The sequence below is a fragment of the Pantoea sp. BJ2 genome, from assembly GCF_040255075.1.
GTDB lineage: Bacteria > Pseudomonadota > Gammaproteobacteria > Enterobacterales > Enterobacteriaceae > Pantoea > Pantoea leporis.
In genome coordinates this window covers 2,244,249-2,301,695 of sequence record NZ_CP158292.1, presented here as the reverse complement: position 1 = coordinate 2,301,695, position 57,447 = coordinate 2,244,249, and the positions used below count along the sequence as shown (strand labels likewise).

Annotated in this window: 54 protein-coding genes and 2 tRNA genes (2 of these 56 running past the window's edge); 27 read left to right on the top strand and 29 right to left on the bottom strand. The window is 53.4% G+C overall.

From position 1 onward, the window contains the following. On the bottom strand, positions 1 to 653 hold the 5' portion of the coding sequence (locus AAF463_RS10600; protein ID WP_064738889.1) for a PTS mannose/fructose/sorbose transporter subunit IIC. The gene continues 148 nt to the left of window position 1, outside the view; 653 of the gene's 801 nt are visible here — the first part of the coding sequence; the start codon lies at positions 651 to 653; its stop codon lies beyond the left edge, outside the window. Between the two features lie 58 nt (positions 654 to 711). Continuing rightward, positions 712 to 1,683: a PTS mannose transporter subunit IIAB gene (gene manX / locus AAF463_RS10595; protein WP_222182319.1), complete on the bottom strand. Its 972-nt coding sequence runs from the start codon at positions 1,681 to 1,683 to the stop codon at positions 712 to 714. A 511-nt stretch (positions 1,684 to 2,194) separates the two neighbouring features. On the opposite strand from manX, the gene AAF463_RS10590 reads away from it, so the two are divergent. Further along, the gene (locus AAF463_RS10590; RefSeq protein ID WP_101764189.1) at positions 2,195 to 3,760 is read left to right on the top strand and encodes a TerC family protein; all 1,566 of its coding nucleotides are present in this window, start codon (positions 2,195 to 2,197) and stop codon (positions 3,758 to 3,760) included. 54 nt (positions 3,761 to 3,814) lie between these two features. Here AAF463_RS10590 and AAF463_RS10585 read toward each other — a convergent pair whose 3' ends face one another. From AAF463_RS10585 to pabB, 4 genes are all read right to left on the bottom strand, one after another. Then, positions 3,815 to 5,377, bottom strand: coding sequence for an EAL domain-containing protein (locus AAF463_RS10585; protein WP_192234061.1), 1,563 nt, complete (start codon positions 5,375 to 5,377; stop codon positions 3,815 to 3,817). 219 nt (positions 5,378 to 5,596) lie between these two features. Continuing rightward, positions 5,597 to 6,961 (bottom strand): L-serine ammonia-lyase, encoded by a 1,365-nt coding sequence (locus AAF463_RS10580; RefSeq protein ID WP_101764191.1) that lies wholly within the window; start codon positions 6,959 to 6,961, stop codon positions 5,597 to 5,599. A 736-nt stretch (positions 6,962 to 7,697) separates the two neighbouring features. Further along, entirely contained in the window at positions 7,698 to 8,267 is a 570-nt protein-coding gene (locus tag AAF463_RS10575) for a CoA pyrophosphatase (RefSeq protein WP_350260701.1), read from the bottom strand. 1 nt (position 8,268) lies between these two features. Then, positions 8,269 to 9,627, bottom strand: a complete 1,359-nt coding sequence (pabB, locus tag AAF463_RS10570) for an aminodeoxychorismate synthase component 1 (RefSeq protein ID WP_350260700.1) — start codon at positions 9,625 to 9,627, stop codon at positions 8,269 to 8,271. Positions 9,628 to 9,737: 110 nt separating this feature from the next. Between pabB and AAF463_RS10565 the strand changes: the two genes are divergently transcribed. Continuing rightward, the gene (locus tag AAF463_RS10565; RefSeq protein ID WP_350260699.1) at positions 9,738 to 9,935 is read left to right on the top strand and encodes a YoaH family protein; all 198 of its coding nucleotides are present in this window, start codon (positions 9,738 to 9,740) and stop codon (positions 9,933 to 9,935) included. A gap of 14 nt (positions 9,936 to 9,949) precedes the next feature. Here the strand turns inward: AAF463_RS10565 and AAF463_RS10560 are convergent, their stop codons facing one another. Beyond that, positions 9,950 to 10,294 (bottom strand): RidA family protein, encoded by a 345-nt coding sequence (locus AAF463_RS10560; RefSeq protein WP_061718729.1) that lies wholly within the window; start codon positions 10,292 to 10,294, stop codon positions 9,950 to 9,952. Positions 10,295 to 10,418: 124 nt separating this feature from the next. Between AAF463_RS10560 and AAF463_RS10555 the strand changes: the two genes are divergently transcribed. From AAF463_RS10555 to rnd, 5 genes are all read left to right on the top strand, one after another. Then, complete coding sequence (locus AAF463_RS10555; protein WP_176970030.1) at positions 10,419 to 12,329, top strand: ATP-dependent DNA helicase; 1,911 nt, start codon at positions 10,419 to 10,421, stop codon at positions 12,327 to 12,329. 51 nt (positions 12,330 to 12,380) lie between these two features. After that, the gene (gene tsaB / locus AAF463_RS10550; RefSeq protein WP_350260698.1) at positions 12,381 to 13,079 is read left to right on the top strand and encodes a tRNA (adenosine(37)-N6)-threonylcarbamoyltransferase complex dimerization subunit type 1 TsaB; all 699 of its coding nucleotides are present in this window, start codon (positions 12,381 to 12,383) and stop codon (positions 13,077 to 13,079) included. Positions 13,080 to 13,139: 60 nt separating this feature from the next. After that, complete coding sequence (locus AAF463_RS10545) at positions 13,140 to 13,733, top strand: Slp family lipoprotein (RefSeq protein WP_101764197.1); 594 nt, start codon at positions 13,140 to 13,142, stop codon at positions 13,731 to 13,733. Between the two features lie 209 nt (positions 13,734 to 13,942). Continuing rightward, entirely contained in the window at positions 13,943 to 15,619 is a 1,677-nt protein-coding gene (gene fadD / locus AAF463_RS10540) for a long-chain-fatty-acid--CoA ligase FadD (protein ID WP_146001316.1), read from the top strand. A gap of 98 nt (positions 15,620 to 15,717) precedes the next feature. Continuing rightward, complete coding sequence (gene rnd / locus AAF463_RS10535) at positions 15,718 to 16,839, top strand: ribonuclease D (protein ID WP_350260697.1); 1,122 nt, start codon at positions 15,718 to 15,720, stop codon at positions 16,837 to 16,839. A gap of 55 nt (positions 16,840 to 16,894) precedes the next feature. Here the strand turns inward: rnd and minE are convergent, their stop codons facing one another. Genes minE through minC form a run of 3 tightly spaced genes read right to left on the bottom strand, consistent with a single transcriptional unit; the run spans position 16,895 to position 18,724 of the window. Beyond that, entirely contained in the window at positions 16,895 to 17,164 is a 270-nt protein-coding gene (minE, locus tag AAF463_RS10530; protein WP_007889661.1) for a cell division topological specificity factor MinE, read from the bottom strand. Between the two features lie 3 nt (positions 17,165 to 17,167). Further along, positions 17,168 to 17,980 carry a septum site-determining protein MinD gene (minD, locus tag AAF463_RS10525; protein WP_007889662.1) on the bottom strand — a complete coding sequence of 271 codons (813 nt, stop codon included), beginning with the start codon at positions 17,978 to 17,980 and terminating at the stop codon, positions 17,168 to 17,170. Between the two features lie 33 nt (positions 17,981 to 18,013). Continuing rightward, positions 18,014 to 18,724, bottom strand: a complete 711-nt coding sequence (gene minC, locus AAF463_RS10520; protein WP_350260696.1) for a septum site-determining protein MinC — start codon at positions 18,722 to 18,724, stop codon at positions 18,014 to 18,016. A gap of 153 nt (positions 18,725 to 18,877) precedes the next feature. On the opposite strand from minC, the gene AAF463_RS10515 reads away from it, so the two are divergent. The 3 genes from AAF463_RS10515 (at position 18,878) to AAF463_RS10505 (ending at position 20,591) form a co-directional block, all read left to right on the top strand. Beyond that, entirely contained in the window at positions 18,878 to 19,153 is a 276-nt protein-coding gene (locus tag AAF463_RS10515) for a YcgL domain-containing protein (RefSeq protein ID WP_176970024.1), read from the top strand. Between the two features lie 267 nt (positions 19,154 to 19,420). Further along, a complete protein-coding gene (locus AAF463_RS10510) occupies positions 19,421 to 20,080 on the top strand; it encodes a fumarylacetoacetate hydrolase family protein (RefSeq protein ID WP_176970023.1) in 660 nt (219 codons plus the stop codon). A gap of 64 nt (positions 20,081 to 20,144) precedes the next feature. Next, positions 20,145 to 20,591: a YcgN family cysteine cluster protein gene (locus tag AAF463_RS10505; protein ID WP_008110381.1), complete on the top strand. Its 447-nt coding sequence runs from the start codon at positions 20,145 to 20,147 to the stop codon at positions 20,589 to 20,591. A gap of 39 nt (positions 20,592 to 20,630) precedes the next feature. Here AAF463_RS10505 and dsbB read toward each other — a convergent pair whose 3' ends face one another. Further along, positions 20,631 to 21,161, bottom strand: a complete 531-nt coding sequence (gene dsbB / locus AAF463_RS10500) for a disulfide bond formation protein DsbB (protein ID WP_176970022.1) — start codon at positions 21,159 to 21,161, stop codon at positions 20,631 to 20,633. A 320-nt stretch (positions 21,162 to 21,481) separates the two neighbouring features. Between dsbB and fadR the strand changes: the two genes are divergently transcribed. Then, entirely contained in the window at positions 21,482 to 22,201 is a 720-nt protein-coding gene (gene fadR, locus AAF463_RS10495; protein ID WP_101764204.1) for a fatty acid metabolism transcriptional regulator FadR, read from the top strand. Positions 22,202 to 22,238: 37 nt separating this feature from the next. Here the strand turns inward: fadR and AAF463_RS10490 are convergent, their stop codons facing one another. Further along, positions 22,239 to 23,774 carry a SpoVR family protein gene (locus tag AAF463_RS10490; RefSeq protein WP_101764205.1) on the bottom strand — a complete coding sequence of 512 codons (1,536 nt, stop codon included), beginning with the start codon at positions 23,772 to 23,774 and terminating at the stop codon, positions 22,239 to 22,241. 493 nt (positions 23,775 to 24,267) lie between these two features. Between AAF463_RS10490 and AAF463_RS10485 the strand changes: the two genes are divergently transcribed. Both AAF463_RS10485 and dadX read left to right on the top strand, forming a co-directional pair. Beyond that, a complete protein-coding gene (locus tag AAF463_RS10485; protein ID WP_350260695.1) occupies positions 24,268 to 25,569 on the top strand; it encodes a D-amino acid dehydrogenase in 1,302 nt (433 codons plus the stop codon). Between the two features lie 21 nt (positions 25,570 to 25,590). Next, positions 25,591 to 26,661 (top strand): catabolic alanine racemase DadX, encoded by a 1,071-nt coding sequence (gene dadX, locus AAF463_RS10480; RefSeq protein WP_350260694.1) that lies wholly within the window; start codon positions 25,591 to 25,593, stop codon positions 26,659 to 26,661. Here the strand turns inward: dadX and AAF463_RS10475 are convergent. From AAF463_RS10475 to yeaG, 6 genes are all read right to left on the bottom strand, one after another. Then, a complete protein-coding gene (locus AAF463_RS10475) occupies positions 26,654 to 27,847 on the bottom strand; it encodes a multidrug effflux MFS transporter (protein WP_350260693.1) in 1,194 nt (397 codons plus the stop codon). The genes dadX and AAF463_RS10475 overlap by 8 nt on opposite strands. A gap of 113 nt (positions 27,848 to 27,960) precedes the next feature. Beyond that, complete coding sequence (wbaP, locus tag AAF463_RS10470) at positions 27,961 to 29,427, bottom strand: undecaprenyl-phosphate galactose phosphotransferase WbaP (RefSeq protein ID WP_008110368.1); 1,467 nt, start codon at positions 29,425 to 29,427, stop codon at positions 27,961 to 27,963. A 377-nt stretch (positions 29,428 to 29,804) separates the two neighbouring features. Further along, positions 29,805 to 30,038 (bottom strand): DUF1480 family protein, encoded by a 234-nt coding sequence (locus AAF463_RS10465; RefSeq protein ID WP_110866277.1) that lies wholly within the window; start codon positions 30,036 to 30,038, stop codon positions 29,805 to 29,807. A gap of 77 nt (positions 30,039 to 30,115) precedes the next feature. Then, the gene (locus AAF463_RS10460; RefSeq protein WP_101764211.1) at positions 30,116 to 31,843 is read right to left on the bottom strand and encodes a potassium/proton antiporter; all 1,728 of its coding nucleotides are present in this window, start codon (positions 31,841 to 31,843) and stop codon (positions 30,116 to 30,118) included. 230 nt (positions 31,844 to 32,073) lie between these two features. Next, a complete protein-coding gene (locus AAF463_RS10455; protein ID WP_101764212.1) occupies positions 32,074 to 33,351 on the bottom strand; it encodes a YeaH/YhbH family protein in 1,278 nt (425 codons plus the stop codon). Between the two features lie 91 nt (positions 33,352 to 33,442). Next, a complete protein-coding gene (gene yeaG / locus AAF463_RS10450; protein ID WP_008110364.1) occupies positions 33,443 to 35,377 on the bottom strand; it encodes a protein kinase YeaG in 1,935 nt (644 codons plus the stop codon). A 408-nt stretch (positions 35,378 to 35,785) separates the two neighbouring features. On the opposite strand from yeaG, the gene AAF463_RS10445 reads away from it, so the two are divergent. Both AAF463_RS10445 and AAF463_RS10440 read left to right on the top strand, forming a co-directional pair. Beyond that, the gene (locus AAF463_RS10445; protein WP_110866275.1) at positions 35,786 to 36,535 is read left to right on the top strand and encodes a MipA/OmpV family protein; all 750 of its coding nucleotides are present in this window, start codon (positions 35,786 to 35,788) and stop codon (positions 36,533 to 36,535) included. A gap of 80 nt (positions 36,536 to 36,615) precedes the next feature. Next, positions 36,616 to 37,467, top strand: a complete 852-nt coding sequence (locus tag AAF463_RS10440; RefSeq protein WP_350260692.1) for an aldo/keto reductase — start codon at positions 36,616 to 36,618, stop codon at positions 37,465 to 37,467. Between the two features lie 23 nt (positions 37,468 to 37,490). On the opposite strand, the gene AAF463_RS10435 is transcribed toward AAF463_RS10440, so the two are convergent. Together AAF463_RS10435 and gapA are read right to left on the bottom strand one after the other, a co-directional pair. Next, positions 37,491 to 38,363: a D-hexose-6-phosphate mutarotase gene (locus tag AAF463_RS10435; RefSeq protein ID WP_350260691.1), complete on the bottom strand. Its 873-nt coding sequence runs from the start codon at positions 38,361 to 38,363 to the stop codon at positions 37,491 to 37,493. 75 nt (positions 38,364 to 38,438) lie between these two features. Next, positions 38,439 to 39,437 (bottom strand): glyceraldehyde-3-phosphate dehydrogenase, encoded by a 999-nt coding sequence (gene gapA, locus AAF463_RS10430; protein ID WP_007889697.1) that lies wholly within the window; start codon positions 39,435 to 39,437, stop codon positions 38,439 to 38,441. A gap of 338 nt (positions 39,438 to 39,775) precedes the next feature. On the opposite strand from gapA, the gene msrB reads away from it, so the two are divergent. Beyond that, positions 39,776 to 40,186, top strand: coding sequence for a peptide-methionine (R)-S-oxide reductase MsrB (msrB, locus tag AAF463_RS10425; RefSeq protein WP_101764216.1), 411 nt, complete (start codon positions 39,776 to 39,778; stop codon positions 40,184 to 40,186). 2 nt (positions 40,187 to 40,188) lie between these two features. Further along, positions 40,189 to 40,470, top strand: coding sequence for a DUF1315 family protein (locus tag AAF463_RS10420; protein WP_101764217.1), 282 nt, complete (start codon positions 40,189 to 40,191; stop codon positions 40,468 to 40,470). Between the two features lie 36 nt (positions 40,471 to 40,506). On the opposite strand, the gene pncA is transcribed toward AAF463_RS10420, so the two are convergent. The 3 genes from pncA to sppA all read right to left on the bottom strand — a co-directional run bounded on the left by pncA (position 40,507) and on the right by sppA (position 44,089). Next, complete coding sequence (gene pncA / locus AAF463_RS10415) at positions 40,507 to 41,115, bottom strand: bifunctional nicotinamidase/pyrazinamidase (protein WP_101764218.1); 609 nt, start codon at positions 41,113 to 41,115, stop codon at positions 40,507 to 40,509. Positions 41,116 to 41,130: 15 nt separating this feature from the next. Further along, positions 41,131 to 42,144 (bottom strand): asparaginase, encoded by a 1,014-nt coding sequence (gene ansA, locus AAF463_RS10410; protein ID WP_101764219.1) that lies wholly within the window; start codon positions 42,142 to 42,144, stop codon positions 41,131 to 41,133. Positions 42,145 to 42,229: 85 nt separating this feature from the next. After that, positions 42,230 to 44,089: a signal peptide peptidase SppA gene (gene sppA, locus AAF463_RS10405; protein WP_350260690.1), complete on the bottom strand. Its 1,860-nt coding sequence runs from the start codon at positions 44,087 to 44,089 to the stop codon at positions 42,230 to 42,232. A gap of 169 nt (positions 44,090 to 44,258) precedes the next feature. Between sppA and AAF463_RS10400 the strand changes: the two genes are divergently transcribed. From AAF463_RS10400 to AAF463_RS10385, 4 genes are all read left to right on the top strand, one after another. Then, on the top strand, positions 44,259 to 44,810 hold the full coding sequence (locus AAF463_RS10400; RefSeq protein WP_110866269.1) for an NAD(P)H nitroreductase: 552 nt from the start codon (positions 44,259 to 44,261) through the stop codon (positions 44,808 to 44,810). A gap of 153 nt (positions 44,811 to 44,963) precedes the next feature. Further along, the gene (gene selD, locus AAF463_RS10395) at positions 44,964 to 46,007 is read left to right on the top strand and encodes a selenide, water dikinase SelD (RefSeq protein ID WP_350260689.1); all 1,044 of its coding nucleotides are present in this window, start codon (positions 44,964 to 44,966) and stop codon (positions 46,005 to 46,007) included. Positions 46,008 to 46,028: 21 nt separating this feature from the next. Beyond that, the gene (locus AAF463_RS10390) at positions 46,029 to 47,951 is read left to right on the top strand and encodes a DNA topoisomerase III (RefSeq protein WP_137385899.1); all 1,923 of its coding nucleotides are present in this window, start codon (positions 46,029 to 46,031) and stop codon (positions 47,949 to 47,951) included. Beyond that, a complete protein-coding gene (locus AAF463_RS10385; RefSeq protein ID WP_008110345.1) occupies positions 47,951 to 48,247 on the top strand; it encodes a YnjH family protein in 297 nt (98 codons plus the stop codon). The genes AAF463_RS10390 and AAF463_RS10385 overlap by 1 nt, the downstream gene beginning before the upstream one ends. Before the next feature lie 32 nt (positions 48,248 to 48,279). Here AAF463_RS10385 and xthA read toward each other — a convergent pair whose 3' ends face one another. The 5 genes from xthA to AAF463_RS10360 form a co-directional block, all read right to left on the bottom strand. After that, on the bottom strand, positions 48,280 to 49,086 hold the full coding sequence (gene xthA / locus AAF463_RS10380; RefSeq protein ID WP_110866265.1) for an exodeoxyribonuclease III: 807 nt from the start codon (positions 49,084 to 49,086) through the stop codon (positions 48,280 to 48,282). Between the two features lie 125 nt (positions 49,087 to 49,211). Further along, positions 49,212 to 49,296: transfer RNA gene (locus tag AAF463_RS10375), tRNA-Tyr, on the bottom strand. Positions 49,297 to 49,338: 42 nt separating this feature from the next. Continuing rightward, a tRNA-Tyr gene (locus tag AAF463_RS10370) sits at positions 49,339 to 49,423 on the bottom strand. Between the two features lie 144 nt (positions 49,424 to 49,567). Next, on the bottom strand, positions 49,568 to 50,416 hold the full coding sequence (purU, locus tag AAF463_RS10365; protein ID WP_101764236.1) for a formyltetrahydrofolate deformylase: 849 nt from the start codon (positions 50,414 to 50,416) through the stop codon (positions 49,568 to 49,570). 57 nt (positions 50,417 to 50,473) lie between these two features. After that, positions 50,474 to 50,929 (bottom strand): YchJ family metal-binding protein, encoded by a 456-nt coding sequence (locus AAF463_RS10360; RefSeq protein WP_101764237.1) that lies wholly within the window; start codon positions 50,927 to 50,929, stop codon positions 50,474 to 50,476. Positions 50,930 to 51,025: 96 nt separating this feature from the next. Here AAF463_RS10360 and rssA point away from each other — a divergent pair, with 96 nt between their 5' ends. The 5 genes from rssA to AAF463_RS10335 all read left to right on the top strand — a co-directional run bounded on the left by rssA (position 51,026) and on the right by AAF463_RS10335 (position 56,538). Continuing rightward, entirely contained in the window at positions 51,026 to 51,931 is a 906-nt protein-coding gene (gene rssA, locus AAF463_RS10355) for a patatin-like phospholipase RssA (protein ID WP_350260688.1), read from the top strand. Between the two features lie 102 nt (positions 51,932 to 52,033). Then, a complete protein-coding gene (rssB, locus tag AAF463_RS10350) occupies positions 52,034 to 53,050 on the top strand; it encodes a two-component system response regulator RssB (protein ID WP_101764239.1) in 1,017 nt (338 codons plus the stop codon). Between the two features lie 194 nt (positions 53,051 to 53,244). Further along, entirely contained in the window at positions 53,245 to 54,153 is a 909-nt protein-coding gene (galU, locus tag AAF463_RS10345; protein ID WP_101764240.1) for a UTP--glucose-1-phosphate uridylyltransferase GalU, read from the top strand. Between the two features lie 23 nt (positions 54,154 to 54,176). Further along, positions 54,177 to 55,520, top strand: a complete 1,344-nt coding sequence (locus AAF463_RS10340) for a UDP-glucose/GDP-mannose dehydrogenase family protein (RefSeq protein ID WP_101764241.1) — start codon at positions 54,177 to 54,179, stop codon at positions 55,518 to 55,520. 10 nt (positions 55,521 to 55,530) lie between these two features. Continuing rightward, positions 55,531 to 56,538 (top strand): NAD-dependent epimerase, encoded by a 1,008-nt coding sequence (locus AAF463_RS10335; RefSeq protein ID WP_101764242.1) that lies wholly within the window; start codon positions 55,531 to 55,533, stop codon positions 56,536 to 56,538. 95 nt (positions 56,539 to 56,633) lie between these two features. On the opposite strand, the gene hns is transcribed toward AAF463_RS10335, so the two are convergent. Then, a complete protein-coding gene (gene hns / locus AAF463_RS10330; RefSeq protein WP_101764243.1) occupies positions 56,634 to 57,041 on the bottom strand; it encodes a histone-like nucleoid-structuring protein H-NS in 408 nt (135 codons plus the stop codon). Between the two features lie 402 nt (positions 57,042 to 57,443). Here hns and tdk point away from each other — a divergent pair, with 402 nt between their 5' ends. Next, positions 57,444 to 57,447, top strand: partial view of a thymidine kinase gene (tdk, locus tag AAF463_RS10325; protein ID WP_101764244.1) — the beginning only. It continues 617 nt past the right edge of the window; 4 of the gene's 621 nt are visible here — the first part of the coding sequence; it begins with the start codon at positions 57,444 to 57,446; its stop codon lies beyond the right edge, outside the window.

Sequence of the window (57,447 nt, the reverse complement as noted above, 5' to 3'; positions counted from 1 at the left end):
GCTGCAGTAACGAAGCCAAGGTAGAAGAACGGCATCAGGTAGCCTGCGCGCATCATGTTGATGACCATCGCGTAACCCACCACCACGATCATGCCGCCGGCGATGTTCAGGCCGTTGGTGACCACGTCTGGAATCGAGTTCAGCAGTTCCTGAACCACGTGAGTACCGACAGAAATCGCCACGATCAGTGCTGGGATGGCAATACGCATCGCCTGCAATACCAGCGCGGATACGTGGATCCAGCTGATCGCCGTCAGGTTGCCTTTCTCGGCTGCCTTATCGGCGGCGTGTTGGAAGGCCACGGTGATGGTACGCACGATGATGGTCAGAACCTGACCGGCTGCAGCCAGCGGAATCGCCAGTGCGATACCGGCGCCCACGCTTTGACCACCGGCAATAACCAGAATGGTTGAGATAATCGAAGCCAGCGCCGCATCCGGTGCAACGGCCGCACCGATGTTCATCCAGCCCAGTGCAATCATCTCCAGCGTACCGCCGATGATGATACCGGTTTTCATATCACCGAGGACCGCACCGATTAAGGTACAAGCCACCAGCGGACGGTGGAACTGGAACTCATCAAGAATCGATCCCATCCCGGCAATACAGGCCACAATAAATATCAAAATGATTTGTAGCGTGGTTATCTCCATTGCATTTCTCCTCTGCAAGGTCTCTAAAATTCGCCCACGTATGCAGGCAAAGGGCGAACTACGGATTGACCTTGGCGATCAGGTCCATCATTTTCAGTCGCTGATCGCTGGACACTTTACGTACTTCCAGTTCGATACCGCGCTCATTAAGTTTGCGGAACGCCGTGATATCTTTTTCATCCACCGATACCGCGTTGTTCACCTGCGTTTTGCCCTGACGGAACGCCATGCCGCCAATATTGACCGACTTAATGTCCACGCCTTGCTCGACAATCCTCACCACATCGGTGGGATTGGTGAACAGCAGCATCACCTTGTCATTGCCATATTTCGGGTTGTTCCACACGCGAACCATCTTATCGATATCCACCACGTGCGCGGTAACGCCTGGCGGGGCCACCTGCGTCAGCAGCGTTTTGCGCACATGGTCGTTCGCCACTTCATCAGATACCACGATGATGCGGGTAACGTTGGTCTCTTTGGTCCAGCGCGTGGCCACTTGCCCGTGAATCAAGCGGTCATCAATACGCGCCAGGCCGATTTTCATGTGATCGCCTGCAGCCATTGGTTTTTGCGGCTGAGCAGGCGCTTTCGCTGCAACCGGAGCAGGCGCAGCTGCGGCTTGCGCTGGCGTTTCAGTTTTGAGGGCTTTAACGCCTTCACGACCGGCCTCTACCGCGATGTGAATCAGTTCTTCCAGCGATGGGTTGTCATCACGTCCCATCAAGGTTTCCACCAGCATCGGGATGTTGACGCCAGCGATGACATCATAGCCATCCTTATCCACCACAATGCGGCTGGCCGCATTAAATGGACTGCCACCCCAGGTATCGACCAGGAACAACACGCCCTTTGACGTGTCGAGATCGGCCAGCCGTGCCTGATACTTTTCGATTAGCGTTTCTGCATTTTCGCCGGGAACGAAATCAATCCATCCGACATTTTCCTGCTCACCCAACAGCATCTCTGCTGTTTTAAGCAACTGTTCTGCCGCCCAGCCATGTGTACCAATTACAATAGCAATGGTCACTTGCTACCTCCGTTCGCGTGAGAGATTCTCTGGCATTGCCGGGAATCATTGAATATTACCGTTAGTGTTTCAGGTGGATCGTTGATGATGTGATAGAGAAAAAGCATCAATAAATAAAACGCAACAATCCGCTGCACAGCGATAAGGTCGCGATTTATTTTAGTGATCGAAAAAATAAATTATGTGATGTTTGTCAGCTATTTCGCGCGTAACGGCGCTAATGTGCACTTTTGTTCGATATTCCCGCGTTAACGTAGATATTTGTAAATGTAATAAATTTTTTTGACGTCGTTGATGTAACTGATACATTAGCGTTCTGTTTTTTATTCAGGAGTACCGGGCTTCAGCTCACCTTTATGGACCGTCACCGACGTCGCTCAACATGTTCTCAGCGCTTTATCGCGCCCGCTTCCACGCTCTTCAGCGTTATCACCGCCTGTAACGATCTCTCGTCTCGCCCTCTGGTGCAGACTCAATTTCGTGCGCCTTCACGTCCGGTAAGGAGTCATTGATGGAATTTCTCTTCGACCCCTCAATTTGGGCGGGTTTGCTCACGCTGATCGTGCTGGAAATTGTTCTCGGCATTGATAACCTGGTGTTTATCGCCATCCTCGCGGACAAATTGCCGCCGAAGCAGCGCGATAAAGCCCGTCTAATTGGTTTGTCGCTCGCCCTGGTGATGCGTCTTGGCTTGCTGTCGCTGATCTCCTGGATCGTGACGCTGACGCGGCCCCTATTCAGCGTAGGCGATTTCAGCTTTTCCGGACGAGATTTAATTCTGTTGTTTGGTGGTTTGTTCCTGTTATTCAAGGGAACCATGGAACTGCATGAGCGGCTCGAGAACCGCGGGCTCGAACATCAGGGCAATAAGAGCTACGCCAGTTTCTGGGCGGTGGTGATTCAGATTGTGGTGCTGGATGCGGTGTTCTCACTCGACGCGGTGATTACCGCGGTCGGTATGGTGAACCATCTGCCGGTGATGATGACCGCCGTGGTGATCGCCATGGGCGTCATGCTGCTGGCCTCGAAACCGCTGACGCGTTTTGTGAATGAACACCCAACGGTGGTGGTGCTGTGTCTGAGCTTCCTGCTGATGATTGGTTTGTCGCTGGTGGCCGAAGGTTTTGGTTTCCACATTCCCAAAGGTTACCTGTACGCCGCGATCGGCTTCTCGATCATCATCGAGCTGTTTAACCAGATTGCGCGCCGTAACTTTATTAAGCATCAGGAACATCGCCCGATGCGGGAACGCACCGCCGAAGCGATTCTGCGTTTGATGGGTGGACGCCAGCGTAAGCAAGCGACGACAACTGAAGAAACCTCATTGACCGAAGCGATGCCGCAGGAAGCGTTTAAGGACGAAGAGCGCTACATGATCAACGGCGTATTGACGTTATCGCAGCGTTCAATCCGTAGCATCATGACGCCGCGCGGTAACATTTCGTGGGTGGATGTTTCGCGTCCGCTGGATGAAATTCGTATTCAGCTGCTGGATACGCCACACAGCTTGTTCCCGGTATGTCGCGGTGAGCTGGATGAAATCATCGGCGTGGTGCGTGCCAAAGAGCTGCTGGTGGCGCTGGAACACGGCATGGATGTGGCGACCTTTGCGGCTAACACGCCGGCGATAGTGGTTCCGGAAACCCTGGACCCAATCAATCTGCTGGGCGTGCTGCGCCGTGCTAAAGGTAGCTTTGTAATTGTCACCAACGAATTTGGTGTGGTGCAGGGCTTAATCACGCCGCTGGACGTGCTGGAAGCGATTGCCGGTGAGTTCCCGGATGAAGACGAAACGCCAGATATCATTGCCGATGGTGACGGTTGGTTAGTGAAGGGCGGGACCGATTTACACTCGCTGCAACAGCTGCTGGATCATCACGAGTTGGTGAAAGCCGATGAAGATCACGCCTCGCTAGCCGGTTTGTTGATTGCACAGAAAGGCCAGTTGCCGCTGCCGGGCGAAGTGATTGATTTGCCGCCGCTGCACTTCCAGGTGATTGAGGCGACCGATTACCGTATCGACCTGGTGCGCGTCACCAAAGATAAGCCATTCGATCACGAAGAACACGCCGGGTAAGTCATCGGACTGAAGTAAACAATAACGGCCACGCCAAAAGGAGTGGCCGTTTTTTTATGCGCTTAGCTGCGCCTGATGCTGCTCCAGCCATTGCGGGAAATCCTCAATCGGCATCGGGCGCGCGTAGAAATAGCCTTGCAGATGGTCGACGCCGCGCTCACGCAGATAGTGTGCCTGCTCGGCAGTTTCCACACCTTCCGCCACCAGTGAAATATTCAGGCGCTGCGCCAGCGAGATCACCATATCGGTAACGGTCGCGTTAATCGCATCGGTGCCAATGGCGGCGGTGAAAATCTTGTCGATTTTAAGCACATCCGGTTGGAGGTCTTTCAGATAAGCCAGCGAACTGTGGCCGGTACCGAAATCATCAATCGCCAGACGCACACCAATTTCATGCAGTTGCGACACCACCGATTGATCGATGATTGGCAGGGCATCACGCTCCGTCAGCTCAACCACCAGTTTTGGCATGGGATTGGCCGGCCACCAGATATTTTGCAGATCTTCCACAATGGCGCGATCGCGAAAATGGCTGGCGGCAACGTTAATCGCAATGTGGAACGACGGACATTGCGGCAGATTGGGCAGCTCAGCCACGACTTTCGCCAGCACGAAGCGGGTCAACGGCGCGATCAGGTTTTGCCGCTCGGCCAGCGGAATAAACACGTCCGGCGCAATCCAGCCCTGACGCTGGTTATGCCAGCGCAGCAGCAGCTCCATGCCGTCACACTCGCCGCTTTTGGCGTTAATCAGCGGCTGGCAATAAACCATAAATTCGTTAGCGGTGATGCCATAACTGATCTGCCAACTGAGGCTCATGCGATTGGCGGTCGCCAGCCAGACGATGTACCCCATTAGCAGGCTGAGCATTAGCGCCAGCGGCAGCTGTGAAGGCAGCGTGTTAAGCGCCAGCCGGGCCGGAGAAGGGCCGTACAAGGTGATGCTAAACGGATAACGCAGTGATGCCTGATCGTACGCCACTTCATCTTCAGACGGTTCAGTTTGTTCAATCAGCGGATTACCGTATTCAAGGCTCTGACCACCCACGTTGAAAATGGCGCGCTCAACCCACGGCAACTGCGGCTCCAGCAGATAATTGGTCATCAATTCAATATTAATGACTTGCAGCAGACCTTCGCGATTATCCAGCGATTTTGGCGTCCACAGCAGCAGCACCGGCGATCCTTTCAACAGATCACTGTCCGTGGCCAACATCATGCGCTGATTATTGATAGCTAATTCAGGATAGGTTTGGCTGAAGGAGAGGTTTTGCGGGCCGAAAATGCTGGAGCAGTAGAGCGCGTCGTCCTTAACCAGCAGCACGGTGCGCACGGTTTGCAGCGCGGCAATTTTCTCAATCAGCGGATAACGCACTTGCGCACAAGGTACGCCAACCAAACCGAGCGTGTTGTTGGCGGAAACATCCAGCGGCGAGAACATACGATCAAAGCGTTCAATCGCGCGGGTGGCGAAATTCAGCGACTGCTGCTCAATGCGCGATTTCTCTTCGATATAACGAAAAGTTAGCGTCAGGACCAGAACCAGCGAGGCGATCACTAACGCAATAAGCAGTCGCTTACGGCGAAATTGACCCACAAATTGCTGGGGAATGAGCATCAGTAACCACCTTGCAAAACAAAGATTGAAGCCAAATTAACGTGTAGGTTATCGGCATTGAGGCGGCCAGGTTTAGCGCGGCTGAATAAAAAATACGGCACTAAAAAAAGCGCGGCCACAAAGGGCCGCGCTCGAAATCAATGTATCTGTTTTACTCAGTTGGAGGTAGCTACAGATGAATAAAAATAGCCAACTGTTGTTTAAATCACCAGCGAAGCGTTAATCGCACTGGACCTTAATCGCTAATCCGCCGCGAGAGGTTTCACGGTATTTAGCGTTCATGTCCTTACCGGTTTCGTACATGGTCTCAATCACTTTATCCAGCGACACACGTGGTTCGCTGGTACGGCGCAGCGCCATGCGCGCGGAGTTAATGGCCTTTACGGAAGCGATGGCGTTACGCTCAATGCACGGCACCTGAACCTGGCCGGCGACTGGATCGCAGGTTAATCCCAGATTGTGTTCCATGCCGATTTCCGCCGCCACGCACACCTGTTCCGGGCTGCCGCCCAGCAGTTCCGCCAGACCGGCGGCTGCCATGGAACACGCCACGCCCACCTCGCCCTGACAGCCCACTTCGGCACCCGAGATTGAGGCGTTCATTTTATACAGCACGCCAATCGCACCAGATGAGAGGAAGTACCGGATGAAGATATCGGGCGTAACGGGTTCGATAAAGTGATCGTAATAGGCCAGCACCGCTGGCACGATGCCGCAGGCACCGTTAGTAGGTGCCGTCACCACACGACCGCCGGCCGCGTTCTCTTCATTCACTGCCAGCGCAAACATATTCACCCAGTCGATCACATCCATCGGATCTTTCGAGTGCTTTGAGGATGACACCAGCAGACGGCGCAGTGAAGCCGCACGACGAGGTACGCGCAACGGACCCGGCAGCACGCCTTCGGTATTCAGACCACGATCGATACAGGCCTGCATGGTTTGCCACACGTTGCCAAAATAGGCGTAAATCTCGTCGCGAGTATGCAGCGCCAGTTCGTTTTTCATTACCAAACCGGACAGCGACAGCCCACTTTCGCGACAGTGGCTGAGCAGCTCTTTAGCAGAGTGGAAAGGCCACGGCACGGAAACTTCGTTCAACACCGGTTGGCCGAAATGCTCTTCATCGACGATGAAACCGCCGCCGATGGAGTAGTAGGTTTTACTCAGAATCAGCAGATCGCCCGCGAAGGCAAATACCGTCATGCCGTTTTCATGCAGCGACAGGTTTTCGCTGCGGAACACCATGCCGCCTTCACGCGGGAAATCCACTTCGCGCGCGCCGTTGGCTAACAGCAAGCGTTCGCGCTGCTCCACATCTTTGATGAACGCGGGAATGCCATCGATATCGACGGTGGCCGGTTCGAAGCCCGCCAGGCCCATGATAATCGCGATATCAGTGTGGTGACCTTTGCCCGTGAGCGACAGCGAACCATAGACGTCAACCGCCACGCGCGTCACGTCCTGCAATTTGCCTTGTTCGGCCAGCAGATCAACAAACTGCTTGCCCGCTTTCATCGGGCCGACGGTATGTGAACTGGATGGGCCGATGCCCACTTTAAACATGTCAAAAACACTAATCACCGGTGACACTCCTCACAAATCTTATTCTGCACGGCATAAGCCGTTTATGCGGCTAATAGTAATCGCCCATGCCGTATAACGAGCAGCTTTTCGCATGAAATAAACTAATTATAAACCACAGAAATAGTTATCCGTTTGTACAGTTGTGAAGCGGATCTGTTTTCCCGGCGAAAGGCTAACGAAACGGGGTTTTACGGCACATTGTTTGTTTGGTCAGCAAACGAAGAGTGAGCTGGCCGGGGCCACTTTTGGTCCGGCGGTCCTCGCGCCGCTAACGCGGTACCTTCACTTCGCTCGTCTGCCTGACGGACCGGCGGAGACGGGACTTCCTTGTCCCGGCTCCGCCTTTCGCCCGCGTCCTGCGGGCTCTCCTGGCTTCCTCGCTTCGTTCAGCGCTGCGGAATGCCTGCCCAAAAGCGGCCCCGGCCTGCTCTGAAGCTTCAGTGTATGTTGATGAAAGGGGCTCATTTGCTAAAGGCGCTGGCGCGTCTGCTGTGGCAAAAGGGCCATTCGCAGCGCTGAGGCTTTTACGTTGGGCCAGGAGCCTCACGCATGGATGCGTGAGGCAGTTCGGGGCCGGCCAGGATGGCCGATCCGCGAACGGTCCGTCGGCACGACGTGGAAGCCGAAGGCACCGCGCTAGCGGGGCGAGGACGGCCCGTGACGCAGCAGATGTGTCAGAGCCCGCACCAGATCTGAAGCAAAAAGACAGTTTAACTGGCAAGCATTAGGTGATTTACGGCAGGGCGATTTGTTGACCGAGCGCACGAATAATCCCGGCGGTCATGCCCCAGATAAAATAATCCTCATACCAGGATAACCAAACCTGATGTTGGCGATGACCACGGCGCAAGGTGAGATCGCTGTAGCGGCTCAAACGCAATGCTTCCGCCAGCGGCATGGCAAAGGCGCTTTCCACTTCGTCCGGATTGAGCTGCAAAGCAAAATCAGCCGGAATAATGCCCACTACCGGCGTCACAGCGAAACCGGTGCTGCTGGTCACCGGCGGCAGAACGCCGATGATCTGCACCTGTTCCGGCTGAATTCCCACTTCTTCCTGCGCTTCACGCAGTGCGGTGTGGATCAGCGAGGGGTCAGTGGCGTCCTGCATGCCGCCGGGAAAGGCGACTTGCCCGGCGTGTTTACGCAGGTGCGATGAGCGCCGCGTGAGCAGCAAGCCAGGTTCTGCGCCGTCGATCACCGGCACCAGTACCGCCGCACGGCGTCCGCTGATGGCACTTTTCGGCGCATGCAGCGGCGGTTGCAGGACAAAGCGGCTGAGGAACTGCTCAAGGGTTAAATTCATTTCAGGTCCCATCACGCAGGCTGGGCAAAATACGGTTCACCTTATGGAAGGTTTCCTGATATTCGGCATCAAGGTCGCTGTCCGCCACCAATCCGCCACCGGCGGCGCAGTAAAGCTGGTGGTTTTCCGCAATCAGCGTGCGAATGGTGATGCTGGTATCCATACGGCCACACAGGCTGATGTAGCCGATGCTGCCACACCACGCATTGCGGCGATGCGGCTCTAACTCTTCGATGATCTCCATCGCGCGGATCTTCGGTGCGCCGGTGATGGAACCACCGGGGAAGCAAGCACGCAGCAAATCGGTTGCGCTCAGCGTCTCAGGCAAACGTGCACGTACGGTGCTGACCAGATGATGCACCGCCGGGAAAGGTTCAACCACGAACAGTTCCGGTACGCTGACGCTGCCGGGCACGGCCACGCGGCCAATATCATTGCGCAGCAGATCGACAATCATCAGGTTCTCCGCGCGATCTTTCTCCGAGTTAGCGAGCTTCTCTGCCTGCAAACGGTCGGCCTCGGCATCAGCAAGACGCGGCAAAGTACCTTTAATCGGACGCGTTTCAATTTCCTGCTGCTGTAAAGCGAGGAAGCGCTCGGGCGATAAACTTAGCAGGGCGCTGTCTGGCAAACGCAGGAAGGCGCTGAACGGCGCGCGATTCGCCTGCGTCAGACGCAAAAATGCCTGCCACTCATCACCGCGATAGCCCGCCTGAAAACGCTGTGCCAGATTCACCTGATAGCAATCACCGGCTTGAATATAGGCCTGCACCGCGTGGAACCGCTGCGCATACTGGTCATAACTGAGGTTGGATTGCCACTCGCTGGTCAAGGCGAAAGGCTCGGCGGGCGGCGCGGTTTGTGCTTGCAGCCAGTGCCAGCGCTGCCCGGCATCGCTGAGCGAAATCAGCGTCAGTTTTTGCAGATGATGATCGGCGATCAGCGCCCAGTCATAAATGCCTACCGCCATATCCGGCGTGGTGAGATCCTGCTGCGCGCGCTGCGGCAGGTTTTCAAAGCGTCGTCCTAAATCGTAACCGAACAGACCGAGGGCGCCGCCCTGAAACGGTAATCCGGCATCAAAAGCCGGCGTGACACCTAGCGCGGCACATTGCTGTTGCACCAGCAGCAGCGGATCGGCGGCGGAGTGAATGACGTCATCACCGCAGATAAGTTCAGTGCTGGCACCGCGTGTAGTCAGCGTCGCGCGCGGATCGGCGGTGAGGATATCAAAGCGGTTATCCGCGTGATCGGCTTGGCCGGAGGTCAGCAACATCGCCCAGCGTTGGTGGGCTAGCGGAGCAAAAAGGTGTAACAGCGTTTCGGGCGTATACTTCAGAACGAGGCTTTTTACCATCATGGGACAAATCACTTCAGCAAGCAGGTCGCTAGCCTGACATATTTTTTTGTTGCTGGCACCCGTTTGTTCCACGTGGTAATAATGCGTCCCCCATGCACCAGGAGTGAATTATGTTTACAGGTCTTCCAGCGTTATCCCATGAGCAACAGCAGCAAGCGGTTGAACGCATCCAGGAATTAATGGCGGGCGGTATGTCGAGCGGACAGGCGATTGCGCAGGTGGCGCAGGAGATTCGTCAAACCTATAAAGGTGAAGCCATTCGGGCGATGTTCGAAGACGACGATGATGAAGAAGACGACAACGAATAACGCCCGAACGGATTTTACAGCGCGGCGATGATTTTAATTTCGACTTTATACTTCGGGTTCATCAAACCGGCCTGCACGGTGCAACGCACCGGCGCATTGCCTGGCGAAACCCACGCATCCCAGGCGCGATTCATCGCCGGAAAATCGCTTTTCTCCACCAGAAAAATGGTGGCGTCGAGGATCTTGCTCTTATCCGATCCCACGCGCGTCAGAATGGCATCAATCACCGCCAACGCATTGGCGGTTTGCGCTTCCGCATCTTCATCCAGGTTTTCCGGTACGCTGGTGTAATAGACGGTTTGGTTATGCACCACGGCTTCGGACATACGGTGCTCTGGATCAATACGCGTAATGGTCATGCTGTTCTCCTTTAATTTTGCTGCGCTAGCCTGCCATATCCCAGGGGCGCATGTCATCTGTTGTGGTTGCCCGCCGGGAATCCTGACATAATTACAGTGGTTTTAATTTTTGATGTGAGGAAGTGTGGCAGACGATTTTGCAGCTGATGGCGCACTGGCGCAGGCAATTCCGGGCTTTAAACCGCGTGAAGCACAGCGCCAAATGGCCAAAGCGGTAACCGAGGCGGTGAAAACAGGCGGCGAGCTGGTAGTAGAAGCGGGCACCGGAACCGGTAAAACCTATGCCTATCTGGCGCCGGCATTGCGGGCAAAGAAAAAAGTCATTGTCTCCACCGGTTCCAAAGCGTTGCAGGATCAGCTCTATAATCGCGATCTGCCTACCATCGCGCGTGCCCTGAAGTTCAGCGGCAAAACTGCGCTGCTGAAAGGGCGCTCCAACTATTTATGCCTCGAACGTCTTGAGCAGCAGAATCAAACCGGCGGCGATCTCAGCGTTCAGGCGCTAGGCGATTTGATCAGCGTGCGCGGCTGGTCGTCAGAAACCACCGATGGCGACGTCAGCAACTGCAACGGCGTGGCCGAAGACAGCCCGATCTGGCCGTTTGTCACCAGTACCAACGATAACTGCCTCGGCAGCGATTGCCCGCTGTATAAAGATTGCTTCGTGGTCAAAGCGCGCAAAAAAGCCATGGACGCCGATGTGGTGGTGGTGAACCATCATCTGTTTCTTGCCGATCTGGTGGTGAAAGAGGGCGGCTTTGGCGAACTGATTCCGGAGGCCGATGTGATGATCTTCGATGAAGCGCATCAGCTCCCCGATATCGCCAGCCAGTATTTCGGTCAGCAGCTGTCGAGCCGTCAACTGCAGGACCTCGCCAAAGACATCATCATCGCCTATCGCACCGAAGTGCGGGATGTGCAGCAGCTACAGAAATCTGCCGATCGTCTGGCGCAGTGCGCACAGGATTTTCGTTTGACACTCGGCGAACCGGGTTTTCGCGGCAACCTGCGCGATCTGCTGAGCGATAACAACATCATGCGCATGTTTACCTTGCTGGATGATGCGCTCGAACTCTGTTACGACGTAATCAAACTGTCGCTGGGGCGCTCCGCGCTGCTGGACGCCGCCTTTGAGCGCGCGGCGTTGTATCGCACGCGCCTGAAACGGCTGCGCGCCATTGACGAGCCCGGCTTCAGCTATTGGTATGAGTGCAATAGCCGCCATTTCACGCTGGCGCTGACGCCGCTGTCGGTGGCGGAACGCTTCCGGGAAGTGATGGATAACCGCAAAGCCGCGTGGATTTTCACGTCTGCCACGCTGGCGGTGAATGAGCAGATGAGCCATTTCTCCAGCCGCCTTGGCGTGGATAACGCTACTACGATGATCCTCGACAGCCCGTTCGATTACACCCAGCAAGCGCTGCTGTGTGTGCCACGCAACATGCCGGAACCCAATCATCCCGGCGGCGCGCGCCAGCTGGCGCGCATGATGAAGCCGCTGATTGATGCCAACAAAGGGCGCTGCTTCTTCCTCTGCACCTCGCACAAGATGATGCGCGAGTTAGCCATTGAGTTTCGTGCTTCCATGACGTTGCCGGTATTGCTGCAAGGTGAAACCAGTAAAGGACAGCTGCTAAAGCAGTTCCTGGAAGCCGGTAACGCACTGTTGGTCGCCACCAGCAGCTTCTGGGAAGGTGTTGACGTACGCGGCGATGCGCTGTCGCTGGTAATCATCGACAAGCTGCCATTTACCTCGCCGGAAGATCCGCTGCTCAAAGCCCGCATGGAAGATTGTCGCCTGCGCGGCGGCGATCCCTTCAATGATGTGCAACTGCCTGATGCGGTAATCACCCTGAAACAGGGCGTGGGGCGTTTAATTCGTGATACCGAAGATCGCGGCGTACTGGTGATTTGCGATCAGCGCCTGGTTTCTCGCCCCTACGGCGGCCTGTTCCTGAACAGTTTGCCACCCACGCCGCGCACCCGCGATATTGCGCGTGCCATCGAATTTGTCCGTCAGCCAGTGGATCACTAATTGTGCCAGGCTGTGATAAGATGCGCGCCATTTTGACTCTCTGAGGTTGTTATGTCCGCCCGAATTTTAGCCCTGGACACGGCGACAGAAGCCTGTTCTGCCGCGCTGCAAAATCTGCAGCAGATTGATGCCCGCTTTGAAATCGCCCCGCGCGATCACACCCAACGTATTCTGCCGCTGGTTCAGGAGCTGTTGCAGGCGCAGCAGCTGGAGCTGACCGCGCTTGACGTGCTGGCGTTTGGCCGTGGACCGGGCAGTTTTACCGGTGTGCGTATCGGCATTGGCATTGCTCAAGGGCTGGCGCTTGGCGCGAATCTGCCGATGATTGGCGTCTCCTCGTTAGCGACCATGGCGCAGGGCGCGTGGCGTTTGACCGGCGCGACGCGCGTGCTGGCCGCAATCGACGCGCGCATGGGCGAACTCTATTGGGCTGAATATCAGCGCGACGAAAACGGTGAATGGCAGGGCGCGGAAAACGAAGCGGTGATCAAACCCGACGTGGCGCAGCAACGTATTGCCGCATTAGGTGGCGAATGGACGGCTGTTGGCACCGGCTGGCAAGCCTATCCGCATCTGCTCACCTCGCCAGGCGCGCAGCTTATCGCCTCAGAGGTATTGTTACCCGCAGCAGAAGATATGCTGCCGCTGGCGCTCAGCGCCTGGCAGCGTGATGAAGCAGTTGCGGTGGAGAATGCCGAGCCGGTTTATCTGCGCAATGAAGTGGCATGGAAAAAGTTGCCGGGACGCTAGGCCGCGCGCAACTTATCTTCGCGTGCTCAGTCTAATCAGAGAAATAACAGGAGAAGTGCTATGCCAATAAGTCGTAAAGGGATGTCTGGCGCTCTGTTAGCCTGCGCAATGCTGCTCAGCGGCTGTGTTTCGGTGCCAGATTCAATTAAAGGAAGTTCTGAGCTTCCACAGCAAGATTTACTGCGCGTGATGAACGCGCCGCAACTGTTTGTCGGTCAGGAATCACGCTTCGGCGGGAAAGTGGTGAAGGTCACCAATCTCAACGGCTTAACGCGCGTGGAAATTGCGACCCAGCCGCTGGATGAGAGCGCGCGTCCGCGTTTAGGCGCAGCTTCGGTTGGCCGCATCTTTGCTGACATCCGCGGCTTTGTCGATCCGGTCGATTTGAATAACCAATACATCACGGTGCTGGGCAACATCAAAGGCACCGAGAAAGGCGATATTGGTAAGGCCAGCTACAACTTTGTGGTGATCGATGTGCGCGGCTATCAGCGCTGGCATCTGACGCAACAGGTGATGACGCCGCCGCAGCCGATTGATCCCTACATCTGGTATGGCCCAACGCGCCATCGTCCGGGATATTGGGGACCCAATCCGTATTGGGGTATGAACCTTGGCCAACCGGCGCAGGTACAAACTATCCTCACCGAATAAGCTATTAATGGTGTTATTTACGGCCCGGTCGCGGTGCGTGCGAACGGGCCTTTTTATTGGGCGCGCAACCGATGCGCGAAATTTAGTGATGCGCTTCGCAACCTGAAAATGCCGAAACAGGCAAACTGGTACAATCAGTTAAAATATTGTTAACAACATTGATTGTCGAGGCGGCGATGGCTACGCAACAGGATTATCGGGGTGATTCTTTGAATAAGGTTTGGCTCAAACGCTATCCGGCAGATGTCCCTGCGGAAATTAATGCGGATCGTTACGCTTCTCTGGTCGATCTTTTCGAGCACGCAACAGAGCAATACGCCGATCAGGTGGCTTTCATCAATATGGGCCAGCCGATGACCTATCGGCAGCTGGAAAAGCAAAGCCGCGCCTTTGCCGCCTGGCTGCAGCAAGGTTTAGGGTTGAAGCAGGGCGATCGTGTGGCGCTAATGATGCCCAATCTGCTGCAATATCCCGTCGCGCTGTTTGGCGTACTGCGCGCTGGCATGGTGGTGGTCAACGTCAATCCGCTCTATACGCCGCGTGAACTCAAGCATCAGCTTGTTGATAGCGGCGCCAGCGCCATTGTGATCGTCTCGAACTTTGCCCATACGCTGGAAAAAGTGGTGGCCGAAACGCCGATCAAACATGTGATGTTAACGCGTATGGGCGATCAGCTGGCGCCAGTGAAAGCCACGCTGGTGAACTTCGTCGTTAAATACGTGAAAAAGCTGGTGCCAAAATACCATCTGCCGGGCGCGGTCCCGTTCCGCAGCGCCTTGTCGCAGGGCGAACAGATGACCTATCAACGCCCAACCGTGACCAACGACGATCTCGCTTTCCTGCAATATACCGGCGGTACCACCGGCGTGGCCAAAGGCGCGATGCTGACGCACCGCAATATGCAGGCTAATCTGGAACAGACTAAAGCTACTTACGGCAAGCTTCTGCGTCCGGGCAAAGAGCAAGTGGTGACCGCGCTGCCGCTCTATCACATCTTCGCGCTGACGGTGAACGGGCTATTGTTCCTTGACCTTGGCGGCACCAACCTGCTGATCACTAATCCGCGCGATATTCCCGGCTTTGTTAAAGAGCTCAGCAAGTTCCCGTTTACCGCCATTACCGGCGTGAATACCTTATTCAATGCGCTGCTGAATGATGCCAATTTCAATAAGCTCGATTTCTCTACGTTGCGCCTGTCAGCCGGCGGCGGCATGGCGGTGCAAAAAGCGGTCGCCGAACGCTGGGAAAAACTCACTGGACACTATCTGCTGGAAGGTTACGGTCTGACCGAGTGTTCGCCGCTGGTGTCAGTGAATCCGTATGACATTACCTGTCATACCGGCAGCATCGGTTTGCCGGTACCGTCCACCGATGTGCGCATCGTCGATGATGAAGACAAGGATGTGGCGCCAGGTGAACCGGGCGAGCTGTGTATTCGCGGTCCGCAGGTGATGACCGGCTACTGGCAGCGCGCCGACGCTACCGATGAAGTGCTGAAAAATGGCTGGCTGCATACTGGTGATATTGTTACCGTTGATAGCGAAGGCTTTATTCGCATCGTCGATCGTAAGAAAGACATGATTCTGGTGTCAGGCTTTAACGTGTATCCTAACGAGATCGAAGATGTGCTGATGCAGCACGAGAAAGTGCGTGAAGCCGCGGCGATTGGCGTTCCCAGCGATCTGTCGGGCGAAGCGGTAAAAGTGTGCATCGTGAAGAAAGATCCTTCACTGACGAAAGAAGAAGTGCTGGATCATTGCCGTCGCCAGCTCACCGGCTACAAAGTGCCGAAGATTATCGAGTTTCGTGACGAGTTGCCGAAGACCAACGTCGGCAAAATATTGCGTCGCGAATTGCGTGATGAGGCGAAGCGAGAAGGGCAGTAACGCGCCATTCTCCTCAGGTTAACGCCGGCACAGTCCGGCGTTTTTATTGCTTTTAACATGGAGCGCTGCGCGTTGTTTGCCGCAGCGAGAAAGACAACGTGAATTACACCCTGATCGACCAAAATGACCAACTGGCCGCCGTGTGCGAGAAAGCACGCCAGCACGCCGCCGTGGCGCTGGATACTGAATTCGTGCGCACCCGCACCTACTATCCGCAGCTCGGCCTGATTCAGCTGTTTGATGGCGACCAGCTGATCCTGATCGATCCGCTTAATATCAGTGACTGGACGCCGTTTGTGGCGCTGTTGCAGGACAAGCAGGTCACCAAATTCCTGCACGCCGGTGGCGAAGATCTGGAAGTGTTCCTGCATCGCTTTAAATGCCTGCCCGATCCCATGATTGATACGCAAATTCTGGCGGCATTTACCGGCCAGGCGTTGTCGTGGGGCTTTGCCTCGATGGTGACGCATTTCAACCAGATCGAGCTGGATAAAAGCGAATCGCGTACCGATTGGCTGGCGCGTCCGTTGACCGAACGTCAATGTGAATATGCCGCTGCCGATGTCGCCTATCTGCTGCCGATTGCCCATCAGCTGGTGGCGCAAACTGAAGAAGCTGGCAACATGGCGGCGGCGCTAAGCGAATGCAATATGCTGTGCCAGCGCCGCCTGGATGTGCTGCAACCGGAAGAAGCCTGGCGCGACATCACCAATGCGTGGCAACTGCGTCCGCGTCAGCTTGCGGCATTGCAACGTCTGGCCGCGTGGCGTTTAAACCTCGCGCGTCAGAAAGATATGGCGGTGAACTTCGTGGTGCGCGAAGAGAATCTGTGGAAAGTGGCGCGCTTTATGCCGGGCAGCCTTGCCGAGCTGGATCATTTAGGGCTGAACGGCCACGAAATCCGCTTCCACGGTAAAGCGATGGTGGCGCTGGTGGCTGAAGCGCAGGCGCAGGATGAAGCGACTTTACCGCAGCCGCTGCCCAATCTTATCGATCATCCTCACTACAAACAGGCGTTCAAAGCCATCAAAGCGCTGGTGCAACAGGTGAGTGAAGAGAGTGGTTTTAGCCAGGAACTGCTGGCATCACGTCGGCAGATTAATCAGGTGCTGAGTGTGCATTGGGGATTGAAAAACGCGTCGCGCACACCTGAGTTACAGACAGGCTGGCGGGGCGATTTGCTGAAAGCGGGTATCAGCGAGATTCTGCAGGCACTTTAACGCGAGCATTTTCCCCTGCGCAACACCGCAGGGGAAAATCAGGAAACCGCTTTAATCATTTAGGAACGTCTTCCGGCTCCGGCAGTGTCACGTTGAGCTCGAGGATAGAGATATCATCCCCTTTCTGATCCAGCTGAACGGTCACCATATCCGGGTCAATTTTTACGTATTTACAGATCACTTCCAAAATATCGCGCTTCAGCTGCGGCAGATAGTGGGGCTCACTGTCGCCCCTTCTGCGTTCGGCTACGATAATCTGCAGCCTTTCCTTGGCTATATTGGCTGTGTTCTTCTTACGGGATAAAAAGAAATCAAGTAATGCCATTGGTTATCCCCCGAACAGGCGTTTAAGGAAACCCTTCTTCTCTTCTTCGATAAAGCGGAAGGGGCGTTCTTCGCCAAGCAGGCGATCTACGGTATCAGCATAGGCTTTACCGGCGTCAGCGTTTGCGTCGAGGATCACCGGCTCACCCTGGTTAGAGGCGCGCAAGACAGATTGATCTTCCGGGATGACGCCAACCAGAGGAATGCGCAGAATTTCCAGCACATCTTCCATGCTCAGCATATCGCCACGGGTTACGCGGCCAGGATTGTAACGGGTCAGCAGCAGATGCTCTTTCACCGGATCCTGGCTGTTCTCTGCACGACGGGATTTCGAAGAGATGATGCCGAGAATACGGTCGGAGTCACGTACTGAAGAGACTTCCGGGTTGGTGGTGATGATGGCTTCATCGGCGAAGTACAATGCCATCAGCGCGCCGGTTTCGATACCTGCTGGTGAGTCACAGACGATAAAGTCGAACTCCATCGCCGCCAGATCGTTCAGCACTTTTTCAACGCCTTCACGCGTCAGTGCATCTTTATCGCGCGTCTGTGAAGCCGGCAGAATGTAGAGTTGCTCTGTGCGCTTGTCACGAATTAGCGCTTGATTCAGCGTTGCATCGCCCTGAATGACGTTTACAAAGTCATATACCACGCGGCGTTCACAGCCCATGATCAAATCCAGGTTACGCAGACCGATATCGAAATCGATGACGACGGTTTTTTTGCCTTTCTGCGCTAACCCGGTAGCGATGGCCGCGCTTGACGTGGTCTTGCCAACGCCCCCTTTACCCGATGTAACTACAATAATGCGTGCCATAAATGTTGATTTCCTTAACGAAAGAAAAGGGGCTTAATTAAGTGTCTGAATGGTAAGCGCGCCCTCTATCAGGCTGAGGCGCGCCGCTTTACCAAAGAATTCCGCCGGGATTTGATCGATCATCCAATATTCTCCGGCAATAGAGACCAACTCTGCGGCGAGGTTGGTGCAAAAAATCTGGCTGTCGCGTTGTCCGCCGACGCCGGCTAACGCGCGACCGCGCATCATGCCGTAAATATGGATGTTACCGTCGGCGACCAGTTCGGCCCCGGCGCTGACGCTACTGGTGACGATGAGATCGGCATTGCGCGCATAAATTTGCTGGCCCGAACGCACCGGCGTATTAATGATGCGGGTTTTACTGGCGGCATCCGCCACCACTGCCGCAACAACTGGCGCGGCTTCAGCGACCGGCGCCGCGACTTGTTTGCGGCTCTCTTTACCTTCAGAAAGAACCGGTAACCCCGCGCGGGCAATCATTTTTTTCAGGGCTTCATCTTTGCAACCGCTGACACCAACGATACGCAGACCGGTCGCCATCACCGCTTGTTGCATCTGTTTCCAGTTAATGTCGCCGGTTAACGCTGAAACATTCAGCACCACCGGCGCATTCAGCAAAAAGGCTGGTGCCTGATCGATTTTGTCCTGTAGCGCCTGACGAATCACCTCGGGTTGCGAATGATGCAGATGAACGACTGACAGGGTAAAACTGCTTCCCTTGAATTCGATTGGCGTTTGCGACATCTGTGCTGACTCAGTCCTGTTTTACGACCCTTAAATGTACGCCGATAAAATCGGCAATAACATCAAACGGTCAATATTCGAAGTTCTGCAAGCATGTTATAGTTACTGCTATATTCAGGCAAGTGACGCCATCGGTTAATTCGAGTAAAAAATATGTTTTGTGTGATCTACAGAAGCCCGCAACGTGAACAGACTTATCTGTATGTTGAAAAAAAAGACGATTTCTCACGGGTACCGGAAGAACTGCTGCGTGGCTTCGGCAAACCCCAGCTGGCAATGGTGCTGTCGCTGGATAAGCGTGACAAACTGGCTAACGCAGATATCAATAAAGTTAAGCAAGGTTTAAGCGAACACGGCTTTTATTTGCAAATTCCACCGCCGGTTGAAAGTCTGCTCAACATTCATCTCGATCAGGGTAAAAAAGATTAATTCAGATTCCTCTGTAAATATATCCTGTAGAAATAATCAGTGCTATTTGCGTTAATTAACTGCCCGCTTTAACCCTTTATTGCGGGCAATTATCCCGGCGTTTAGCTGATTTTGTTGTATACGATTAACGACTTTTGACAATTTCCGCCACGCCTGCCGCCATAAACCCGCTAATATATTCCACCTCAGCGTGCCGCGTTCCGGCACTGAGCCAGACTTCATCGCCAGATGCACTGGCGGCAAATACAACCAAAGCAGGGGAATAGCATGTATCAGCATCGTAACTGGCAGGGCGCTCTGTTGGATTATCCGGTCAGCAAAGTGGTTTGCGTCGGCAGCAACTATGCGAAGCACATAAAGGAAATGGGAAGTGCCACGCCAACCGAACCGGTGGTGTTTATCAAACCGGAAACCGCGGTGTGCGATCTACGCCAGCCGCTGTCGATCCCGGCACAATTTGGTGAAGTGCATCATGAAGTGGAGCTGGCGGTGCTGATTGGCTCGACGCTGAAGCAGGCGAGCGAAGAGCATGTGGCGAAGGCGATTGCCGGATATGGCGTCGCGCTGGATTTGACCTTACGTGACGTGCAGGCCGGTTTGAAGAAAGCGGGCCAACCGTGGGAAAAATCCAAAGGTTTCGATAACTCGTGTCCGCTGTCAGGCTTTATTCCGGTTGCCGAGTTCAGCGGCGATCCACAGAACACCGAACTGAAGCTGATCGTTAACGGCGAAGTGCGTCAGCACGGGACGACCGCCGATATGATCCACAAAATTCTGCCGCTGATTGCCTATATGAGCCAGTATTTCACCCTGCGCGCGGGCGATGTCGTACTGACCGGTACGCCGGAAGGCGTTGGCCCGATGCGTTCTGGCGATAAGCTGGAAGTATCGCTGGCGGGTCACGGTATTTCGACGCGCGTTCTGTAAAACTTGCATCACCGCACCTGAACCTTTATAAGGTGCGGTCTCTTTGCTAACCCGGACCGCCATCATGACTGAACAACCTTTCTGGCAGACTAAACGCCTTGACCAAATGAACGACGCAGAGTGGGAATCCCTGTGCGACGGCTGCGGCCAATGTTGCCTGAACAAGTTGCAGGATGCGGACACCGACGAAATCTACTTCACCAATGTGGCCTGCAATCAGCTGAATATCAAAACCTGCCAATGCCGTAACTACGAGCATCGTTTTGAGTTAGAAGAGAATTGCATCAAGCTGACGCGTGAAAACCTCACCAGCTTTGAATGGCTGCCGCGTACCTGCGCCTATCGCGTGCTAGGGGAAGGCAAAACCTTGCCGGCCTGGCATCCGCTGATCGCCGGTTCTAAAAAGGCGATGCATGCGCAGCGCATTTCAGTGCGTTTTATTGCAGTGCGGGAGAGTGAGGTGCGGGATTGGGAAGAGCATATAATTGATCGGCCGGATCGCAACGGTTAAAAATAAAACAGGCAGCCAAGGCTGCCTGTTTTTTTGTGCTTAACGTCCGAACAGATCACGGCGTTTCGGTTTAAACGGCTGTGCAATCAACACCAGCAGCGCCACCAGCAGATAAGCGCCGAAAATCACGATCATCCACTGCGGCATACTCCAGGTCAGGAAAGTCCAGCCGCGCTCAGCGCAGTCACCGCTGGCCACAAACACCGAAGGCAACCATTTATCCAGCGGCAACCAGCTTGGGAAACGTGCGGCAAAGTCGCAGGTGACAAACGGATTGGGATGCAGCTGAATCATGGTGTGATCGTAAGAGAGGCGTGTGCCTTCAATCGCGCTATAGATCCAGATGAGGATCGCCGCCCAGCGCAGCGGGGTTTTCGGTGCAATCGCACCCACGATGCCCGCGCCCATCACGCCAAACAGCGCGCAACGCTCATAAATACACATTACGCAGGGTTGCAGCCCCATGACGTGCTGAAAATACAAAGCCGTCAATTCAAACGCCAACGCCGTCAGGGCCAGCAGAAGCCAGGCACCGCGTCCACGCGAGCATTGATTCAAATATCGCAACATATTGCTTTTCCTGTAACCGTTAATGTTTCGCAGTGTAAACCAAAAGCGCAACCGTGCCAGCCAGGTAACGGGAAAAAATCATGTACAAAAATGACTTAAGTCGCGTTGAGGCCAAAAAAGATCCGGCCATGCGCTTCATCCGATAAGTGCAAGCCGCAGGCGCAGCGCAAACGTGTGCTTGCCAGCGTAGTTTCGTCTGAATTCACGGCTGAATTTTGCGCCAGCGCGCGCTTTTAATCGGTTGGCAGGCTATTTCCGCTATAGCCGCTCTGGTATGATGAGTCGCATTACGATAAAGAAAGCAACGAGAAATAAATGCTATGGTGATTAAGGCGCAGAGCCCCGCGGGATTTGCTGAAGAGTATATTATTGAAAGCATCTGGAACAGTCGTTTTCCGCCGGGATCCATTCTACCTGCCGAACGTGAGCTTTCTGAACTGATTGGCGTGACCCGCACCACGTTGCGTGAAGTATTGCAGCGTCTGGCGCGCGATGGCTGGTTGACCATTCAGCATGGTAAACCGACGCGCGTTAACGATTTTTGGGAAACCTCCGGTTTAAACATCCTCGAAACCCTGGCCCGACTCGATCACGATAGTGTCCCACAGTTGATTGATAATCTGCTGTCAGTGCGGACTAACATCTCCTCGATTTTTATCAGCCGTGCGCTGCGTCATCATCCTGATAAAGCGCGCGAAGTGCTGGAAAATGCGCTAATCGAGGAAGACAAAGCCGAAGCCTATACCGAGCTGGATTATCGCGTGTTCCGCGGCCTGGCGTTTGCATCAGGTAACCCGATTTATGGTCTGATTTTGAATGGCCTGAAAGGGTTGTATACCCGCGTGGGTCGTCACTACTTCTCCAGTCTGGAAGCGCGTGAACTGGCGCGTAACTTCTATCGCCAGCTGGCTGACCTGTGCGTGGCTAATCCTTCGCAGGAGCAGATTGTCGATAGCGTGCGTGAATACGGACGCCGCAGCGGTGAGATTTGGCACAAGATGCAGAAAAGCATGCCGGACGATTTAGCCAGCAAGCGATAAAAGAAAAACCGGACTTCGACAGTCCGGTTTTTTTGCCTTACAACGTTGGGCCGCGCGTGGGCGAACGATCCAGCAACTCGACGCTGCCGTCTTCATTCTGCTGTTCCAGAATCACATCAAAGCCCCACAAACGGTGCACATGCTTCAACACTTCTTTGCGGCTCTTATCGAGCGGCGCACGCTGTTGCGGCACATAACGCAGCGTCAGTGAGCGATCGCCACGCAAATCCACGTTGTAGACCTGAATGTTAGGTTCCAGATTGCTCAGATTGTACTGCGCCGACAGCTGCTGACGAATGGCGCGGTAACCCGCTTCATCATGGATCGCTGCAATTTCGAGGAAATTGTTGCGGTCATCATCCATCACCGTGAACAAGCGGAAATCACGCATCACTTTTGGTGACAAGAATTGGCTGATAAAGCTTTCGTCCTTGAATTCACGCATCGCGAAATGCAGGGTTTTCAGCCAGTCGGAACCGGCAATATCCGGGAACCAGTAGCGATCTTCTTCGGTCGGTGTCTGACAGATGCGTTTGATGTCCTGGAACATCGCGAAGCCCAGCGCATACGGGTTGATGCCGTTATACCACTGGCTGTTATACGGTGGCTGATACACCACGTTGGTGTGGCTGTGCAGGAACTCCATCATAAAGCGTTCCGACACTTTGCCTTCGTCATACAGATGATTAAGGATGGTGTAGTGCCAGAAAGTGGCCCAGCCTTCGTTCATCACCTGCGTCTGTTTCTGCGGATAAAAATACTGGCTAACTTTGCGAACAATGCGCAGCACTTCACGTTGCCAGGATTCCAGCAGCGGCGCATTTTTTTCCATAAAATAGAGCAGGTTTTCCTGCGGTTCAGAAGGGTAGCGCGATGCCTCAACGTGCACCGACTCTTTCTCTTTACGCGGCAGGGTGCGCCACAGCGTATTCACCTGACTCTGCAAATACTCTTCGCGGCTCTGCTGGCGCGCCTTCTCTTCCTGCAGCGAAATTTTCTGCGGACGCTTATAGCGATCCACACCGTAGTTCATCAACGCATGGCAGGAATCGAGCAGCCGCTCAACTTCCTCCACGCCATAGCGCTCTTCGCAGTCGGTAATGTAATTTCGCGCAAACAGCAGGTAATCCACAATCGAACTGGCATCGGTCCAGCTGCGGAACAGATAGTTATTTTTAAAGAAAGAGTTGTGACCGTAACAGGCGTGCGCCATTACCAGCGCCTGCATGGTCATGGTGTTCTCTTCCATCAAATAGGCGATACACGGATTGGAGTTGATGACGATCTCATACGCCAGGCCTTGCTGACCATGCTTGTAGCGCTGTTCCGTTTCGATGAATTTCTTGCCGAACGACCAGTGCGCATAGTTGATCGGCATACCCACGCTGGAGTAGGCATCCATCATCTGCTCGGAGGTGATCACTTCAATTTGGTGCGGATAGGTTTCCAGTCCGTAACTTTTGGCTACGCGGTCAATTTCCGCCAGATAATCATCCAGCAGTTCGAAGGTCCAGTCGGGACCATCACTGAGTCGTTTACTGTTGCGGGTTGGCTCGTCAAAGATTGTCGTCATAGCGCACCTCTGTTTTGCAAGCGGCAGGAGTTACCTGTCACGATCGTTTAAGGCCTCATCCTGAGTAAAGATGGCCCAAAAAACTGAGCGAACACTTCAATGATAGTCCACTGTCGCCTATCCGAAACTGAATCTCAATCGAATTCTTTTGGCAGAAAATCATTCAAAAAGCGTTAGTTAAGCCAATACTGATGGCAAATGTTGGCCATTATTAATTTAGCAGAACAATGCTCTGTTTATAAGTGGATTGTATGACTGCGGCGCTTTCTCCTGAAAAAAGTCAAAACCGCTCCCTTCCGCATAATAAATGGCTGATTAAGGGATTTAAGGCATAAAAAATCCTGATTTTGCCGCTGTTGCATGATTTCAGTGTGCAGTCAGGTAAAAAACATGTGAAATAAGTCGGTCGAATGTAAGATTTCAATAGCGGTCGGGTTATGCTGTGTTGGGCTGGGTTAATAGTTAATTATTCTTTTGCTGCGACGAGGGGCTTATGCGCGTAGTGATTCTTGGTAGTGGTGTGGTTGGGGTAGCGAGCGCATGGTATCTGGCGCAGGCCGGACATGAGGTCACGGTTATCGATCGTCAACCTGCCGCCGCGCTGGAAACCAGCGCTGGTAATGCGGGACAGATTTCACCGGGCTATGCTGCGCCCTGGGCGGCGCCGGGCGTTCCGCTGAAAGCGGTCAAATGGATGTTCCAGCGTCACGCGCCGCTGGCGGTACGTCTCGATGGCAGCAAATTCCAGCTGGAATGGATGTGGAATATGCTGCGAAACTGCGACATGCAGCACTATCAAGAGAATAAAAGCCGCATGGTGCGCATCGCGGAGTACAGCCGCGACTGCCTGAAAACGCTGCGCGCCAGCACCGGCATTGCCTATGAAGGTCGGCAGGGCGGCACGCTGCAGCTGTTCCGCACGCAGCAACAGTTCGAAAGTGCCAGCAAAGATATCGCCGTGCTGCGCGATGCGGGCGTGCCCTATGAGCTGCTGGAAGCGCATCAGCTCAAAAATGTCGAACCTGCGCTGGCGGCAACGGCGCATAAACTCACCGGCGGTTTGCGTCTTCCTAACGACGAAACCGGCGACTGCCAACTGTTCACCCAACGTCTGGCTGCGATGGCAGCGGCGGCGGGCGTAACCTTCCGCTACAACACCTCGGTTGATCAGTTGTTGCGTGAGGGCAATCGCATTTATGGCGTGAAGTGTGGCGATGAAGTGATCAAAGCCGATGCTTACCTGGTGGCATTCGGTTCCTATTCAACCGCGCTGCTGAAAGACATTCTCGCCATCCCGGTTTACCCGTTGAAAGGCTATTCGCTGACGATTCCAATCAAGAATGCCGACGCCGCACCGGTTTCCACCATCCTCGATGAAACCTACAAAGTGGCGGTAACGCGCTTTGACGATCGCATTCGCGTGGGCGGCATGGCAGAAATTGTTGGTTTTAACACCAAACTGTTGCCGGCACGACGCGAAACGCTGGAGATGGTGGTCCGCGATCTCTATCCTGAAGGCGGTTTTGTCGAACAGGCCACGTTCTGGACCGGATTGCGTCCAATGACGCCAGACGGTACGCCGATTGTCGGGCGCACGCCGCTCTCCAATCTCTATCTCAATACCGGTCACGGTACGCTGGGATGGACGATGGCTTGTGGTTCCGGTCAGCTTCTGGCTGATTTAATTTCCGGTCAGAAACCGGCGATTGCCGCAGATGATTTGTCAGTGCTGCGCTACCTGCCAGGTTTTGAGCCACATTCTTCGCCACTGCGTAACGCCAGCGCGGCGCGCTGAGACCTCAGGGAGAGTAAAAGCATGTCACGTCCAACCGGTGCCACCATCAATCAACAGGCACTGCGTCATAATCTGGCCGTTGTTCGCCGGGCGGCCCCGCAATCATGCGTCTGGTCGGTGGTAAAAGCCAATGCGTATGGTCACGGTGTGGCTCGCGTGTGGCAAAGCCTGGCAGAAACCGATGGTTTCGCGCTGCTGAATATGGAAGAGGCGATCCTGCTGCGTGAGCAGGGCTGGAAAAAACCGATCCTGCTGCTGGAAGGTTTCTTTCATGCCGAGGATTTAGCGCTAATCGATCGTTACCGCCTCACCACCAGCGTGCACAGCAACTGGCAGATTCAGGCGCTGGCAAAAGCGCAGCTGTCGGCACCGGTCGATGTGTACCTCAAAATCAACAGCGGCATGAACCGGCTTGGTTTCCGTCCTGAGCAGGCTCATGCGGCGTGGCAAAAACTGCGCGCTCTGCCGAACGTCGGTGCAATGACGCTGATGGCGCACTTCGCTGATGCAGAAAATCCGCAAGGAGTTGTTGAGCCGATGAAGCGCGTCGAACTGGCGGCGGAAGGGCTCGATTGTCCGCGTTCCCTGTCTAACTCTGCGGCTACGCTGTGGCATCCTGAAGCGCATTTTGACTGGGTGCGTCCCGGCATTATTCTCTATGGCGCGTCACCGAGCGGCGACTGGCAGGATATCGCCAGCACCGGATTGCAGCCGGTGATGACGCTCACCAGCGAAATCATTGGCGTTCAGCAGCTGAATGCCGGTGACGGCGTGGGTTACGGTTATCGCTATCACGCTAGCGGCACCCAGCGTATCGGCATCGTCGCCTGTGGCTACGCCGACGGTTATCCGCGTCATGCGCCCACCGGCACGCCAGTCAGCGTGGATGGCATACGCACGCAAACGCTGGGCGCCATCTCCATGGACATGATGATGATCGATTTAGAACCTTGCCCGCAGGCCGGCATCGGTTCAAAGGTTGAGCTGTGGGGCAATCAGGTGAAGATCGATGAGGTGGCAAAAGCCGCCGGAACGGTGGGCTACGAGCTGATGTGCGCGCTCGCGCCACGCGTTCCGGTTGAGGTTATTTAAGCGCGGTCACGCGACCGTGCATTTTCTTACTGCAGCGCCAGGCGGTCAGTGCCAGCGCTGCACCCAGCAGCATCATCAATGCCAGTGACGACTTCTCAGCAACGGGCAATGCTACGATTGCCATGCTGCCGCCCGCACCACACGCCATCTGAATAAATCCCTGCAGTGCTGAGGCCACGCCCGCTTGCTGCTGATACGGCTCCAGCGCGTAGCTGGTGGCGGGACCGACCGTGAACGCCAGGCCAGCAACGGAAACCGCCACGGGAATCATGTAGAGCGCCCAATGGTTTTGCCACGCCGCCGGTAACAGCGTGGTGCCCATCATCAGAAGAATTGCGCCGATCAACATGGTGGCGAAACCCATCGCCAGGCAGAACGGGCGTCCCGCTTTGCGAATGGTTTTGTTTACGAACGCGCTAACCAGCATGATCCAAAACCCGTTGGCGCCAAAGGCGAAAGAGAATTGCAACGGCGTCAGGCCGCCTTCGGTCATCAGCACGTGTGGCGCCAGAGACACATAGGTCAGCACCATGCCCAGCGCGCCGGCATTGGCAAAGGCAAAGGCGAGAAAGCGCGGTTCACGGGCTATGGCAGCATACTGCGTCAGCGGTAAACCTTTAACGCGTAAGGTGTCCGCCGGGCGCGTTTCGGGCAGCCACAGCAGGACGATCAAGCCGATCACCACCGCATAGCCGCACAGGAACCAGAACGGCATCCGCCAGCCGTAGGCTTCGGCGAGGATCCCACCCAGCAGTGGCGCCAGCGCGGGAACGATATTCAGCGCACCATTGAGAAAGCCGTAAGCGCGTGCGGCATCCTCGCCACTGAGACGGTCACGCACGCCGCTGAAGGCCACCACCGCCGTGCAGCACACCGCGCAACCCTGAATGATGCGGGCGAGAAAGAACACCGGCCACAGCGTGCTCGTGGCGGCAATCGCGCTGCCAATGATGTAAAGCGCAAGACCAATTAACGCGAGCGGCTTACGACCAAAATTATCCACCAGCGGACCGGTAATCAATTGGCCAATGCCCATCACCAATAAAAACAGAGGAATCGTGATTTGGATGAGGCTCACCGGGCTGTTAAGACCTTCGGCGATTTGCGGCAATGTCGGGAGGTAAAGATCAATGCCAAGCGGCGCCAGCAGCACCAGGCTAAGAAGTATTAAGGTGAATTTTTGCATTACGAACCGGACGACCTGTTAAACAATCCGGAAGGGTAATGACTCTTAGGGGAAAAAGAAAGGGATAATAAAAGCGATGCCTGCCGAAGTGCACAGACATCGCCTCGAGGGTATTAGTAAGCGCCGTCGCGACGAACCACTACGCCAGCGGTTTTGAACAGAATCGCAATGTCAGTCCATAACGCCCAGTTTTTCACGTACCAGGAATCGAAGTAGACGCGCGTATCGTAGTCAATGTCGTTACGTCCGCTGACCTGCCACAAGCCGGTCATGCCCGGTTTGGCCATCAGGTAGTAATCCACATCACCGGCATAACGCTCCAGCTCTGCTTCAATCACCGGACGCGGACCGACCAGACTCATTTCGCCACGAATCACGTTCCACAGTTGTGGCAGCTCATCAAGGCTGGTTTTGCGCAGGAAGTTACCAATTTTGGTCACACGCGGATCGTTTTTCAGTTTGAAATCACGGTCCCATTCGGCACGCGCTTCCTCGCTGGTCGCCAGCAAATTTTGCAGCACTTCCTGCGAGTTGGTCACCATTGAGCGGAACTTCAGGCACTTAAACTTCACGCCATCTTGCCCAACGCGTTCATGACCATAAATCGCATTGCCGCCGTCACGTTTCACCATCGCACACAGCAGTCCAAATACCGGTCCGAGGAACAGCAGCAGCATGGATGCCACCACGATATCGAAGGTGCGTTTCAGGAAGCGCGAAGAGCGTTTCGCCAGGTTGTTGCTGACGCGCAAAATCATCACTTCATGGCTGAAGATGAATGACATATCGGTGCCATACAGCGGCACGCCGCGCAGCGTTGGGATCACGGAGATTGAACGGCACTTCATTTTGGACAGGAACTTCAGCCATTTATCGCGCACCACTTGCTGCTCAAATTCGGTGGCGACGATAAATTGCGTGTTGTCACGGTCCATGGTTTGCCAGTTGATGTCTTTCCAGGTGATCACCGGAACGCCATTAACCTTCTCATGCTGTTGGTCATCATCCAGCGAGATAAACGCCTGCACGTTATAACCGAGGATCTCCTCGCTCTGCAGCGCCGCATAAGCTTCCATGGCATTTTTACCGGAACCAATGATGATGGTTTCCTTCTGCCACTGACCTGCGCGGTTGATGGCGCGTTTTACCACGGCACGCATCAGCGGCAGCAGCAGCAGAGCGTAAGTCCAGCTAAATACCCAAACCATGCGCGAGAAGTCCCATTTTGAAAAGGCAATCAACGCCAGATCAAGCAGAGAGAAGACGAACAGGGTTTTAATCACTTCTTTCAGTTCAAACCAAAACGGCTTGCGATAAGTGTAGTGACGCATACGCACCCAGAACCAGGCGGTGCAAAGAATAGAAAGGCTAAATTGGGCAATAAACCGGTATTCAATCTGCTGGGGCGGAATAAAGGTATCCAGTTCGCCCCAAATACCTTGAACGGTGGCGGCAGATAAAAACAATGCCAGATTTAATGCAATTAAATCCGAGAAACTAAGTGCGACTTTTGCGATGAGGTTTTTGCGCAGTCCGCTCCACGAGCGGGTTGCATCATTCATTATCAAAGTACTTGCCATAAAACCTGCTCTCTTTTCTTAAGTAAAAGATGGCCTGACCAGAATCAAGTACGCGCTCAGGAGTGGTCCGCTGAAAAATGGAAAGAATAATTCTTTCAGCGAGATATAAGTCAGTGCTGCCATAAGCGCTGCAAGGAAAGGACCGTTTGAGACGTGATGCACGTCACGAAAAGCTGCAGCAACGTTTAAGAGTATGCAGGAGTTATTTGACAGAGTTAATATGGAAATAGTCTGAAAAGGAAATAAATGACTAAAGAAATAATTGGCTATTTAATTGAAATGTATGGTTAAAGGTTAATTAGTCGCGCATATTACGCTTCATTTTAAGACAGCTTTTCGGAATGACCGCCATTCACATCAATGGCGGCGCCAGCCAATCAGGCGGGTTTTTTTAATACCCACAGGTCCTGCTGCTTGTCATAGTGTCCGATTTGCAGATCGACAGCCTCTTCATCAATCCATGCCGGTACACTGGTATCCACATCCCAGCCGTCGAGTTGGTCACTCAGGCCGGGATTGGTATGGCAGGGAATACTGACAGTGTCGCCATTGTCACTATTGAACTCTGCATCAACGATTTCATATTGACCAATCTTCACCACGCGTCCCATTACATTCTCCCGTATTTGCTGGGTTGAATAGTGAGCATAGTCGTTCACACGCAGTTTACGAGCGATAAAGCCTCGGATTAATCCTTGTCTTCGCTGACGCGCACGCCGACCTTCACAATCTGGTTATCTTCTTTTTCTGCCACCGTCCAGGTTAACTGCTTCCATTCCACCTGATCGCCAACCACCGGCGTGCTGCCGAGCAAACTCATTACCAGCTGTCCTAGCGACTGCTGATCGTTGGTCTGTTCATCTAACTCCAACCCATAGATTTGCGCCACGTCGCGCAGGCGCGCTTCGGCATCCAGAATAAAGTCGCCGAAGAAGCGCTGATCCAGCGATACCGGCGGCGATTGGCTGAACATTTTACCTAAGGCGGGGAGATCACGTTCACGGCCAATCACACACAGCACATCGCCTTCTTTCAGGCGCGTATTGCCGTTGGGATGCATTAACGCGTTATCGCGGAATAGGGCGGCGATGCGGGTTTCGCGCGGCATCTGCAAATCACGCAGCGCTGCGCCGACGCACCATTTGTCGGCGCTTAGCTGATAAATGAATTGCTCCCACGGATTCTCCGGATGAATATCCAGCCCAACCCGGCTAATCGGCGAGGCAGTGGGCGGCACCACCACTTTGGCGCGCTTGGCGGCATAGCCTAGCGAGGTACCTTGCAGCATCAGCGACACCAGCACCACAAAGAAGGCGATGTTGAAGTAGAGCTTGGCGTTCTCCAGGCCAGCCATCATTGGGAATACGGCGAGGATGATTGGCACTGCGCCACGTAAACCTACCCAACTGATGAAGATACGTTCGCGTCCGGTGAAGCCTTTGAACGGTAACAGACCAACCAAAATCGACAGCGGGCGCGCCACCAGAATCAACCACAGCGACAGAATCATCGCCGGCACCGCGATGTGCCACAAATCGGAGGGTGTCACCAGCAAGCCCAGCACAATGAACATGCCGATTTGGCTCAGCCATGCCATGCCGTCAAAGGTTTGCAAAATACCGTGGCGGTTGCGAATCGGGCTGTTGCCCAGCAGGAAGCCGCACAGATACACCGCCAGAATGCCGCTGCCTTCCATCACGGTGGTTAACGCAAACACGATGATGCCGCCACTCACCGCCAGCAGCGGATATAAACCCTGCGCCAGATTGATACGGTTGATCAGCTGCTGCAGCGCCCAGCCGCCGCCAAGGCCTAATACGATGCCAAGACCAAACTGCTGCACCAGATGCACCACAAACATCCAGCTCAGGCCGGACTGGCCTTGCTGAATCATGTCGATCAGCGTGATGGTGAGAAACACCGCCATCGGATCGTTGCTGCCGGATTCAATCTCCAGCGTGGAGCTGACACGTTCATTGAGGCCTTTATCACCCAGCAGCGAAAATACGGCGGCGGCATCGGTAGAACCGATAATCGCGCCAATCAGAAAGCCCTGCATCAGATCGAGCTTAAACAGCCAGGCAGCGGCAACGCCGGTTAACCCTGCAGTGATCATCACGCCAACCGTCGCCAGCGATAATGCCGGGCCGAGCGCCACCTTTAGCGAAGATGCTTTGGTGCGCATCCCGCCATCAAGCAAGATGATGGCTAAAGCGAGGTTGGAGACCAGATAGGCGACGGGATAGTTATCAAAAGCGATGCCACCGATACCATCAATCCCGGCCAACATGCCGAGAGCAAGGAAGATCACCAGAATCGGAATGCCAAGGCGTGATGAAAAGGAACTGAGCAAAATACTTGCTGCTACCAGCACGGACCCAATAATGAACAAACTGTAAATCATGCTGGTATTCAACGGCGTTCTCCTGCGGTGGGGCAAAAAAGACAAACTGCGGGCGATTCACACAGACAAGGTGGAAAGATAATGCCTTATCAATAGCTTGTCAGCGCTTAATTGCACATTTTTTCATTCTGTGGGGCCGCATCCCATACACAGCTAAATTTGTATGAAAAAACAACAGGAAATGGCGCGAAGTGAGTCGGGCTGCTGCAAAGAAAAAGCCGGTCAGTGACCGGCTTATAAAATCAGGCTTCTGCAGCCTGTTTGTGGAAAAGTTCTCTAAATACCGGATAGATGTCTTCTGGCTCGCGAATATGTTGGATTGCGAAGTTATCAAACATTGCCTGCAGATGTTCATACTCGCGCCATAAGGTCTGGTGCGCGCGACGCGTGATCTCGATATAGCTGTAATAACGCACAACCGGCAGAATATGTTTGGCTAAGATCTCGTGGCAGAGCGGTGAATCATCGGCCCAGTTATCACCATCCGACGCTTGCGCAGCATAGATGTTCCACTGTGACGGGTCATAACGCTCTTTAACTACTTCATCCATCAACTTCAGTGCACTGGAAACAATGGTGCCGCCCGTTTCCTGTGAGTAGAAGAACTCCTGTTCGTCGACCTCTTTGGCTTGAGTGTGATGGCGAATGTACACCACGTCGACGTTCTTATAGGTACGGCTCAGGAACAGATACAGCAGAATGTAGAAACGCTTCGCCATATCTTTGGTGGCTTGATCCATCGAACCTGACACGTCCATCAGGCAGAACATCACGGCCTGGCTGGAAGGTTCTGGTCGCTTCTCGAAGTTTTTGTAGCGCAGGTCAAAGGTATCGATAAAGGGCACGCGGTCGATGCGCGCGCGCAACTCAGCGATCTCTTTACGTAAACGCTCCTCTTCCAGTAACTGCGCCGGTTCGCTGGTTTCCACTTCGGCTAGCGTAGCTTCCAGTTCGTTTAACATGCGGCGTTTACCCGCCGTCATCGCCGTACGACGTGCTAGCGAGTTCTGCAGCGAGCGCACCACGCTGATGTTAGCCGGCGTACCGTTTGAGGTGTAGCCCGCGCGATGGGTTTTGTACTCGTTTAACTGCCGATGCTGATTCTTGCGCAGGTTCGGCAACGCCAAATCTTCGAACAGAAGATCGAGATATTCATCTTTAGATATCTGGAAGCTGAATTCGTCCTGGCCTTCACCATCCTGACTGGCGTTGCCCTGGCCGCTACCGCCGCTGCCGCCGCCACCTTGTGGACGTTCAATGCGATCGTTTTGCACGAAATGGTCATTCCCAGGATGCACGCGATGGCGACTGCCGCCGCGGCCCTGATGGAAGCTCGGTTCATTAATATCGTCAATTGGAATCGAGACCGATTCGCCGCTCTCGACATCGGTGACCGAACGCTTGTTGATGGCCTCGGAGATCGATTGCTTGATTTGCGACTTATAACGGCGCAGAAAGCGCTGCCGATTGACGGCGCTTTTGTTCTTACCGTTGAGACGCCGATCGATAAAATAGGCCATAAAAATCCCCCAAACTGCATTGCAAGCTTAGGCCGGGAAAACCCGGCCTCCTGTTGCAGCACCGTAGCGCCGCGACGCTCACAGATAACGATTATGAAGATTTACGCACGCGCAGATACCACTCGCACAGCAGGCGTACTTGCTTGCGGGTATAGCCTTTTTCCATCATGCGATCGACAAAATCATCGTGTTTTTTCTGCTCGTCCGTTGAGGTTTTGGTATTGAACGAAATCACCGGTAGCAATTCTTCGGTGTTCGAGAACATTTTCTTCTCGATGACCGTGCGCAGTTTTTCGTAGCTGGTCCAGTTCGGATTGCGTCCGCTATTCTGCGCACGGGCACGCAGCACAAAGTTGACAATCTCGTTACGGAAATCTTTCGGGTTACTGATCCCGGCAGGTTTCTCGATCTTTTCCAGCTCGGCGTTCAGCGATTCGCGGTCAAACAGCTGTCCGGTGTCAGGATCGCGGTACTCTTGATCCTGAATCCAGAAATCAGCGTAGGTGACGTAGCGATCAAAGATGTTTTGACCGTATTCAGAGTAGGACTCCAGATACGCGGTCTGAATCTCTTTACCGATAAACTCGGCGTATTTTGGAATCAAATAGCCTTTCAGGTGCTCCAGATACTTCTCGGCTTGATCCTGAGGGAACTGCTCGCGCTCAATTTGCTGCTCCAGCACGTAGAACAGATGCACCGGGTTGGCCGCTACTTCGGCATGGTCGAAGTTGAATACGCGTGAAAGGATTTTAAACGCGAAGCGGGTTGAAAGGCCGTTCATGCCCTCATCAACGCCCGCGTAATCGTGATACTCCTGCCAGGATTTGGCTTTTGGATCGGTATCTTTCAGGCTTTCGCCATCATAAACGCGCATTTTCGAGTAGATGCTGGAGTTTTCCGGCTCTTTCAAACGCGATAGGATCGAGAAGCGGGCCAGGGTTTCCAGCGTGCCCGGCGCGCATGGCGCCGTGGTCAACTCACTGTGATCCAACAGTTTGTTATAGATCTTAATCTCTTCGGAAACGCGTAGGCAGTAAGGCACTTTGACGATGTAAACACGGTCAAGGAATGCCTCATTGTTTTTGTTATTACGGAAGGTGACCCATTCTGATTCGTTGGAGTGCGCCAGAATGATGCCGTTGAACGGCAGGGCAGAGATCCCTTCGGTACCGTTGTAGTTACCTTCCTGCGTGGCGGTCAGCAGTGGATGTAGCACTTTAATCGGTGCTTTAAACATCTCAACGAATTCCATCACGCCCTGATTCGCGCGGCAAAGGGCACCTGAATAGCCGTAAGCATCAGGATCGTTTTGCGCGTGATTTTCCAGTTTGCGGATATCTACTTTACCGACCAACGCAGAGATATCCTGGTTGTTCTCATCGCCTGGTTCTGTTTTGGCAATTGCTACCTGCTCCAGAATTGACGGCCACACTTTCACCACTTTGAAGCGGGTGATATCGCCGCCAAACTCATGCAGGCGTTTCGCCGCCCAGGGCGACATGATGGTGCCCAGATAACGCCGCGGCACGCCATACTCTTTTTCCAGAATATTGGCGTCTTCCTGCGGATTAAACAGGCAGAGCGGATGATCGTTTACCGGGCTGCGCTCGCCGTCGGCGCTCAGCACATAGATCGGCACACGCTGCATCAGCGCTTTCAGGCGCTCGGCCAATGAGGATTTACCGCCACCCACCGGGCCCAGTAAGTAAAGGATCTGTTTCTTCTCTTCCAAACCCTGCGCGGCGTGTTTCAGGTAGGAGACGATTTGCTCAATCGCTTCCTCCATACCGTAAAACTCTTCGAAGGCCGGGTAGCGTCCCATAACTCGGTTGGAAAAGATTCGGGAAAGGCGAGGCTCTTGCGCAGTGTCAACCATCACCGGCTCACCGATGGCCATTAATAGTCGCTCGGCAGCGTTGGCGTATGCACTGCGATCCTGTTTACAGATGGCGAGGAATTCCTGCAATGAGAACTCTTCGTCCTTGGCAGCTTCATAACGCTGACGATAGTGATCGAATATATTCATAGCGATGCCCGTCCTTTCGTTTTTAGCACAGGTAAAGGAGCGTAATAAAAGTTTGTAGCAGCTCCCGGAAGATATTCTTTATTGAGTACAGCAACCCTTATGCCAACCTGACGTTTTTTTATCGGGATACACAATTCTTATGGTTACTCTGCTCGTACAAAAAAGTCTCGTCTTACATTTAACTGTAGAAGGCATTCAGAAAACCTGCAGCCACTTTTCTCCTTATTCAGCGATATATCAATAACAAAGTCTCATAAGCACTGAGGCAATCAACCTAAGCCGTGAGAGCGATGAAGCCACTGAGAATATTTCGCTATGCTGGTTAGAGAGCATCATTAAACGTTAACCGATAGCAAAAATTTGGTTAGACTCTGCGTGTGATTGTTATATTAATGGACTGAATAAATTGTGAACCAATTCAAACTTAAAGCGCTTACTCTGGCTATTCCTTGTTATTTTGCGGCGTTCGGCACTCATGCAGAACCCTTATCTCTTGGCGCTTCGGTGATTTATGCGCAGTCACCTTATCGGGGCGGACAAGACCGCTATCTGCCGATTCCGGTGATTAATTATGAAGGCGAAAACTTCTGGTTCCGTAGCCTGCAAGGCGGCTATTACCTGTGGAAAGACCCGCAGAATCAGCTGTCGCTGACGGTGCTGGGATCGCCGCAGCAGTACGATCCGAAAGACAACGATTTGGGTGACATGAAAGCGCTGGATAAGCGCCGTATGACGCTGATGGCCGGCGCCAACTATCGCCACGTTGCCGATTGGGGTATCGTGCGCACCGCTTTGCTGGGTGATGTGCTCAATAACAGCAATGGGTTAATCTGGGATCTCACCTATCTATATCGCTTTGACTTCGGCGCATTCAGCCTGACGCCGGGCATTGGTGCCATGTGGAACAGCGCCAATCAGAACCGTTATTACTACGGTGTTTCATCCCATGAAAGTGCGCGAACCGGCATCGCTGAGTATCATCCAGACGACAGCTGGTCGCCGTATGTCGAGATGAATGCCAGCTACCAAATCAGCCAAAGCTGGAACGCCAGCTTGTCTGGTCGTTACACGCGCTTCGACAGCGAAATCAAAGACAGCCCGATGGTCGATAAGAGTGGCCAGTTCACACTCTGGACCGGCATCAGTTACAGCTTCTGACGATTAAATAAATGCCTCGTAATGAGGCGTTTTTCTTACATTGCACCAATTCAGAGCCCCATATCAGCGCAACAGGAGGAGTGATGAAGACTATCCAATTTCACGGTGAATCAGCTTTACCCGCTATTGGTCAGGGAACCTGGTATATGGGTGAAAATGCAGCGCTGCGCAGCCAGGAAGTGGCGGCACTGCAGGCGGGTTTAGATCTTGGACTTAAGGTTATCGACACGGCGGAAATGTATGCGGAAGGCGCAGCCGAAGAGGTGGTCGGCGAAGCATTACGCGGCCGTCGCGATCAAGCCTGGCTGGTATCGAAGGTGTATCCCTGGAATGCCGGTGAAGTCGATGCTATCGAGGCCTGCGAGCGCAGTCTGCGCCGTCTGCAAACCGATTACCTCGATCTCTACCTGCTGCACTGGCGCGGCAATGTGCCCTTAGAAGAAACCATTCGCGCGATGGAATCCTTGCAGCAGCAGGGCAAAATCCGCCATTGGGGCGTCTCGAACTTTGACCATGACGATATGCTGGAACTGTGGCAAGACCCCGGCGGCAAATCCTGTTTAACCAATCAGGTGCTGTACCACTTAGCGTCACGCGGGATCGAGTACGATCTGTTGCCGCAGTGTCAGCAGCACGAGATGCCGATTATGGCCTATTGCCCGTTAGCGCAGGCTGGACGACTGCGACAGGCGCTGTTTGACGATGCGTATCTTAAACAGATTGCACAACAGAAGGGCATCAGCGTGGCGCAAGTGCTATTGGCTTGGGTGATCCGTCAGCAAGGCGTTTTGGCCATTCCTAAAGCCAGCAGCGTTGCACATGTGCAGCAAAATGCGGCCGCGCTTAGCATCAATCTGACTGATGAAGAGCTGAGCATCATTGATCGGGCGTTTCCTGCGCCTCAATCTAAAACTGCATTAGATGTGGTTTAGCGGCGCAACGGCGCCGCATCTTATTACTTATTAACGATACGAATTGTGGTGCCCAAACGCGCAGGGGATTCACCCGCGCTTTTTAACGGCTTGCTAATGCGCGCCGTTTCCACGCACACCATGGTTTTATAGCCTTCATTTGGCATGTCCCCCATGCTGCATGATAACTCCGGACCTGGATTCCACGTGACAACGTCACTCTGATAGTGGTGATAGACTTCAATCTGGCGTTTGCCCGCTTTATCGTGAATCACGCTGCAGTCATCCGCTGCGGTGTGAATACGATCCACGCGGTTGGGATAGGTCTGCTTGCCGTCGGATGCGCCAACAGCATTATCGTTAACCTTATCGATAAAGCTATTGCCCAATCCGCTCACTTCGACCTGTGAGATATCCGCAATCTGGAAGTAGCTGTGCAGCGCTGCGGTGGCTTCATAGTCGCCGTAAGCTTCCAACTCAATTTCACAATGCTCAGCAATCCGGAAGCGAGCAAGCAGGGTGAATTCGTGCGGCCAGAGCTTTTTGGTTTGTGCGTTGCTTTCCAACGTAAAAGTCAGCATTACCGCATCTTCGTTTTCATCATGGGCGGTCAGCGTCCACGGCATATTGCGTGCAAAACCGTGCGCCGGTTCACCTGCCGGACCAAACCACGGCCAGCAAATCGGCACGCCGCCACGGATTGCTTTACCTGTGGTAAACGGGGTTTTTTCACTGAGCCAAATCACCGGTTTTTGGCCGCTAGGCTGCCACGAAAGCAGATGCGCACCTTGCAGGGCAATCGCCGCACGCACTTTAGGATGGCTGATTACCACAATCGGCAAATCACCCTGCTGGCGCTGTGACAGATAAGGGGTGATTTGATTCACTACCGGAAGGGTATAAAGCGTATCTTGCATGGTCAGACCTTCTCTTTTATCCAGTCGAAAAAAAGGGGCGACCGAAGTCACCCCTTGTCCGTTTAGCCGGTTAGCTTACTTAGAAGCAACCAGTGCAATCAGATCGAGAACTTTATGTGAGTAGCCAGTTTCGTTATCGTACCAGGAAACCAGTTTCACGAAGTTGTCATTCAGAGCGATACCTGCTTTAGCATCGAATACTGAAGTCAGGGTTTCGCCGTTGAAGTCGGTAGAAACCACGTCGTCTTCAATGTAGCCCAGAACGCCTTTCATTTTGCCTTCTGACTCAGCTTTAATCACTGCACAAATTTCTTTGTAGGTCGCTGGTTTTTCCAGGCGAACAGTCAGGTCAACAACAGACACGTTTGGAGTAGGAACGCGGAACGCCATACCGGTCAGTTTGCCGTTCAGCTCTGGCAGAACAACGCCAACTGCTTTAGCTGCACCGGTAGAAGATGGGATGATGTTCTGCGCTGCGCCACGGCCGCCGCGCCAGTCTTTGTGAGACGGGCCATCAACGGTTTTCTGCGTCGCGGTGGTTGCGTGAACGGTGGTCATCAGACCTTCAACGATACCGAAGTTGTCGTTGATAACTTTAGCCAGTGGAGCCAGGCAGTTGGTGGTGCAAGACGCGTTAGAAACGATGTCCTGGCCAGCATATTTGTCAAAGTTAGCGCCACGTACAAACATCGGGGTGCTGTCTTTAGATGGACCAGTCAGAACCACTTTCTTCGCGCCAGCGGTGATGTGTTTACGTGCAGTTTCGTCGGTCAGGAAGATACCGGTCGCTTCAGCAACAACGTCAACACCCACTTCGTCCCACTTCAGGTTAGCCGGGTCTTTCTCAGCGGTAACACGGATTTTCTTACCGTTAACAATCAGTGCACCGTCTTTCACTTCTACAGTGCCGTCAAAACGACCGTGAGTAGAGTCATACTTCAGCATGTATGCCATGTAATCGGCGTCGAGCAGATCGTTGATCGCGACGATTTCGATGTCAGAACGCTGCTGCGCAGCACGGAAAACGATGCGACCGATACGGCCAAAACCGTTAATACCTACTTTGATAGTCATATATTCCACCAGCTATTTGTTAGTGAATAAAAGGTTGGCTGTAAAATTACAAAAACCTTACCAGGCGTCAAGCGGAATCGTGTCAATTGTTGCGACAGGTCAATTCCAACACCAGGAATAATTCGTTGCGCAATCGCTTACGCAGCACCCTTATTGCGCGCCTATGTTACGCCGAATGCGGGCTGAAAAGGGATGACTTTTACAAAGGGTGATCGCCATCACAAAATCGTGCTGTGGAACAGATGTCGGAGGCGTTAGCACGAAAAAAGACCCGATAGATGTTGTACGTTTGTTAGAATACTAGTCGATTTTTTCAGAATGACACTCCGGAACTCAAAATGGCTAAAGACACCGCACCCGACGCAAAAATTGCGCAGCTTTCCGAAATGCAGCGCTATGTCACTCAGCATCGTGGAACGGAGCCCCCTTTCTCGGGCGCCTTGCTGCACAACAAGCAGGAAGGGATTTACCACTGCTTAGTTTGTAATTCGCCGCTGTTTCTCTCCGAAACCAAATACGATTCAGGCTGTGGCTGGCCAAGTTTCTATCAGCCTTTCAGTGACGACGCTATCCGCTATCTGGAAGATGATTCACACGGCATGCAACGGGTTGAGATTCGCTGTGGCAACTGTGATGCGCATTTGGGACATGTGTTCCCGGATGGCCCACAACCGAGCGGCGAGCGCTACTGCGTGAACTCCGCCTCGCTAAACTTCACTGATGAGCAGGGCAATCAGCAAGAGGGCTAAGCATGAAACAGGAACTGGAAGCGATGCTGGAGGCGATGACGCCGGAAGTGTACGAGCGGCTCTCCACGGCGGTTGAAATCGGCAAATGGCCAGATGGCGTCGCGCTGACGCCAGAGCAGAAAGAGAATTGTCTGCAGCTGGTGATGTTGTGGCAGGCTCGCCACAATGACGATCCGCAACATATGACCATTAGCAAAGGTGGGGATATGGTGATGAAATCGAAGAAACAGCTGAAAGAAGAGTTTGGCATTGAGCCCGACGTCACGCGCATCAACCTGCACTAAAAATCAAAAGGGCTGGTTCTCACCAGCCCCTTATTTTCAGATTAATACCGCACCTTGTGCTTCCATCTGAGCGAAAGCAATTTCACTGTCATCCGGATTCAGGTTCACACCGCGGCAGCCCTCTTTAACCACCTCCACGTTGTAACCTAACTCCAGCGCATCCAGCACGCTGTATTTGACGCAGTAATCGGTCGCAATACCCAACATCACTAAATCGCTAATGCCGCGCTCGCGCAGCCAACTGTCGAGTTCTGTCTTGCGTCGATGGCCGTTATCAAAAAAGGCGCTGTAGCTATCCACCTCAACATCGCCCCCTTTATGGAACACGGCATCTATCAGAGAGCGATCGAGATCGGGATGAAAATCCGCCCCGACAGAATTCTCAATACCGTGATCGGGCCACCAGATCTGCGCTAAACCGTTTAATTCGCCGAGCGTGTAGACCGGCTCGCCGGAGATCGAGGCGAAGCTGCCGTGATTGGCTGGATGCCAGTCTTGCAATGCCACCACACATTCACCCCGATCGTGAAACTCACGCGCAAATCGATTGGCGACGGCAACCGTTTGGTCACCCTCACGCACCGCCATTGGGCCGCCGGGGCAAAAATCGTTCTGAATATCGATGATTATCAATGCCCGCTTCATTGGTTTCGCTCCGTATCAATCTTCGGTCAGTTCGCCGCGTAAATTCTGCTGCATTTTGGCACGAATTTCCGCGCTGGTAAGGTTCTGACTCAATAAAAAATGCAGTTTGGTTAATGTGGCCTCAACGGTGAGATCAAAGCCGCTGATCACGCCCGCATGCTCAAGCGCATTGCCGGTGGCATAGCCGCCCATATTCACTTTGCCGGACATACACTGCGTCAGATTCACCACCACAATGCCGCGATCGCTGGCCTGTTGCAGTTCCGAAAGAAACTCAGCATTTTGCGGCGCGTTGCCAACGCCGTAAGAGCGCAGGATCAAGGCTTTCACCGGTTGACGCAGGAAATTACCCACCACGTCGGCAGAGATACCCGGATAAATCGTCACCACGCCAATCGGCTGTGGTGTTATCGGATGCACAATCAGCTCGCCGTGACCTTGCGGTGCGGGCGGGGTGTTTAACCGGCGGATATGAATACCCGCTTCCAGCAAGGGCGCCAGGTTTGGCGATGCGAAGGCATTAAAGCCGTCAGCATGTGCCTTAGTGGTACGGTTGCCGCGGAACAGCGTGTTATTGAAAAACAGGGCAACTTCACTGATCGGATAATTGGCCGCCACATACAGCGAGTTCAGCAGGTTTTGCTGCCCATCAGAACGCAATTCTGCCAGGGGAATTTGCGAGCCGGTGACAATCACCGGCTTAGCGAGGTTCTCCAGCATAAAGGAGAGCGCCGAAGCGGTGAAGGCCATGGTGTCGGTACCATGCAAAATTACAAAGCCATCGTAACGATCGTAGTTTTGCTTAATATCGTTCGCAATCGATTGCCAATCCTGCGGCGTCATGTCCGAGGAGTCCATCAGCGGCTGATATTCATGGATGGTGAAATCCGGCATTTCAGGCCGATGGAATTCGGGCATGTTTGCCAGCTGCTGTTGCAGATGACCCGATACCGGAATGTAGCCCTGCGCAGAGCGCTGCATCCCGATGGTGCCGCCGGTGTAGGCTACGTAGATATTTTTCTTTTGCATGAAGGAACTCAGACTTGCCGTAAAACGCGCAGTATAAGGGGATTGCGAACGAAAAGCAGCCCGACCAGCGGCCGGGCTGTAAAGATTAGCGTACGTTGCCGCAGTTCAGGCAGAAAGCGTAGCGATTTTGCGGATCGTTGAGGTTATTCAGTAAGCCAGGTTGCTGTTTCATTGCGCTCATTACGTCCAGCATTGGCGCAGGCAGCCAGACTTTCAGCGCAGCCGGCAATATCGCCTGAACCGACGCGTTCATCTGATTCAGCAGCAGATCGATCATGCCCGGATCGTCCTGATACCAGCTCAACTCCGGCTTAGCGACTTTCGCCAGCTCAGCGGCTTTCGCCACGGCATCGTCAAAGTCACCCAACGCATCGACCAAACCATTGGCTTTGGCATCACTACCGGTCCAGACGTGACCCTGCGCAATCGCATTGATCTCCTCAGGCGTTTTGTGACGCGAGGCCGCTACCAGGCCCACGAAGTTACGATAGCCGTTCTCAATGGTCAGCTGCATCAGCTGCTGCACTTCGGTTGGCAGCGCTTTGGTGGTGGCGACATCCGCCAGCGGCGATGTGGCGACGCCGTCAGTATGCACACCCACCGAACTCAGGCTGTTTTCAACGGTGTTAATCACGCCAAAGATACCGATGGAACCGGTCAGCGTGCTGGGTGCCGCCACGATGTAATCGGCAGGCGTTGAAATCCAGTAACCGCCGGAAGCCGCCATGCCACCCATTGAGACCACCACCGGTTTACCCGCATCGTGGGCTGCCGCCAGCTCTTCACGAATCGCTTCCGATGCCGTGACGCTGCCGCCAGGGCTGTTGACACGCAACACAATGGCTTTGATTTTAGCATCCAGGCGCGCATCGCGGATTTGCGACGCCGTGGTATCACCGCCGACGTTTCCGGCACTCTCTTCACCGTCCATAATCGCACCGCTGGCGAGGATCACGGCGATATTGCCATCCTGGCTCTGCGGCGGCTGTTTAACGGTGTAATCGTAGATACTCACGCTACGGTAATCGTTATTCGCCTTATCCCAGCCGAAGGTTTTCACCAGTTCCTGATCGGCGGCTGCACGCGTATCCAGTACATCCACCAATTTATTATTCAGCGCATATTTCGCGGTATCACCTTGCACCGCTTGCAAGCCGCTAATGATGCCGGCTGCACCTGGGAACAGCTGTTCTGGTGTAATTTGACGATTGGCTGCCACAGTATTCAGGTAATTCTGCCACAGCTGGCCAATCCAGCGCCCATCAGCGTCGCGCGCTTCCGGTGACATATCGTCACGCAGGAACGGCTCAACCGCAGACTTATAAGTGCCTACACGGAATACATGCGAATTAACTTTCAGCTTTTCCAGCAAAGTCTTGTAGTACAGGCCGTTGGTGGCGAAACCGTGTAGATCAACCGTGCCCTGAGGTGAGAGATACACCTTGTTGGCGTAACTGGCGATGTAGTATTGCGCCTGGCTGTAACTGTCGCCGACTGCATAAATAGGTTTGCCGGCGTCACGGAATTCGCGCAGTGCTTTACCCACATATTGCAGCGAAGGTTGATCGCCACCGGCAAAGTCACGCAGCTCCAGCACGATGCCAGTGATGTTTTTATCGGTTTTTGCCTGGCGGATCGCATCGACGACATCGAACAAGGAATTCTCCTGCAGACGATCGCTATTGGCGCCTAACAGTTGACGGCTAATACGACTCAGACGATTGCTGACAGAAGGTTTATCGACCAGCACTCCGCTCAGATCGATTTTCAATGCGCCTTGCTGTACAGGTTCACTGCTATTGGAACTGGAAACCTGCAGCCAAATCCCGACGCCCGCCAGGATCAAAACAATAAGAAATAAATTAAGAATAAATTCCCGAATAAAATTCAGTACCCGCCAGGTCCAGCGGAACAGACCGGAAATAATTCGCCACAAAGTGCGCATAAACTCTCCATATTCACGTAGCAGGGCAGCCAGCACGCGGTCTGCCCCGATGTCGGGTTCATCCTAAAGAGCGGCGTGCGAAAAGTCAGCAGGAAATCGCGCCAGACTGTTACAAAAGATCGTGCTGTGCCAGGATTAGCCCACGCTTTTTATTCACGGGAGAAGAATAATGGATGCATTGGATTTATTGGTTAATCGCCGCTCGGCGTCTCGTCTGGCAGAACCGGCGCCGGCAGGTGAAGCGTTGCAAAATATTCTGCACGCCGCGATGCGCGCCCCCGATCACGGTACGCTGCAGCCATGGCGTTTCATTATTGTCGAAAATGAGGGGCGCGAGCGCTTTGCTAACTTGCTGGAACAGGCCGCGCGTGACAGCAATCTTGAGCAGAAGGCGATTGACAAAGCAGCCTCCGCGCCTTATCGCGCGCCGATGATCATCACCGTGGTGGCGCATTGTGAAGAGAACGCCAAAGTGCCGCAGTGGGAGCAACTGGCGTCTGCCAGCTGTGCAGTGATGGCGATGCAGATGGCCGCCGTGGCGCAAGGTTTTAATGGCATCTGGCGCAGCGGTCCGTGGACCGATCATCCGTCCGTGCGCGAAGCCTTTGGCTGCCGCGAGCAAGATGCGATTGTTGGTTTCCTCTATCTCGGCACGCCACAGTTGAAAGCCAACACCACCGTGGTTGCGCCGGACACCGCGCAGTTTGTCAGTTATTTCTGACAGACAATGCTGGACTTTTGCGGCAGGTTGGGCGCCGTTGCAAAGATTGCACAAAGCCTGTGCGAAAGATCGAGGTCAGGTCGTGCAACACTTACTCCCAACTGACAGCCAGGCTAACATAGCGCCTTCTGTTCATCGCATAAGGAAGTCGCCATGAGTGAACCTGTTCGTTTAACGCAATACAGCCACGGTGCGGGTTGTGGGTGCAAAATTTCGCCGCAGGTGTTGGAAACCATTCTGCGCAGTGAGCTCAGCCCGTTTCACGATCCGCAACTGCTGGTTGGCAATGAAACGCGTGATGATGCTGCAGTCTACGATCTGGGCAACGGTACTGCGGTGGTAAGCACCACCGACTTCTTTATGCCGATCGTCGACGATCCTTTTACCTTTGGTCGTATCGCCGCCACTAACGCCATCAGCGATATCTACGCCATGGGCGGGAAACCAATCATGGCGATCGCTATATTAGGCTGGCCGGTGAATCTACTGAGTCCGGAAGTGGCGCAGCAGGTGGTCGAGGGCGGGCGTGCCGCTTGTCAGGCGGCGGGAATCGCCCTGGCGGGCGGTCATTCGATTGATGCGCCAGAGCCGATCTTCGGCCTGGCCGTGACCGGTATCGTCGATGTGGCACGGGTGAAAAAGAACAGCGCGGCGCAGGCCGGTTGTCAGCTTTTCCTCACCAAACCATTAGGCATTGGCATTCTCACTACCGCCGAGAAAAAAGGCCTGCTGCGGCCTGAACACCATTCGCTGGCTGCCGATGTGATGTGCCAGCTGAATAAAGCCGGAGCGGAGTTCGCCAAACTGGCGGGCATCAGCGCGATGACCGATGTCACCGGTTTTGGCTTGCTCGGCCATTTAAGTGAAATCTGCCAGGGTTCAGGATTGCGTGCCGAAGTGATTGCAGCGCAGGTACCGCGCCTGGCGGGCGTCGATGACTATATCGCTGCGGGAGCGGTGCCCGGTGGCACCAGCCGCAACTTCGCCAGCTATGGCGAGCAGGTTTCACCCTTAGATGATGCCACCCGCGCGTTGCTGTGCGATCCACAAACCTCCGGTGGTCTGCTGGTGGCGGTTCAACCCAGCGCCATTGAGGCATTCCAGCGCTGCGCCTCTGCAGCAGGCGTGCAAGCAACGTCGATTGGCGAACTGTTTGCCGCTAAAGCCGATCGTCCACTGATTACCGTAGTTACCTGACGTTAAGGAACGACGCCATCCATGCGTTTGTTTATTGCCGAAAAACCCAGCTTAGCGCGTGCGATTGCCGACGTGTTGCCAAAACCGCATCGACGCGGAGACGGCTATATTGCCTGCGGGAATGACCAGGTTGTGACCTGGTGTGTTGGGCACCTGCTGGAGCAGGCGCAGCCCGACAGTTATGACAGCCGCTATGCGCGCTGGAATCTGGCTGATTTACCGATTATTCCGGAAAAATGGCGTTTGCAGCCACGTCCATCCGTGGCTAAGCAGTTAAAAGTGATTGAAGGCCTGCTGCAACAAGCCAGCATGGTGGTGCATGCGGGTGACCCCGATCGTGAAGGTCAACTGCTGGTGGATGAAGTGCTGGATTATCTGCAGCTCGCACCAGAGAAACGCAAAGCGGTGCAGCGCTGCCTGATTAACGATCTTAATCCCTCGGCGGTTGAACGTGCGGTTGGGCGCCTACGTGAGAACCGCGAATTCATTCCGCTGTGTGTGTCTGCGTTAGCGCGTGCGCGCGCCGACTGGCTGTACGGCATCAACATGACGCGCGCCTTTACCTTGCTGGGCCGTAACGCCGGTTACGACGGCGTGCTGTCGGTTGGCCGCGTGCAGACGCCGGTGCTGGGTTTAGTGGTGCGCCGCGATGAAGAGATCGAAAACTTTATCCCTAAGGACTATTTCGAAGTTAAAGCGCACATCGTCACGCCAAAAGACGAGCGTTTTGTCGCGACATGGGTGCCAAGCGATGCTTGCGAGCCGTGGCAGGATGAAGAGGGGCGTTTGCTGCATCGTCCGCTGGCGGATCACGTGCTTGAGCGCATTAATGGTAAGCCGGCGCTGGTCACCGGATATAACGACAAACGTGAATCCGATACCGCACCGCTGCCATTTTCGCTTTCTGGCCTGCAGATCGAAGCCGGTAAGCGCTTTGGCCTCAGCGCGCAGAACGTACTGGATTGCTGTCAGCGGCTGTATGAAACCCATAAGCTGATCACCTACCCGCGTTCCGATAGCCGCTATCTGCCCGATGAGCACTTTGCCGGACGCCATGCGGTGCTGAACGCCATTCAGGCGCATCAGCCCAATCTGACACCGCCAGCGGATTTCAATCCCGATCAGAAGAACCGCTGCTGGGACGACAAAAAGGTCGATGCGCACCATGCCATCATTCCCACTGCGCGTGCCAGTAAGGTTAGTCTGACCGAAAATGAGGCCAATATTTACGGATTGATCGCCCGCCAGTATCTAATGCAGTTTTGCCCGGATGCGGTGTTCCGCAAATGCGTTATTGATCTTGATATCGGCGGCGGAAAATTTATCGCCAAAGCGCGTTTTCTGGCCGAAGCCGGCTGGCGTGCGCTGCTCGGCAGCAAAGAGCGTGACGAGGAGAACGATGGCACGCCGCTGCCGGTCGTCGCTAAAGGTGATGAGCTGCTGTGCGAGCGCGGCGAAGTGCTGGCGAAGCAGACGCAACCGCCGCGTCCGTTTACCGATGCGACGCTATTGTCTGCGATGACCGGCATTGCCCGCTTTGTGCAGGATAAAGAATTAAAGAAAGTGCTGCGTGCAACCGATGGTTTAGGTACGGAAGCGACGCGTGCGGGCATTATCGAATTGCTGTTCCGCCGCACTTTCCTGGTGAAAAAAGGCCGCTATATTCATTCGACGGATGCGGGCAGGGCGTTGATCCATGCACTGCCAGAAATGGCCGCCCGGCCCGATATGACGGCGCAATGGGAATCGACGCTTACCCGGATTAGCGAGAAGTCTTGTCGCTATGATGAGTTTATGCAGCCGCTGGTCAGCACCTTGATTGGGCTGATTGGTGAAGCACGCCAGCGACCGTCGTTACAGGCCTTTCGCGGATTGACAGCGCCTGGGGCCAAAAAGAAAGCCAAACCGAAAACGGCTCGTCGCAAAACCAAGGAGACAGAGTGATGCGTTATGCAATGATGTTGCTGGGCGGATTGCTGTTATGCAGCACCTCGGCGCTGGCCAACCGCCAGCCGGAAAACAATCGTACGGGTAATACTGATGTGGTGGTGGATCTGCCGCCAGAAGTGTGGACACAAGGGCAAAATAATCGTCAGAGCAACTGCATGCAGTGCTGTACCTATGAGAACCGCAGTTATTCTGAAGGTGCGGTGGTCAAAGCAGAAGGCGTGTTATTGCAGTGCGGCAGGGATGAGAAGGTATTAGGCACTAATCCGCTTATCTGGAAAATCATCAAATAAAAGCGCGTGGCGCCAGACGCCACGCTGCTTCATCACAGCTTAAATGTCGACCAAACCGGGGCGTGATCCGACGGTTTTTCCATGCTGCGGATATCGTAATCGATGCCACTCTCAATGCAGCGCGAGGCAAGCGGTTGGCTTGCCAGCAGCAGATCGATGCGCAGACCACGGTTGTCGTCAAAGCCTTTCGAACGGTAGTCAAACCATGAGAAACGATCGTTGGTTTCCGGGAACTTAGCGCGCCAGGTATCTACTAAACCCCACTTCAGCAAGCGATCCATCCACTCGCGCTCCTCAGGCAGGAACGAGCATTTTCCGGTACGCAGCCAGCGTTTACGATTGTCTTCACCAATGCCGATGTCAAAATCGGTGCTGCTGATGTTCATGTCGCCCATGATCAATACCGGTTTATCCACGGCTAGCTGTTGCTCAAGATAGCTTTGCAGATCGCGATAAAACTTCTCTTTCGCCGGGAACTTGGTGGGATGGTCGCGGCTTTCACCCTGCGGAAAATAACCGTTGATCACCGTGATATCACCAATCGGACTCGGGATTTCCGCCATGATCAAACGACGCTGTGCATCTTCCTCATCGCCAGGGAAACCACGGTAGACGTTGACAGGCTCAGCTTTGGTCAGCAGCGCGACGCCGTAATGACCTTTCTGTCCATGATAAAACACGTGATAACCCAGTTTGCTGACGTCTTCGAGCGGAAACATATCGTCATGCACTTTGGTTTCCTGCAAGCCGATGACATCGGGTTGATGCTGTTCAACCAGCGCGGCTAATTGATGAGGACGCGCACGCAAGCCGTTGATGTTGAAAGAGACAAATTTCATTTCGCTGCCATTTTTATCCGCAAAAGTATGGCGCGATGGTAACGAGTTTTTGGGGAAAAGTCATGGTGTGAATCAGGAGGTCACAACGATTAAAACAAGTGGGAAAAACAGGAGAATGGTATTGATGGTGGTGGGAGAAGGATTCGAACCTTCGAAGTCTGTGACGGCAGATTTACAGTCTGCTCCCTTTGGCCGCTCGGGAATCCCACCGGGGATATGACATATTGTGGCTTCAGGCAGAGACGATTCAGATGGTGGTGGGAGAAGGATTCGAACCTTCGAAGTCTGTGACGGCAGATTTACAGTCTGCTCCCTTTGGCCGCTCGGGAATCCCACCATTGGCCTGAATCATTGCGTCTTAAAGCGGGGCGCATCATAACAAATGCGCTCAGTCTGTAAAGCGCCGTCACTGAAAATAAAAACTGTTTGCCCACTTTTTATGCGTGGCGCTGAAGAGTTGTGCAGTTCAGCGCCGAAGTGGTTAAAGAATGATCGTGCGGTTGCCGTAAACGAACACGCGCTGGCCTAACACTTTATACAGCGCGCGGCTCAGCACATTCTTCTCAACGTCTCGTCCTGCACGCATCATCTCTTCTGCGGTGTAGCTATGATCGACGTTGATCACGTCCTGCATGATAATTGGACCTTCATCGAGGTTATCGTTCACGTAGTGCGCGGTAGCGCCGATGATTTTCACGCCGCGCTCATAAGCCTGATGATACGGACGCGCGCCAATGAACGCCGGCAAGAAGGAGTGGTGAATATTGATGATCTGGTTTGGATAACGTTGCACAAAGGCGGGCGTCAACACGCGCATATATTTTGCCAGCACCACGTAATCAGGCTGATAACGGTCAATTTCATCCGCCATGCGGTTGTCGTGCTCTTCACGCGTGTGGCCTTCGTGGCTCACCATCACAAACGGAATATCGAAACGTTCAACCAGTGAACGCAGCGTTTCGTGGTTACCGATGACTGCAGCAATCTCCATATCCAGACCGCCAAACGCGCTTTTCATTAGCAGATCGCCCAGGCAATGCGCCTCTTTGGTCACCAGAATCACGACACGGCGACGACCGGCACTTTGCAGTTCACGCACTGAACCGACGGGTAGCGCGCTATCGAGATCGGCCAGCAAGGTATTGTCGTTGAAAATGCCTTCCAGCTCGGTGCGCATAAAAAAGCGTCCGGTGCGGTGATCGACAAACTCATTGTTCTGCACAATGTTGAGTTCGTGCTTGTAGCAAATGTTGGTGATCTTGGCGATCAAACCTTTCGCATCAGGGCAAATGGTTCGTAAAACTTTTCGTTGGATGGTTTGCGCTTGCATCTCGATCAGAGTCCTGTCAAAGCGATGAATGGTAAAGCCGTTGTGTATCTGTCCAGATTACCCACAACATTTTTTGTATTTTTTATCGGCGCCACAAGGACAGCGATCGTTACGTCCCAACTCAGGCGTTGTTCCGTCGACATAGTACCAGCGTTGATCCTCGCGAAGAAAGCGCGAACATTCATAGATGGCTGAAGTGCGGCCTTTTTCGAGGTAACGCGCAAAAAACGTCACGAAGGCTTCATTCTCGTGGCTTCCATGATTACAACGAGTTACATTCAAGCCCAGCCATTCAGTACCGGCAAAACTTTCGGATAATAACGTCTCAAGGTCGGCCACGCGTTTACTGGAGTGCCAGGTTTTCGCCAGCCACGCGGCATCTTTCACGACGTAAGCGGTGTAACGTGAGCGCATTAATTGTTCCGCGCTGGACGGGTTCGCTTGGCCATTCAGAAAGGGTTGGCAACATACGCTATACTCCTTTCCGCTGCAGCAAGGGCACTTTTCAGACACGTCATCTCCTGGAAGTGATTAAAGTAAATTTAAGCGTGCGCTATGGTAGCCGACTGTCAGGCGTGATGCTACGTACCATGCCAATCATGAGGTGAGATGAGAAAGGTCAGGATTGGGCTGGCACTGGGTTCAGGTGCTGCCAAAGGTTGGTCCCACATCGGCGTGATCGATGCGCTGGAACGCGCAGGGATTGAAATCGATGTGGTGGCCGGATGTTCTGTTGGCGCGTTGGTCGGTTCGGCTTACGTGAATGGACGGCTGGGCGTGATGGAGAAGTGGGTGAGTGCATTCCGTTATTGGGATGTCATTCGATTAATGGACCTGTCGTGGCAGCGCGGTGGTTTATTGCGCGGCGACCGGGTGTTTAGCCACATCCGCCAGTTGATTCCCAACGACCTCATCGATGAGTGCGATAAGCCATTTGGCGTCGTCGCGACCAATCTCAGTACCGGACGAGAAGTGTGGTTGACCGAAGGCGATTTGCATCAAGCTGTGCGTGCGTCCTGTAGTATGCCAGGCTTATTGCCACCCATTGCTTACAATGGATACTGGTTGGTGGATGGCGCGGTGGTGAATCCCGTGCCGATCTCATTAACCCGCGCATTGGGTGCTGACATCGTTATCGCCGTGGATTTACAGCATGACGCACATCTGATGCAACAGGATTTATTGTCAGTTACGCCGCAGAGCGGTGAAGAAGCGGCGGCAGTAGAAGCGCTGAGCTGGGGAAAGAAACTGCGTCAACGCCTGATTGGCCTGACGCATCGCCGTGCTAATCAAACGCCGGGTGCGATGGAGATTATGTCGACATCAATCCAGGTTCTGGAAAATCGCCTGAAACGTAACCGCATGGCGGGCGATCCGCCGGATGTGCTGATTCAGCCGTTTTGTCCACAAATTTCCACACTGGACTTCCATCGTGCAGAAGAAGCCATTGCGGCTGGCAAGGCCGCCGTTGAGAAAAAAATGGATGAACTATTACCGCTGGTCCGTGGCAGATAGTCAGGTTGTTCATTCACAGGTGTTGCGACTTCAGCCAATTCTGAAAGGCGCAACGGCATTTTATGAACCACTATTGAATTATCTGGTACGCAGGGGGAGAGAATGGAAAAACCGCTAATCGGCAAAAAGATACTCATTGTCGAAGATGAGGTCGTTTTCCGTTCATTGATAGACAATTTATTAACCAGCTTAGGTGCAACAACGCTTGAGGCAGGTGATGGTGTTGATGGCTTAACCTTGTTGTCGGCGCAATCAGTGGATCTGGTTATTTGCGATCTTGAAATGCCGCGTATGGGCGGTATCCCGTTCGTTGAGCGTCTTCGCACGCGCGGCAATAATGTGCCCATTCTGATTATCTCCGCCACACAAAATATGGCGGACATCGCGCATGTGTTGCGTTTGGGCGTGCAGGACGTATTGCTAAAACCGCTCAAAAATATGGAACGTTTCCGTGAAGCGGTCTTTGAGTGTCTCTATCCATCCATGTTTACCTCCAAAGTCGAGGAGGATGAACAGCTCTTTCAGGATTGGGATGCGCTGGTCAGCGATCCGCTGGCGGCATCTAAATTACTTAAACAGCTCCAGCCGCCGGTGCAGCAAACCATTGCCAATTGCCGTATCAATTACCGTCAGCTCACCATGGCGGAACAGCCGGGCTTAGTATTGGATATTGCGGCGCTATCAGATAACGATTTGGCATTCTATTGCCTTGATGTAACGCGCGCTGGCGATAATGGCGTGTTAGCCGCGCTGTTACTGCGCGCACTGTTTAATGGTTTGCTGCAGGAGCAGCTCTCCGGCCAGAAGCAGCGACTGCCTGAGTTGAATGGGCTGCTGCGTCAGGTCAACATGCTGTTAAGGCAGGCGAATCTCAGCGGGCAGTTCCCGTTGCTGGTGGGCTATTATCATCGCCAGTTAAAAAACCTAATCCTGGTTTCAGCAGGGCTTAACGCGACGTTGCATGTCAATACTCATCAAATCCAACTCAGTAATGGTGTGCCGCTTGGTACTATGGGCAGCACTCATCTTAATCAAATCAGCCAACGTGCCGACGCCTGGCAGTGTCATATTTGGGGCGCCGGAGGCAGGTTACGTTTGATGCTTTCAGCCGAAGAATAACCGGTTAGATTTAATTTTTCCGTGGGTTAAAGACAGGACCAGGAGCAAGCTTTACACTTGGGTAATAGTCCTAAATTCCGTGGATTAACTTCTTCCAGGATAATTCCACCTGATAGTAACTGATATACTCATTTCGTTTTTAAACCGACATATCAAGTATTAACTTGAACGGCCTATTAAGAGAGGTATTTTTGATGTCTGCCTATAAGACTAAAGTTAAAAAAGCGGTAATCCCAGTTGCAGGCCTCGGCACGCGTATGCTGCCTGCGACCAAAGCTATTCCAAAAGAGATGTTACCGTTGGTCGATAAGCCGTTGATCCAGTATGTCGTAAATGAGTGCATTGCAGCAGGCATTAACGAGATTGTGCTGGTTACGCACTCTTCTAAAAACGCCATCGAAAACCACTTTGATACCAGTTTTGAGCTGGAATCTATGCTGGAAAAACGTGTTAAGCGTCAGCTGCTGGACGAAATCCAGTCAATCTGCCCTCCACACGTCACCATCATGCAGGTTCGTCAGGGGATCGCGAAAGGTCTGGGCCACGCAGTAATGTGCGCACATCCGCTGATTGGTGATGAGCCGTTCGCCGTAATCCTGCCAGACGTAATCATCGACGAATACGAATCTGATCCAACCAAAGACAACCTGGCAGAGATGCTGGCTCGTTACGAAGAGAGCGGCCGCAGCCAGATCATGGTCGAGCCGGTTGCTGATGTAACCGCTTACGGTGTAGTTGATTGCCAGGGTGCTGAACTCTCTGCAGGTCAGAGCGCGCCAATGGTTGGCGTGGTTGAGAAGCCTAAAGCTTCAGAAGCCCCATCAAACCTGGCCGTTGTAGGACGTTACGTGTTGTCTGCTGAAATCTGGCCGCTGCTGGCGAAAACGCCTCCAGGTGCAGGTGGCGAAGTTCAGCTGACTGACTCCATTGCGATGCTGATGGAAAAAGAGACCGTTGAAGCTTATCACCTGAACGGTGTCAGCCATGACTGCGGTAACAAACTGGGTTACATGCAAGCGTTTGTTGAGTACGGCGTTCGCCATCCAGTGCTGGGTAAAGATTTCACCCAGTGGCTTGAAGGCGCGGTAGGCAACAAAAAGTAACTCAATAAACACAGGATAATTCAATGAAAGTCACTGTATTTGGTATCGGCTATGTCGGTCTGGTTCAGGCTGCGGTGTTGGCCGAAGTCGGACATGACGTTCTCTGCATTGATGTCGACGAAAAGAAAGTCGAGAACTTAAAGAAAGGCAATATTCCGATCTTTGAACCAGGCCTGACGCCGCTTGTTATGTCTAATTACGAGTCGGGTCGCCTGAAGTTCAGTACGAATGCGGAAGAAGGCGTTAATCATGGCGTGATGCAGTTTATCGCCGTGGGTACGCCACCGGATGAAGACGGTTCTGCCGATCTGAAGTATGTGACTGCCGTTGCGCGCACGATTGCGCAGCACATGAACGATCACAAAGTTGTTATCGACAAATCTACTGTACCAGTGGGTACCGCAGATCGCGTGCGAGCGGTAATGACGGAAACCCTGCAAAAGCGTGATGCAAACATCGCCTTTGACGTGGTTTCAAACCCGGAATTCCTCAAAGAAGGTGCGGCAGTCAATGACTGCATGCGTCCTGAACGTATCGTTGTCGGTACCGATAATGATGAAGTGGTTGAGCTGTTACGCGAGCTGTACGAGCCGTTCAACCGTAATCATGATCGTATGATTTTGATGGATATCCGCAGTGCAGAGCTGACCAAATATGCGGCTAACTGCATGCTGGCAACCAAAATCAGCTTCATGAACGAAATCTCTAACCTGGCAGAACGTCTGGGAGCCGACGTTGAGAAAGTTCGCCAGGGTATTGGTTCAGATTCACGTATTGGTTATCACTTCATCTATCCAGGCTGCGGCTATGGCGGCTCTTGTTTCCCGAAAGACGTGCAGGCGCTGATTCGCACTGCTGAGTCAATTGGTTACACTCCGCGTCTACTGCAGGCGGTTGAAGACGTCAACGATTCGCAGAAGAACAAGCTGCCAACCTTTATTAAACGCCATTTTGGCGACGATCTGCGCGGCAAAACCTTTGCTCTGTGGGGACTGGCGTTCAAACCGAACACTGACGATATGCGTGAAGCCTCCAGCCGCGTGCTGATGGAGACGCTGTGGGAAGCAGGGGCAACGGTTCAGGCGTTCGACCCAGAAGCGATGGACGAAGCGCAACGCATTTACGGACATCGTAACGATCTGAAGTTGATGGGTACTAAGGAAGCCGCGCTGCAGGGTGCGGATGGCTTAGTGATCTGTACTGAGTGGCAAAACTTCCGTGCGCCAGACTTTGACGTCATCAAAAGTGCGTTAAAAGAACCCGTGATTTTTGATGGTCGTAACCTGTATGATCCTGAGCGTATCAGCAAGCGCGGTTTCAAGTACTATGCTATCGGCCGCGGAGCGTCAATTAAAATTGTAGAATAATGAGGGATGTATGAAGTTTCTGGTCACCGGCGCGGCAGGTTTTATTGGATTTCACGTCAGTCAGCGTTTGCTGGCCGCTGGTCACCAGGTTGTCGGTATCGATAACCTGAATGACTATTATGATGTCAGCCTGAAACAGGCTCGTTTAGACCAGAACACCCAACATCCTGATTTTATTTTCGTAAAAATGGACCTGGCGGATCGCCAGGCCATTTCCTCTTTATTCGCTGAGCATGCGTTTGAACGCGTTATTCATTTGGGCGCTCAAGCCGGCGTGCGTTATTCAATCGAAAATCCCCATGCTTATGCCGAAGCAAATTTGATCGGCCACCTCAATATTCTTGAAGGTTGCCGTCATCATAAAATTGGCCACCTTTTGTATGCCTCATCCAGTTCAGTTTATGGCCTGAATCGCAAAATGCCTTTTTCAACGGACGATTCCGTTGACCATCCGGTTTCACTTTACGCGGCCACAAAAAAAGCCAACGAATTGATGTCGCATACTTATTCACACCTTTATCAATTGCCCACTACGGGATTACGTTTCTTCACCGTGTATGGCCCATGGGGCCGTCCGGATATGGCATTGTTCAAATTTACACGCGCGATGTTAGCGGGTGAGCAAATTGACGTCTATAACAACGGACAAATGACGCGTGACTTTACGTATATCGATGATATTGCTGAAGCCATCGTGCGCTTGCAGGATGTGATTCCTCAACCGGATGAAAAGTGGACGGTGGAAGCAGGTTCTCCCGCCAGCAGCTCGGCTCCTTATCGCGTTTACAACATTGGTAATAGCCAGCCGACCAGCTTAATGACGTATATTGAGTCGCTGGAAAAAGCATTGGGCATTGAAGCGAAGAAAAATATGCTGCCCATGCAACCTGGCGACGTACTGGGCACCAGCGCTGACACGCAACCTTTGTACGACGCGATCAATTTCCGTCCTCAAACTAGCGTAGAGCAAGGTGTGCAGCATTTTGTTGATTGGTATCGCCGCTTCTATCAACAATAATTAAGCATGAAAAAAGGAAGCCATTGGCTTCCTTTTTCTTACCTGGTCAAAGTGAATTAGCGATGAACTAATTACAATGCTGAGCGCTGGAATGATTACAGTAGGAAATCGTCCAGTTGTTTACCTTGTTCTTCAATTGCTTTTTTAATCACAGCAGGAGTGCGGCCCTGGCCAGTCCAGGTACGGTTTTCACCGTTTTCATCAACGTAAGAATATTTAGCTGGACGCGCAGCGCGCTTAGCTTTGCCCGGAACTTTCGTTTCAGATAATGCCTGTAACAGATCATTTGGGTCAATACCATCGGCAATTAGCATCTCGCGGTATTGTTCGAGTTTGCGTGTGCGTTCTGCATTTTCCGCTTGTGCATGAGTATCATCTTCACGACGCTCATTGACCACAACTTCGAGTTTTTCTAGCATCTCTTCCAATGTTTCCAGAGAGCATTCCCGAGCTTGTGCGCGCAATGTACGGATATTATTAAGAATTTTAAGTGCTTCGCTCATTGTCCTAATCTCAAAATATAATAAATGGGAGTTGTTCTGCCGACTCATAATAATGGTGCAAAAAAATAACTGCAATAGCCAGATTTAAAAGCAAAACGTAAAAATAAAAAAGAAGGGCAGATTGATAACGCTCTTCAGAATATATTTACTTATTTGGTAATCTTTTCTAACTTGCTGACCAGACTGAACGCTGAACCTGACGCTTCGGCTTTAATTTAAATGAATAAAATATCGGCGTAATCGTTATTTTGTCAAAACGTGCTTTCTTTCTATAGTGACTGTGATATCCATCTTAATGGTGATGTTATTTTGAGCAGATGATAAAAATAATGCATCGCTACAGCTATACAGGTTTATGGTAAACTGCGCCGCAACAGATATAGGCTGCGATGAGATTTTCTAATGG

Excerpts from the sequence above, each read along its gene's own strand:
- AAF463_RS10590 (WP_101764189.1), top strand. The coding sequence starts at position 2,195 with ATGGAATTTCTCTTCGACCCCTCAATTTGGGCGGGTTTGCTCACGCTG.
- AAF463_RS10585 (WP_192234061.1), bottom strand. The coding sequence starts at position 5,377 with ATGCTCATTCCCCAGCAATTTGTGGGTCAATTTCGCCGTAAGCGACTG.
- AAF463_RS10575 (WP_350260701.1), bottom strand. The coding sequence starts at position 8,267 with ATGAATTTAACCCTTGAGCAGTTCCTCAGCCGCTTTGTCCTGCAACCG.
- pabB (WP_350260700.1), bottom strand. The coding sequence starts at position 9,627 with ATGATGGTAAAAAGCCTCGTTCTGAAGTATACGCCCGAAACGCTGTTA.
- AAF463_RS10565 (WP_350260699.1), top strand. The coding sequence starts at position 9,738 with ATGTTTACAGGTCTTCCAGCGTTATCCCATGAGCAACAGCAGCAAGCG.
- AAF463_RS10560 (WP_061718729.1), bottom strand. The coding sequence starts at position 10,294 with ATGACCATTACGCGTATTGATCCAGAGCACCGTATGTCCGAAGCCGTG.
- tsaB (WP_350260698.1), top strand. The coding sequence starts at position 12,381 with ATGTCCGCCCGAATTTTAGCCCTGGACACGGCGACAGAAGCCTGTTCT.
- AAF463_RS10545 (WP_101764197.1), top strand. The coding sequence starts at position 13,140 with ATGCCAATAAGTCGTAAAGGGATGTCTGGCGCTCTGTTAGCCTGCGCA.
- minE (WP_007889661.1), bottom strand. The coding sequence starts at position 17,164 with ATGGCATTACTTGATTTCTTTTTATCCCGTAAGAAGAACACAGCCAAT.
- minD (WP_007889662.1), bottom strand. The coding sequence starts at position 17,980 with ATGGCACGCATTATTGTAGTTACATCGGGTAAAGGGGGCGTTGGCAAG.
- minC (WP_350260696.1), bottom strand. The coding sequence starts at position 18,724 with ATGTCGCAAACGCCAATCGAATTCAAGGGAAGCAGTTTTACCCTGTCA.
- AAF463_RS10515 (WP_176970024.1), top strand. The coding sequence starts at position 18,878 with ATGTTTTGTGTGATCTACAGAAGCCCGCAACGTGAACAGACTTATCTG.
- AAF463_RS10510 (WP_176970023.1), top strand. The coding sequence starts at position 19,421 with ATGTATCAGCATCGTAACTGGCAGGGCGCTCTGTTGGATTATCCGGTC.
- AAF463_RS10505 (WP_008110381.1), top strand. The coding sequence starts at position 20,145 with ATGACTGAACAACCTTTCTGGCAGACTAAACGCCTTGACCAAATGAAC.
- dsbB (WP_176970022.1), bottom strand. The coding sequence starts at position 21,161 with ATGTTGCGATATTTGAATCAATGCTCGCGTGGACGCGGTGCCTGGCTT.
- fadR (WP_101764204.1), top strand. The coding sequence starts at position 21,482 with ATGGTGATTAAGGCGCAGAGCCCCGCGGGATTTGCTGAAGAGTATATT.
- AAF463_RS10490 (WP_101764205.1), bottom strand. The coding sequence starts at position 23,774 with ATGACGACAATCTTTGACGAGCCAACCCGCAACAGTAAACGACTCAGT.
- AAF463_RS10485 (WP_350260695.1), top strand. The coding sequence starts at position 24,268 with ATGCGCGTAGTGATTCTTGGTAGTGGTGTGGTTGGGGTAGCGAGCGCA.
- dadX (WP_350260694.1), top strand. The coding sequence starts at position 25,591 with ATGTCACGTCCAACCGGTGCCACCATCAATCAACAGGCACTGCGTCAT.
- AAF463_RS10475 (WP_350260693.1), bottom strand. The coding sequence starts at position 27,847 with ATGCAAAAATTCACCTTAATACTTCTTAGCCTGGTGCTGCTGGCGCCG.
- wbaP (WP_008110368.1), bottom strand. The coding sequence starts at position 29,427 with ATGGCAAGTACTTTGATAATGAATGATGCAACCCGCTCGTGGAGCGGA.
- AAF463_RS10465 (WP_110866277.1), bottom strand. The coding sequence starts at position 30,038 with ATGGGACGCGTGGTGAAGATTGGTCAATATGAAATCGTTGATGCAGAG.
- AAF463_RS10455 (WP_101764212.1), bottom strand. The coding sequence starts at position 33,351 with ATGGCCTATTTTATCGATCGGCGTCTCAACGGTAAGAACAAAAGCGCC.
- yeaG (WP_008110364.1), bottom strand. The coding sequence starts at position 35,377 with ATGAATATATTCGATCACTATCGTCAGCGTTATGAAGCTGCCAAGGAC.
- AAF463_RS10435 (WP_350260691.1), bottom strand. The coding sequence starts at position 38,363 with ATGCAAGATACGCTTTATACCCTTCCGGTAGTGAATCAAATCACCCCT.
- gapA (WP_007889697.1), bottom strand. The coding sequence starts at position 39,437 with ATGACTATCAAAGTAGGTATTAACGGTTTTGGCCGTATCGGTCGCATC.
- msrB (WP_101764216.1), top strand. The coding sequence starts at position 39,776 with ATGGCTAAAGACACCGCACCCGACGCAAAAATTGCGCAGCTTTCCGAA.
- AAF463_RS10420 (WP_101764217.1), top strand. The coding sequence starts at position 40,189 with ATGAAACAGGAACTGGAAGCGATGCTGGAGGCGATGACGCCGGAAGTG.
- pncA (WP_101764218.1), bottom strand. The coding sequence starts at position 41,115 with ATGAAGCGGGCATTGATAATCATCGATATTCAGAACGATTTTTGCCCC.
- ansA (WP_101764219.1), bottom strand. The coding sequence starts at position 42,144 with ATGCAAAAGAAAAATATCTACGTAGCCTACACCGGCGGCACCATCGGG.
- sppA (WP_350260690.1), bottom strand. The coding sequence starts at position 44,089 with ATGCGCACTTTGTGGCGAATTATTTCCGGTCTGTTCCGCTGGACCTGG.
- AAF463_RS10400 (WP_110866269.1), top strand. The coding sequence starts at position 44,259 with ATGGATGCATTGGATTTATTGGTTAATCGCCGCTCGGCGTCTCGTCTG.
- selD (WP_350260689.1), top strand. The coding sequence starts at position 44,964 with ATGAGTGAACCTGTTCGTTTAACGCAATACAGCCACGGTGCGGGTTGT.
- AAF463_RS10390 (WP_137385899.1), top strand. The coding sequence starts at position 46,029 with ATGCGTTTGTTTATTGCCGAAAAACCCAGCTTAGCGCGTGCGATTGCC.
- AAF463_RS10385 (WP_008110345.1), top strand. The coding sequence starts at position 47,951 with ATGCGTTATGCAATGATGTTGCTGGGCGGATTGCTGTTATGCAGCACC.
- xthA (WP_110866265.1), bottom strand. The coding sequence starts at position 49,086 with ATGAAATTTGTCTCTTTCAACATCAACGGCTTGCGTGCGCGTCCTCAT.
- purU (WP_101764236.1), bottom strand. The coding sequence starts at position 50,416 with ATGCAAGCGCAAACCATCCAACGAAAAGTTTTACGAACCATTTGCCCT.
- rssA (WP_350260688.1), top strand. The coding sequence starts at position 51,026 with ATGAGAAAGGTCAGGATTGGGCTGGCACTGGGTTCAGGTGCTGCCAAA.
- rssB (WP_101764239.1), top strand. The coding sequence starts at position 52,034 with ATGGAAAAACCGCTAATCGGCAAAAAGATACTCATTGTCGAAGATGAG.
- galU (WP_101764240.1), top strand. The coding sequence starts at position 53,245 with ATGTCTGCCTATAAGACTAAAGTTAAAAAAGCGGTAATCCCAGTTGCA.
- AAF463_RS10340 (WP_101764241.1), top strand. The coding sequence starts at position 54,177 with ATGAAAGTCACTGTATTTGGTATCGGCTATGTCGGTCTGGTTCAGGCT.
- AAF463_RS10335 (WP_101764242.1), top strand. The coding sequence starts at position 55,531 with ATGAAGTTTCTGGTCACCGGCGCGGCAGGTTTTATTGGATTTCACGTC.
- hns (WP_101764243.1), bottom strand. The coding sequence starts at position 57,041 with ATGAGCGAAGCACTTAAAATTCTTAATAATATCCGTACATTGCGCGCA.